49 protein-coding genes and 1 pseudogene are annotated in these 54,286 nt (G+C 33.9%); 35 read left to right on the top strand and 15 right to left on the bottom strand.

Annotated elements, in window-relative coordinates; translation table 11 throughout:
• Positions 1-307: transposase (locus HOG88_RS11885; protein WP_367234427.1), on the bottom strand; the 307-nt coding region annotated here is incomplete at its 3' end.
• On the opposite strand from HOG88_RS11885, the gene HOG88_RS02845 reads away from it, so the two are divergent.
• The gene (locus tag HOG88_RS02845; RefSeq protein WP_295002938.1) at positions 285-413 is read left to right on the top strand and encodes a hypothetical protein; all 129 of its coding nucleotides are present in this window, start codon (positions 285-287) and stop codon (positions 411-413) included. The genes HOG88_RS11885 and HOG88_RS02845 overlap by 23 nt on opposite strands.
• Position 414: 1 nt before the next feature.
• Here HOG88_RS02845 and HOG88_RS02840 read toward each other — a convergent pair whose 3' ends face one another.
• Entirely contained in the window at positions 415-606 is a 192-nt protein-coding gene (locus HOG88_RS02840) for a hypothetical protein (protein WP_295002936.1), read from the bottom strand.
• A gap of 398 nt (positions 607-1,004) precedes the next feature.
• On the opposite strand from HOG88_RS02840, the gene HOG88_RS02835 reads away from it, so the two are divergent.
• The 17 genes and pseudogenes from HOG88_RS02835 to pyk all read left to right on the top strand — a co-directional run bounded on the left by HOG88_RS02835 (position 1,005) and on the right by pyk (position 18,767).
• Positions 1,005-2,405, top strand: a complete 1,401-nt coding sequence (locus tag HOG88_RS02835; protein WP_295002934.1) for a hypothetical protein — start codon at positions 1,005-1,007, stop codon at positions 2,403-2,405.
• Positions 2,405-2,893 (top strand): hypothetical protein, encoded by a 489-nt coding sequence (locus HOG88_RS02830; RefSeq protein WP_295002932.1) that lies wholly within the window; start codon positions 2,405-2,407, stop codon positions 2,891-2,893. Before HOG88_RS02835 ends, HOG88_RS02830 begins: the two co-directional genes overlap by 1 nt.
• Positions 2,880-3,368, top strand: a complete 489-nt coding sequence (locus tag HOG88_RS02825; protein WP_295002930.1) for a hypothetical protein — start codon at positions 2,880-2,882, stop codon at positions 3,366-3,368. The genes HOG88_RS02830 and HOG88_RS02825 overlap by 14 nt, the downstream gene beginning before the upstream one ends.
• Positions 3,347-4,831 (top strand): hypothetical protein, encoded by a 1,485-nt coding sequence (locus HOG88_RS02820; RefSeq protein ID WP_295002928.1) that lies wholly within the window; start codon positions 3,347-3,349, stop codon positions 4,829-4,831. The genes HOG88_RS02825 and HOG88_RS02820 overlap by 22 nt, the downstream gene beginning before the upstream one ends.
• Complete coding sequence (locus tag HOG88_RS02815) at positions 4,831-5,751, top strand: hypothetical protein (protein ID WP_295002926.1); 921 nt, start codon at positions 4,831-4,833, stop codon at positions 5,749-5,751. The genes HOG88_RS02820 and HOG88_RS02815 overlap by 1 nt, the downstream gene beginning before the upstream one ends.
• Positions 5,752-5,754: 3 nt before the next feature.
• A pseudogene (locus tag HOG88_RS11880) lies at positions 5,755-5,820 on the top strand (prepilin-type N-terminal cleavage/methylation domain-containing protein); the annotation flags it as partial.
• A gap of 27 nt (positions 5,821-5,847) precedes the next feature.
• Complete coding sequence (locus tag HOG88_RS02810; RefSeq protein ID WP_295002924.1) at positions 5,848-6,585, top strand: hypothetical protein; 738 nt, start codon at positions 5,848-5,850, stop codon at positions 6,583-6,585.
• Between the two features lie 156 nt (positions 6,586-6,741).
• Entirely contained in the window at positions 6,742-8,397 is a 1,656-nt protein-coding gene (locus HOG88_RS02805; protein ID WP_295002922.1) for a GspE/PulE family protein, read from the top strand.
• Positions 8,397-9,602, top strand: a complete 1,206-nt coding sequence (locus tag HOG88_RS02800; protein WP_295002920.1) for a type II secretion system F family protein — start codon at positions 8,397-8,399, stop codon at positions 9,600-9,602. The genes HOG88_RS02805 and HOG88_RS02800 overlap by 1 nt, the downstream gene beginning before the upstream one ends.
• A gap of 104 nt (positions 9,603-9,706) precedes the next feature.
• Positions 9,707-10,282: a prepilin-type N-terminal cleavage/methylation domain-containing protein gene (locus HOG88_RS02795; protein ID WP_295002918.1), complete on the top strand. Its 576-nt coding sequence runs from the start codon at positions 9,707-9,709 to the stop codon at positions 10,280-10,282.
• A gap of 735 nt (positions 10,283-11,017) precedes the next feature.
• On the top strand, positions 11,018-12,373 hold the full coding sequence (gdhA, locus tag HOG88_RS02790; protein WP_295002916.1) for an NADP-specific glutamate dehydrogenase: 1,356 nt from the start codon (positions 11,018-11,020) through the stop codon (positions 12,371-12,373).
• 8 nt (positions 12,374-12,381) lie between these two features.
• The gene (locus HOG88_RS02785) at positions 12,382-14,220 is read left to right on the top strand and encodes a mechanosensitive ion channel family protein (RefSeq protein WP_295002914.1); all 1,839 of its coding nucleotides are present in this window, start codon (positions 12,382-12,384) and stop codon (positions 14,218-14,220) included.
• Between the two features lie 61 nt (positions 14,221-14,281).
• Complete coding sequence (locus tag HOG88_RS02780; RefSeq protein WP_295002911.1) at positions 14,282-14,899, top strand: molecular chaperone; 618 nt, start codon at positions 14,282-14,284, stop codon at positions 14,897-14,899.
• Position 14,900: 1 nt separating this feature from the next.
• Positions 14,901-15,998 carry a 4Fe-4S binding protein gene (locus HOG88_RS02775; protein WP_295002908.1) on the top strand — a complete coding sequence of 366 codons (1,098 nt, stop codon included), beginning with the start codon at positions 14,901-14,903 and terminating at the stop codon, positions 15,996-15,998.
• 12 nt (positions 15,999-16,010) lie between these two features.
• A complete protein-coding gene (locus tag HOG88_RS02770) occupies positions 16,011-16,772 on the top strand; it encodes a hypothetical protein (protein ID WP_295002905.1) in 762 nt (253 codons plus the stop codon).
• Between the two features lie 17 nt (positions 16,773-16,789).
• The gene (locus HOG88_RS02765; RefSeq protein ID WP_295002902.1) at positions 16,790-17,296 is read left to right on the top strand and encodes a hypothetical protein; all 507 of its coding nucleotides are present in this window, start codon (positions 16,790-16,792) and stop codon (positions 17,294-17,296) included.
• Between the two features lie 37 nt (positions 17,297-17,333).
• Positions 17,334-18,767, top strand: a complete 1,434-nt coding sequence (pyk, locus tag HOG88_RS02760; protein WP_295002899.1) for a pyruvate kinase — start codon at positions 17,334-17,336, stop codon at positions 18,765-18,767.
• Between the two features lie 5 nt (positions 18,768-18,772).
• Here the strand turns inward: pyk and HOG88_RS02755 are convergent, their stop codons facing one another.
• From HOG88_RS02755 to HOG88_RS02740, 4 genes are read right to left on the bottom strand one after another with little or no spacing between them, the layout of a single operon-like run.
• Complete coding sequence (locus tag HOG88_RS02755) at positions 18,773-19,279, bottom strand: phosphatidylglycerophosphatase A (RefSeq protein WP_295002897.1); 507 nt, start codon at positions 19,277-19,279, stop codon at positions 18,773-18,775.
• Positions 19,280-19,287: 8 nt separating this feature from the next.
• Entirely contained in the window at positions 19,288-20,478 is a 1,191-nt protein-coding gene (locus HOG88_RS02750) for a sulfate adenylyltransferase (RefSeq protein WP_295002895.1), read from the bottom strand.
• On the bottom strand, positions 20,456-21,343 hold the full coding sequence (locus HOG88_RS02745; protein ID WP_295002893.1) for a response regulator: 888 nt from the start codon (positions 21,341-21,343) through the stop codon (positions 20,456-20,458). Before HOG88_RS02745 ends, HOG88_RS02750 begins: the two co-directional genes overlap by 23 nt.
• A 1-nt stretch (position 21,344) precedes the next feature.
• On the bottom strand, positions 21,345-22,469 hold the full coding sequence (locus HOG88_RS02740; protein ID WP_295002891.1) for a bifunctional 2-C-methyl-D-erythritol 4-phosphate cytidylyltransferase/2-C-methyl-D-erythritol 2,4-cyclodiphosphate synthase: 1,125 nt from the start codon (positions 22,467-22,469) through the stop codon (positions 21,345-21,347).
• Positions 22,470-22,674: 205 nt separating this feature from the next.
• Here HOG88_RS02740 and thiC point away from each other — a divergent pair, with 205 nt between their 5' ends.
• Both thiC and HOG88_RS02730 read left to right on the top strand, forming a co-directional pair.
• Positions 22,675-24,072 carry a phosphomethylpyrimidine synthase ThiC gene (gene thiC, locus HOG88_RS02735; RefSeq protein WP_295002889.1) on the top strand — a complete coding sequence of 466 codons (1,398 nt, stop codon included), beginning with the start codon at positions 22,675-22,677 and terminating at the stop codon, positions 24,070-24,072.
• 102 nt (positions 24,073-24,174) lie between these two features.
• On the top strand, positions 24,175-25,347 hold the full coding sequence (locus HOG88_RS02730) for an Mrp/NBP35 family ATP-binding protein (protein ID WP_295002887.1): 1,173 nt from the start codon (positions 24,175-24,177) through the stop codon (positions 25,345-25,347).
• Between the two features lie 92 nt (positions 25,348-25,439).
• On the opposite strand, the gene glmS is transcribed toward HOG88_RS02730, so the two are convergent.
• The gene (gene glmS, locus HOG88_RS02725) at positions 25,440-27,254 is read right to left on the bottom strand and encodes a glutamine--fructose-6-phosphate transaminase (isomerizing) (protein WP_295002885.1); all 1,815 of its coding nucleotides are present in this window, start codon (positions 27,252-27,254) and stop codon (positions 25,440-25,442) included.
• A gap of 18 nt (positions 27,255-27,272) precedes the next feature.
• Complete coding sequence (locus HOG88_RS02720; RefSeq protein ID WP_295002883.1) at positions 27,273-29,777, bottom strand: HD domain-containing protein; 2,505 nt, start codon at positions 29,775-29,777, stop codon at positions 27,273-27,275.
• A gap of 106 nt (positions 29,778-29,883) precedes the next feature.
• Between HOG88_RS02720 and HOG88_RS02715 the strand changes: the two genes are divergently transcribed.
• The 6 genes from HOG88_RS02715 (at position 29,884) to HOG88_RS02690 (ending at position 35,064) form a co-directional block, all read left to right on the top strand.
• A complete protein-coding gene (locus HOG88_RS02715; protein ID WP_295002881.1) occupies positions 29,884-30,171 on the top strand; it encodes a putative quinol monooxygenase in 288 nt (95 codons plus the stop codon).
• Between the two features lie 3 nt (positions 30,172-30,174).
• Positions 30,175-31,350 carry a class II aldolase/adducin family protein gene (locus tag HOG88_RS02710; RefSeq protein WP_295002879.1) on the top strand — a complete coding sequence of 392 codons (1,176 nt, stop codon included), beginning with the start codon at positions 30,175-30,177 and terminating at the stop codon, positions 31,348-31,350.
• Between the two features lie 2 nt (positions 31,351-31,352).
• The gene (gene lsrK / locus HOG88_RS02705) at positions 31,353-32,915 is read left to right on the top strand and encodes an autoinducer-2 kinase (RefSeq protein WP_295002877.1); all 1,563 of its coding nucleotides are present in this window, start codon (positions 31,353-31,355) and stop codon (positions 32,913-32,915) included.
• Positions 32,916-32,979: 64 nt separating this feature from the next.
• Positions 32,980-33,813: a UTP--glucose-1-phosphate uridylyltransferase GalU gene (gene galU, locus HOG88_RS02700; protein WP_295002875.1), complete on the top strand. Its 834-nt coding sequence runs from the start codon at positions 32,980-32,982 to the stop codon at positions 33,811-33,813.
• 17 nt (positions 33,814-33,830) lie between these two features.
• A complete protein-coding gene (locus tag HOG88_RS02695; RefSeq protein ID WP_367234425.1) occupies positions 33,831-34,418 on the top strand; it encodes a helix-hairpin-helix domain-containing protein in 588 nt (195 codons plus the stop codon).
• Positions 34,419-34,428: 10 nt separating this feature from the next.
• On the top strand, positions 34,429-35,064 hold the full coding sequence (locus HOG88_RS02690) for an OmpA family protein (RefSeq protein WP_295002873.1): 636 nt from the start codon (positions 34,429-34,431) through the stop codon (positions 35,062-35,064).
• A 293-nt stretch (positions 35,065-35,357) separates the two neighbouring features.
• Here HOG88_RS02690 and HOG88_RS02685 read toward each other — a convergent pair whose 3' ends face one another.
• Together HOG88_RS02685 and HOG88_RS02680 are read right to left on the bottom strand one after the other, a co-directional pair.
• Positions 35,358-36,395, bottom strand: a complete 1,038-nt coding sequence (locus tag HOG88_RS02685) for an alpha/beta hydrolase (RefSeq protein WP_295002871.1) — start codon at positions 36,393-36,395, stop codon at positions 35,358-35,360.
• Between the two features lie 215 nt (positions 36,396-36,610).
• On the bottom strand, positions 36,611-37,381 hold the full coding sequence (locus HOG88_RS02680) for a glycosyltransferase family 32 protein (RefSeq protein ID WP_295002869.1): 771 nt from the start codon (positions 37,379-37,381) through the stop codon (positions 36,611-36,613).
• A 145-nt stretch (positions 37,382-37,526) separates the two neighbouring features.
• Here HOG88_RS02680 and HOG88_RS02675 point away from each other — a divergent pair, with 145 nt between their 5' ends.
• From HOG88_RS02675 to lgt, 5 genes are all read left to right on the top strand, one after another.
• Complete coding sequence (locus tag HOG88_RS02675; RefSeq protein ID WP_295002867.1) at positions 37,527-39,236, top strand: ABC transporter transmembrane domain-containing protein; 1,710 nt, start codon at positions 37,527-37,529, stop codon at positions 39,234-39,236.
• Between the two features lie 98 nt (positions 39,237-39,334).
• Positions 39,335-39,943, top strand: coding sequence for a pirin family protein (locus tag HOG88_RS02670; RefSeq protein WP_295002865.1), 609 nt, complete (start codon positions 39,335-39,337; stop codon positions 39,941-39,943).
• An 85-nt stretch (positions 39,944-40,028) separates the two neighbouring features.
• Positions 40,029-40,862 carry an ADP-ribosylglycohydrolase family protein gene (locus HOG88_RS02665; protein WP_295002863.1) on the top strand — a complete coding sequence of 278 codons (834 nt, stop codon included), beginning with the start codon at positions 40,029-40,031 and terminating at the stop codon, positions 40,860-40,862.
• A 79-nt stretch (positions 40,863-40,941) separates the two neighbouring features.
• On the top strand, positions 40,942-42,225 hold the full coding sequence (locus HOG88_RS02660) for a (Fe-S)-binding protein (RefSeq protein WP_295002861.1): 1,284 nt from the start codon (positions 40,942-40,944) through the stop codon (positions 42,223-42,225).
• Positions 42,226-43,014 (top strand): prolipoprotein diacylglyceryl transferase, encoded by a 789-nt coding sequence (gene lgt / locus HOG88_RS02655; RefSeq protein ID WP_295002859.1) that lies wholly within the window; start codon positions 42,226-42,228, stop codon positions 43,012-43,014.
• A 4-nt stretch (positions 43,015-43,018) separates the two neighbouring features.
• Here the strand turns inward: lgt and HOG88_RS02650 are convergent, their stop codons facing one another.
• Together HOG88_RS02650 and HOG88_RS02645 are read right to left on the bottom strand one after the other, a co-directional pair.
• A complete protein-coding gene (locus HOG88_RS02650; protein ID WP_295002855.1) occupies positions 43,019-43,507 on the bottom strand; it encodes a DUF2062 domain-containing protein in 489 nt (162 codons plus the stop codon).
• On the bottom strand, positions 43,504-45,741 hold the full coding sequence (locus HOG88_RS02645) for a GGDEF domain-containing phosphodiesterase (RefSeq protein WP_295002853.1): 2,238 nt from the start codon (positions 45,739-45,741) through the stop codon (positions 43,504-43,506). Before HOG88_RS02645 ends, HOG88_RS02650 begins: the two co-directional genes overlap by 4 nt.
• A gap of 116 nt (positions 45,742-45,857) precedes the next feature.
• Between HOG88_RS02645 and HOG88_RS02640 the strand changes: the two genes are divergently transcribed.
• Positions 45,858-47,147 (top strand): DEAD/DEAH box helicase, encoded by a 1,290-nt coding sequence (locus HOG88_RS02640; RefSeq protein WP_295002851.1) that lies wholly within the window; start codon positions 45,858-45,860, stop codon positions 47,145-47,147.
• 114 nt (positions 47,148-47,261) lie between these two features.
• Here HOG88_RS02640 and HOG88_RS02635 read toward each other — a convergent pair whose 3' ends face one another.
• A complete protein-coding gene (locus HOG88_RS02635) occupies positions 47,262-48,278 on the bottom strand; it encodes a 2-oxoacid:ferredoxin oxidoreductase subunit beta (protein ID WP_295002849.1) in 1,017 nt (338 codons plus the stop codon).
• 1 nt (position 48,279) lies between these two features.
• On the bottom strand, positions 48,280-50,127 hold the full coding sequence (locus HOG88_RS02630) for a 2-oxoacid:acceptor oxidoreductase subunit alpha (RefSeq protein ID WP_295002846.1): 1,848 nt from the start codon (positions 50,125-50,127) through the stop codon (positions 48,280-48,282).
• Positions 50,128-50,368: 241 nt separating this feature from the next.
• Between HOG88_RS02630 and truC the strand changes: the two genes are divergently transcribed.
• From truC to HOG88_RS02615, 3 genes are read left to right on the top strand one after another with little or no spacing between them, the layout of a single operon-like run.
• The gene (truC, locus tag HOG88_RS02625) at positions 50,369-51,133 is read left to right on the top strand and encodes a tRNA pseudouridine(65) synthase TruC (RefSeq protein ID WP_295002845.1); all 765 of its coding nucleotides are present in this window, start codon (positions 50,369-50,371) and stop codon (positions 51,131-51,133) included.
• Between the two features lie 30 nt (positions 51,134-51,163).
• Positions 51,164-53,722 (top strand): aminopeptidase N, encoded by a 2,559-nt coding sequence (gene pepN, locus HOG88_RS02620; RefSeq protein WP_295002843.1) that lies wholly within the window; start codon positions 51,164-51,166, stop codon positions 53,720-53,722.
• Between the two features lie 8 nt (positions 53,723-53,730).
• Positions 53,731-53,976 carry a GIY-YIG nuclease family protein gene (locus HOG88_RS02615; protein ID WP_295002841.1) on the top strand — a complete coding sequence of 82 codons (246 nt, stop codon included), beginning with the start codon at positions 53,731-53,733 and terminating at the stop codon, positions 53,974-53,976.
• Here the strand turns inward: HOG88_RS02615 and HOG88_RS02610 are convergent.
• A partial coding sequence (locus HOG88_RS02610; RefSeq protein ID WP_295002839.1) for a putative metalloprotease CJM1_0395 family protein occupies positions 53,973-54,286 on the bottom strand: 314 nt, incomplete at its 5' end. The two genes, HOG88_RS02615 and HOG88_RS02610, sit on opposite strands and share 4 nt — an antisense overlap.

Here is a 54,286-nt window from a genome sequence, read left to right as displayed (position 1 = left end):
CCCATATTGGTAGCGTATCTTTAAACTTTTTACTTGTATGTATGGATGCATTGTCAACAACTGCAACTGTTGGTTTAGTAATCTCTTCTGCGAAGATATGAAAATAAGCGATTACGACTTCCGTATCTACTCTTTGATTAGTAGTTGATGCGAATAAAATAGATTTATTTTTATTGAGGGATCCAAGAACATTTAAATTTCCAGATCTCTTTGATGGGATGCTGAGTGTCTCTCCGATTTTATTCCAAGCATAAGGTAGATTTGGATTAAGATTAAATCCACTTTTGTCGAAATATTCGACATCTATTGCAGCGGTAAGTGCTTTAGATTCTAATTCTTCAAGTTCTTTCTTCTTTGTTTTACATAATGTTGAATCTGGTTTTCTTGCTGTATCTCTTCTTACTCGTTTATAGCTTAGATTGAGTACTTTTTTAAAAATCGTTTGAATGTTTTATAGCTCATTTGTATTGAAAGTTTTTCAATTGTTATGGCATAAGCTTTTTTAGGTTGATGGGGATATAGACCTATTTGTTCTTCAATAACTTTTTTATCACTTGTCTTATTTAGAATTGCTTTCCTTCCTGCACCAGCTTTACGTGTGACCAAGTGCACGCTCCTCTACACTCTTGTATAATTACCCATATTAATTGCGAAATCCAGCATAAAATTTGAGAGACTATCGCTATAATTGAGTGATAGAACATTGATGCCTCTGATAAACCTTTTCTTTGTTTGAAAATAATTATCCGACTTTCGCACAAACTAGACTAAGCCGCTTTAGCTAAGTACCGAAACATTACTTCTAACAAACTACTCAAAAGAAGTATAAACTAAAAATGTGCAGAAAATGAATATACGATGGATATTTTCAAATAAATATGATTTCATAAGAAATTTAGTGTAGAATATGGTAATTAAACTTGTTGTCATAAGACTGAAAGTGGTACTATAGTATAAGTATAACTTATATGATATAAAAATATGTTATTAAAGATAAAAAATAAATGAAACAGTTTTATGCCCTGAATATTCAAAATGATTATGTTTATGTTCTTTTTGTACAAAAAAATGGTAAACAGTTTTCTATTATCAATCAGCAAATTATTGACTTATCTGAGTTAAGTGAATTTTTAAAAAATAAAAAGTCTTATTATTTAAGTATTGAGCAAGATGAAGATGTAGTTGAAAAAATCACTATCGAATCTCTTATAAATAATGAAAGTGTTATAAGAAGCTTAATCTTAATGCAACTACATGAAGTAGACATTAATAAGAAATTAATTTTCAACTATGTGCCATTACCGAAAAATATAAATGATGAAACAACTACATATTTAATTGATGGAGTATTCGAAGATAATTATCTAAGTGTACTAGAATTAATTAAAAACTTGAACGAGCTAAAAAGTGCGAGTACAAATAAATTTTCATTACTTGGAATATCGTGTGAATGTATCAAGGATGAGACCTTTTTTTCAGTGCATACTCAAGCCAATAAAATAACTATAATCGCTATTCATAAACAAGCAATTATTTTTAGCCGTGAACATAGAATTACAGCGGATAATGCAGAACTTCGAGAGTTAAACTTAGTTGAAGGGATTACCCAATCAATCGCATATGCACAGCAACAATTTCGTGAAATAAACTTTTCGATTATTGCATTGAGTGGCTCGATAGTTATAGATGAAATTATGGTAGAGCATATCTGCATGTCATCTGAGTTAGGGGTTACTGTACTATATCCAAATACATTCATACAAGGATTTGAATACGAAGAAGCTCAGGAACATATCTTTGCTATAGGAAGCTGGTTTATACCAAAAAAATATCAATTTTTGCCAACTTCGGTTTTAGCACATAAACAATATAATATAATTTCAAAAGTATTACTTACTGCATCGATAATATTTGTTTTAATAAGTTTCTTTTATACTTATGAAAAATATTCCTCATATGCTGATTCACTTCAAAACTATGAAATAATTAAAGATAAATTAAATAAAACAGCTAATAAAACACATACTTATTCCATCGAAGAGCTTCATTCAAGTTTAAAATATATTCAAATTGTAGAACAATATCTAAAGTATCACCCTTTAGATCTTATCTTGACATTAAAACCACTTATTGAGCTGCTAAAACCACAAGAATTACAATGGCAATATCTTGACAAGAGTTTGGAATTAAATGTAAAATTTAAACACTCTTTTAGAAGCCTTAAAGACCTTTATCGATTTGAAAAACTTTTTTTTAATAAGTTTGAAGATATTAATTCAACATTTAGTAGTACATATAAAAATAATACAGACTACTCAAAAATGAATTTTGATACAACTTTAACCATAGAAAGTTCTAAAAAAGAGAGAAATAAAACAGAAATTTTGAGAAAAAGAAGAAGATAATGAGAAATATTATTTTTATTACCATCAATTTTGCAATCTTAGTATTGTTGTTGACACTGATAGATTGGTTTGAAATAGAGCAGCTTAAAGTTGAAGCAATTAATAGGCAATACAAAAAAAACATAAAAAAGATGGAAAAAGTGTCACAAATAAACAAATGGATTAATAATGATATTTTTCCAATAATTAAGACTAAACAAAATTCTTCTCAAAATAGTGATGAAAACCTGATCACATTTTTTGATGATAATGTAAACAAATATAACTTTATCGTAAGTAGATATATTTACTCAGAAAATATTTCAAAAAATATTGATTTATCATATAGCCTTAATAGGGGAGATAAAGATCAACTCGCTAATTTTGTAAATATGAAATTTAAAAATGGATTTTTGGAATTTAGAGAGCTCAAAATGGATGAGTCAAGTTTAAAAGGAACAATTAAAGTTGTTCAGCAATATAATGGAGAAAGTAATGTATCTAAGTAGGAAACAGTTTTTTTTACTGATTTTACCTTTTATGATCTCTTTGTTAGTCTATTATTTTAATAAGGAAATTGTAGATAATGCCCACTATCTTTTTCCAACATATAAAAAATATTTAAATAAAGATTTAGATGTAAAAACAAATGCATATTTCCAAATTGAATCAAAATATAAATCATTACAAAAGATTAAAAATAAATCATTGTTAAGAAAAAAAAATGCTAAGTGGGCGACTGACAATCTATTTTACAAAAAACAAGAAGGTGCTAGAGTTGCTTCAGTTAAGTCTGCTAGTGAAAAAACCTATACATACAAACTTCAAGCACTGTTTCCTGATGATAAAACTGCTATAATTAACAACTTGATAGTCAAAGTGGGTAGCAAAGTGGATAATACTACAGTAGTTACAAAAATAACAAACTATTCTGTACAAATAAAAACTAACAAAGGACTAAAATGGCTTTCATTGTTCCAGTAATTACACTATTATTTCTCTTTTCTGGGTGTTCAAATCATGATACCCCCTCGCTCAAAGATATAGAGTTGTCAAAGATGAAAACTGCAAGTCAAGAGATTGAAGCCTTTAAAAATTTAGATCAAAAAAACAATGTACCTGAAATGAGACTGCCTTCAGTTTATGAAGAGATTTCTGTTTTTGACGATAAAAAAATAACATTTTCCATAGAACAGGCAAACTTTAACAAAGTGATGTATTTAATATCAAAGACATCTGGTTTAAATTTGATTATCGATAAGGATGTAGATACCAATACTCCTATTACTATTTCCGTCAAAGAAGCAGGGCTAAAAGACACTCTTGACATAATTATGAATATCACTGGCTGTTTCTATGAATTAAGAGGTAATATTTTACATGTGAAGCAGTTTGAGCAAAAAAACTTTTTAATACCTTATATTCACACATCATCTTCCTATACAACGGAACTTGGAGGAGATACACTAAACTCAGCAGGGGGAGAGGGTAGTTCAGATGGAATCAAAGGTGAATTTAAACTCAAGTTTGAGAACCCAAAAGATATAAACAATTTTTACGAACAACTTGAAAAAAATATAGCATCTCTGATGAGCTCTGATGGAAAATACACACTCAACAAATTTAGTGGAATATTAAGTGTATATGACAGAAAGAATAATATAGATGCCATTGGAAATGTAATAAGCAGAATCAAGGAACAGTCTAACAAACAGGTGTTGATTGAAGCAAAAATATTAGAAGTGATTTTAAATGACTCTCATGCACTAGGTGTTAATTGGGATGCTCTATCAGAGAGTGTATTTACTACCGGTGACCAGTTTCAACTACAGCAAACACTTGGCTTAGGTGGTGCTGTTGCAGGAACAATGTCTTACACAGCAAATAATTTTTCAGCCGTTATAGATGCACTTGATAAATCAGGAGATGTTGACACTCTCTCTAACCCAAGTATCAACGTGTTGAGTGGACAGTCCGCTATGATATCATCTGGGAAGCTTGTCCCATTTTGGGAGAAAGAGGTTCAAATTACCCAGGGAACAGGTGGGTCAGCTAGTACGAGTGAGGTAACATATAATCGAAGAGATGTTTTAAATGGAGTTACAATGGGTGTAACACCTACTGTTATGGATGATGGAAAAATCATGTTAAATATTACCCCGATCACTTCAAGTATTGAAGAGGTAGTTGATTATATTAATGAAGACGGAGTATCTGTAGCAACGGCACCGGTTATGAACATCAAAGAGGCTGGAACAGTAATATATGCCAAAAATAACAATCTTGTTCTGATAGGCGGTTTAATAAATAATAGCATTTCTAAATCAGAAGAAAAAGTTCCAATTTTAGGTGATATTCCGTGGTTGGGAGCACTTTTTAAAAAAACAATAAACACAAAGGAAAAACGGGAACTCGTTATCTTAATTAGAGTTAGGGTAACACAATAATGAAGATACTCACAGCCCTTTGTTTTTCTCTGCTTGTATTTGCTTCGGACACATTAGTTTTTCAAACGCAAAAAGAAAATTTTTTATTAAAGGCTTATGCGATACAGTTGTTTTCATCACATAATGCAACTTTAGCTAAAAAAACACTCAAAAAAGTTCCAAAAGAACTTCGCAGTAAAACATATCTGCATAAAATTGGTGACTATACGACAATCAGGTATGCTCGAAGTTTATCATATAGTAAACTGAAACCAGAAATTGAACAGTTTTATGAAATTGGGTTTACTGATGCATACATTGTAGAGACAGAGTCTACTTTATCATATCAAAAAGATTCTCAAAATGCAAGAACTCCTAAAAGTACAATATCTGAATTTGATAGATCAAATATTTTATTTAAAGCCCAAAACGCATATCAAAAAAACAATGAAAGTGAAGCTATAATTTATTACGAAATGCTTCTATCGTCCGGAAATACAAATCAAAAAATTAAAAATAATCTTTGTTATCTTTATGGAAAACGTGGGGCCTGGTTTGATGCAAAAGCCATTATAGACAAAGAACAGTATTATGGTAAATTAGTTTATTCATATGCCTATGGGGCAGTACAAAGTAACCAAGAGGAGTACTACAGTAATCTCTCTCCTTATATTATGATTGACAGAAGTGGTAGACTGATGTTACTTAGTGGTTACTATTTTGAAAATAAAGAAGATTCAAAAAGAGCACACTCTTTTTATAAAATGGCTTACGAGAAAAATCCGACTGATGTTTACAATATTTTTGCCTATGCTCGTGCACTCGATATACTCCAAGATAAAAAAGCCACCTCTTTATATAAAAATATTCTAAAGAAAGTTGACAACATTCATCCACTATATACTACGGTATATAAAAGAGTGTTTGAATTGGGAGATTAAGAGATGAAAAGAAAAGCATTTACACTCATTGAATTATCAATTGTTCTGATTATTATCGGGCTCATAATCGGAGGGTCATTAAAGGCACTAAAATCCATGAGAGAGAGTGCTAAGGTAACAGAAGCAAAAGAGCAGATAAAAACGGCGAAAGATTCCGTTATTGGTTATGCCATGGAATGGATAGACTTGCCTACCATAGCTGAGTTTGATGTTGATCTTTCGCCAAATACTGGTACACTTAAACCTATCGCTTATTTTACCGATTCTAATTTAGCTAACAATTTTGATATTTGTGCTTTTAATACAACAAATTTAACAGTTATTGATAATCGCATTTCTCCTGCTCGTACAATAAATAATGTAGCATTTATCGTAGCAGCAGCCGGAGCAAACTACAACATGCAAACTGCTCAAGATATATCAGTTACACCGAATTTAGTAACAATACATGGACCAACCGAAAAAGGTGACGACGAACCAAACCCCGTAAATATAGTAGACTTTTATGATGATATTGTAGAGTGGATTGGCCTCGATGAATTAAAACGGAATGTAAATTGTAATGATAAGCCATTTGAATTCATAACATATAGATTGCCCCTTGGCACTGTTGGTGTTAATTATAATGCAACTCTTTATGTGGAAAACAATATATCATCTGTCAATATTAACTGTACACCTGCATTAAATCATAATATCAGTTTTAGTGATCCAGATTTTTCAGGAATTCCAGATGCACCAGGAACAGTACTTTTTACTTGTGTAGCAACAGAAAATCCACCAGCTACAAGAACAAGAACAAAACAATATATTATTACAATTGATTCGGATTGAAGTGCTGGAACAGCTGTAGCAGATAAAATTAAAGATGTCAAAAAGAAGCTAAAGAAGTTTTTGTGACAAGAAAACTGATTGTGAAATTGGTCTAAATTGTACTGTAAGTTAAGGTATCTGTATGGCACCTAGAAAACCATAAAATTAGGAGTAAATATGACACAAAACAAACCAATAGGTCAACTCCTTGAAGAGTTGAATTTTATAACTAAAGAGCAGATTGAAGTAGCATTAGGTGTACAAAAAGCAAATCCTAAATTTTTTGGTGAAACCCTGCAGGACTTAGATTTTGTAACTTCAGGTGAAATAGCACAAGCAATCGCTATGCAGAGTAATCTGGCGTATCTTAATTTAGAATTTATAATACCTTCCATTGAAGCTCTAAGGCTGGTTCCATACAGTGTAGCAAAAACAAAAAATATCTTACCTGTTAGTGTAGATGAACATACTCTAACAGTAGCTACACAAGAGGTAAATGATCTTGCTACACTTGATTATCTGCGAAAAATCTCGAAAAGAAATGTAAAATTTGTTGTTGAAGATGAGAAAGTAATTGCTAGATATGCGGAAATTTTCTATTACCAACTAAGTAATCCTATTGATGCAGAAATTACAAAGATTATTCAAGATTCTCTTGGCGATATAGAAATAAACACGCCTCATCTCGTTGAGTTGCTCTTAAATAATGCCATAAAAGATCATGCAACAGATATTCATATATCACCAGAGAGCTCAGCTTCCCATATTTCTTTCCGTATTGATGGAGTGCTACAATACACTTATTCGTTACCGATTAAGTTGCATACTCAGCTGACAGCCCGTATAAAAATTCTCAGTAATCTGGATATTTCTGAACAAAGAAAACCTCAGGATGGTGCTTTTAGTTACGAGTTCTTAAATGAAGAATTCGATTTGAGGATTTCGACACTACCAACCAATAATGGTGAAAATATTGTTATGCGATTATTAGGAAAAAACTCTTCTCTGTTTAGCCTTTCACAACTTGGCCTTACCGAAAGAAATATTGAAAAGGTAGAAAAATATTTCTCTAAATCCTATGGTATTGTACTGATAGTTGGACCAACGGGTAGTGGTAAAACGACTACTCTATACTCGGCTCTTCGTAAAATTGACTCTCTTAAAAAAAATGTATTAACCATTGAAGACCCGATTGAGTATAAGTTTTCTTTCATAAAGCAGACTCAGTTAAATGAAAAAGCAGGTTATAACTTTCAAGCTGCAATCCGTGCATTTATGAGACAGGATCCAGATGTTATGCTCGTTGGAGAAATAAGAGACCATGATACGGCAGAGTTAGCCGTTCGTGCGTCAATTACAGGTCACTTAGTTTTATCGACCTTACATACAAATGATGCAGTCGGAACCATTCCAAGGCTAAGCGATCTGGGTATTGAACCTTATCTCATCGGTTCTGGGCTTTTGGCTGTAATAGCTCAAAGATTAGTTCGAAAATTATGCCCTGTATGTAAGCTTACTAAAGAAATCACAAAAGAAGAGTTACTTGAGCAAGGTTTTTCAAATCGTATTTTAGATTTATATCCGGACTACAAATTATTTGATGCAGTAGGTTGTGATAATTGTAGAGGTACAGGGTATGGAGGAAGAGAATCTATCATGGAAATTCTTGAGATTGATGTGGATATAGAAGCTCTAATAACAAGAGAAGCAAGTACACAAGAGATACTGCAAGTTGCCCATCAAAAAGGGATGTACTCTATAAAGGAGGACGGGCAAATAAAAGTTCTACAGGGGACTACAACAATTCAAGAAATAAAGAGAGTCGTCAACTAATGCATTTTGTGGTTTTAAATATAAATAAACAGGGACAAAAAGGTATCAGTTTTCTTGAAGCAACAGGTTATGATAACCTGCTCAAAATGCTTGAGAGAGATATGGTGCTCCCTCTGAAAATATTAGAAATTCCAGCAGTTATCTCCTCTGCTATTCCATCAACGAAAACGAAAGTCACACCTGCTGAAGTTATTGAAATGATGGAAAATTTCCAGCTTGTGATAAAGGCAGGATTACCTCTTCGTCAGGGTATTGTTGATTTAGCAGAAGATAGTGATAATAAAAAGTTTAAAAACATGCTGTTTCAAATTGCTGATGATATAAATAGAGGTAAATCTTTGTCGGTAGCATTTGAATTATACAAAGATGTAGTAGGTGTTATGATTTTAAACCTAATTAAAATTGGCGAAGAGACTGGTCAACTTGAACTTACTCTGAAGCGGGGAGCCTCTTTTTTGCGTCGTATTACTGCACTTAAAAAGAAAGCAAAATCGGCACTTATATATCCTTCATTTGCTTTTTCTGCTGTCATGGGAGCCATGTTCGTTTGGATGATTTATGTGTTACCACAGATGACGGAACTTTTTGAAGAGATGGATGTTAAGTTACCGCCTTTAACAATTTTTATGATGAATCTATCTGATTTTCTTACAAACTATATAGGGTATATGATTGTTGGTATTGTTGTTTTAATTGCAGCATTTAAAGTAGTACACAAGAAATATAGAAAAGTTCGTTGGTATACAGATAAATACCTGCTAAAAATACCTGTAATGAAAAATGTTATTTTGAGCTTTAATACTGCATTTATATCAGAGTATATAAGACTTGCTCTTGTGTCGGGCATACCAGTATTCAGTGCTTTGGATACATTAAATAAAAACATAGAAAATGAAATTTTCAAAAAAGCGCTTCAAGATATAACAAATGATATTGCAAGCGGTAAGCAACTCTCAGCATCATTTTTAAAAACAAAAATATTTCCTTCCTTTGTCATAAGAATGCTGAGCATTGGAGAGTCTGCAGGGACATTAGAGTCTCAACTAGACATAGTCTCAGCACACTACTACGAAAAAGTTGACTTTTTTGCTGAGAATATAGGTAAAGTTATTGAGCCTGTAGTTCTCATCATAGTAGGCGGTTTTATGGCTCTTGTAATGGTTGGCTTAATGGGACCTATGTATGATCTTATTTCTGCAGTATAACAGTTCAATGGGTGATATTTAGATATTATTTACTAAATTTGACTTATGCTTGTTAGTGTCTAAGAATTATGGTAAAATAAATTATCAAAATTAAGGAGTTAGTTATGAGAAAAGGTTTTACCCTTGTAGAGTTATCAATAATATTGGTAATTATAGGTTTGATCATTGGTGGAGTTATGAAAGGCAAGGATTTAATTAGTTCTGCTGAGCAGAAAAAGATTTATAATACTTGGATTAAGGGATGGCAAGTTGCAGCTAACTCTTATCAAGATAGGACAGGGAGTATTCTGGGGGATACAAATGGAAATGGACAGAATAATAATATTCGTTTGGATAACACCGTTACTGTTCAAGATAGATTGAAAGCCGTTGGTTTAGATATTCCAGTAGGAAATATAGCCACCTCAAGTGGCGGTTCTTATAAAATTAAAGGTAAATATAGTACTAGTACTGCCATTGCACGTTTGATGTGGAGAAACACTAACGATGGTGCAAAAAATGTATTATACATCTCTGGAATGCCGACTGATGTTGCACTTGCATTTGACACAATGTCTGACGGTGTGTTAGACTCTAGTAATGGAGACTTTAAGCGCGATGGACAAGCTGCATCTCCTATACCAATTCCTTGGCCTGATGCATCGGTAACACCAACTGTAAATATCACGCTTGCACTATAATATAAATTATTTATAAACTCCTGAGACTGTGAGATTTTCACAGTCTTCCCCCCCCAGGATTAGCACTAAAAATATTTTTTAGTATTTACATTAAACTATAGAGCTATTTGTTGATTCCCACAAAAGTTAATAGTTTAATTGTAAAAGTAGTTGAAAATTTAAGTAACTCTTTGATAGCAAGAATTACACTTTCATTCCTCACATATTACATTGTTAGCAATATAAGAAGAATAAGTTATAAATATAAAACTATTGTGCCTTATTCAAAGATTTAGAGTAAACCCTATACTGTAATTATTGCAATGCTAGTATTTATAGATATTATGGACAAAATAGCTCAGATTGAGACAATTGTAAATAGGAGTGAAGATTTTACGACAATAATAGCTATACTACGAAATACAACTCAAGAATAACTTGTGTTTACGTACGATTAAAGTAACTTAATCAAAACATAAATATTTTATGAGTATAATTATTATTAAAATAATTATACAGGAATCTCATAATGGCGAAGAAAACTAAAAATGAAGAGACAAGAAAAGAGGTAAAACTTTCTAACAAGTGAGAAGCAAAAATAAGAAAAAAATTAGAGCTTCTGAAAAGCCAAATTAGCTAAGTGCTAGGGTTTCTTATCCCGAGTGAAAAATCAAAAAAACCGTATTTTATATTTTATAATATAATTGATGAATATGGATTATAAAATTATAATTTTATAAAATATAAGGAACAGTAATGTCAATAGCACAAAATAAAATAAAAACACTTGAAGATGGTGATTGTAATGAAAACAAGGTGTTTTATCAAGCCATGGAAGAAGTTATATGTTCAATTGCTCCCTTGCTTGAATCTGATGATAAATATAAAAAGTATTCGATTTTAGAGCGCCTTGTGGTACCAGATAGAATTGTAAAGTTTAAAGTAACTTGGATGGATGATCAGCAAAATATTAAAGTAAATACAGGGTACCGTGTTCAATTTAATAATGCTCTAGGGCCATACAAAGGTGGTCTTCGTTTCCATCCTACAGTAAATGAAGGAATTTTAAAATTTTTAGGATTTGAACAAATTCTTAAAAATGCGCTAACAGGCCTTCCTATTGGTGGAGGTAAAGGTGGTAGTGATTTTAATCCCAAAGGTAAAAGTGACTTTGAAGTTATGAAGTTTTGTTCTGCATTTATGACAGAGTTGCATAAATACATTGGACCACGAATTGATGTTCCTGCTGGAGATATTGGTGTTGGTGGACGTGAAATTGGTTACTTATTTGGTGAGTATAAAAAGATAACTTCTTCATTTGAAGGTGTTCTAACCGGTAAGCCTTATTTTTTTGGTGGTTCGCTTATGCGACCAGAAGCTACAGGATATGGCGCAGTGTATTTTACTGAGAGTATGCTGGAAATGGAAGGAAAAAACAGCTTAAATGGTAAAATCTGTGCAGTAAGTGGCGCTGGTAATGTTGCCCTTCATGCTATTGAGAAATTACTGCAACTTGGTGCTATCCCGGTTACAAGTACAGACTCACAAGGTACTATTTATGACAAGAGAGGAATAGATATTGAACTACTTAAAGTATTAAAACTTGAAGAGCGAACTTCTCTAGATAAATATTTACTGATTCATCCTGAAGCAAAATATATCCCAGTAGAAGAATATCAAGAAGGTTGTCATGCGGTTTGGGATATCCCATGTTATGCAGCTTTTCCTTGTGCAACACAAAATGAACTTACAGAAAATGATGCTAGAAACTTAGTAACAAATGGTTGTGTAAGTGTCACTGAAGGTGCAAATATGCCATCGACTCCTGAAGCCATAACAATCATTCAATCTCATGGTTTATGTTTTGGTCCTGCAAAAGCTGCTAACGCAGGCGGTGTAGCCGTAAGTGAATTTGAAATGGCCCAGAATGCTTCTATGAGTAAGTGGAGTTTTGAAAAAGTTGACGAAAAACTAAAACTGACAATGCAAGAGATATGTAAACGTGTAGCTTTAACTGCCAAGGATTATGGTGTTGAAGGCAACTATGTTGATGGTGCTAATATCGCTGGATTTAAAAAAGTTGCTGATGCTATGATTGCTGAAGGAATTTAAGGAAAGTGATGAAGTTCAATACGAAGCACTTTCTTTGCATCCTAGTTATCTTTAGTACAGTTTTTCTTCATGCGGAAGTAAAATATTCTGAATTTATTGATTCCCAGATTCTTATTGCAGAAAGCATGAATGACTTAAATACTTCAGAAAAAGAGCTGACAAAGTTAGTGGAAAAACAAGAAGAGATTTTTCATAACACTTTGAATAAATTGATGATAAATAAAAATAACTATATAAGAAATTTAAGTAATTTTGAGAGAAAAATAATCGCACTGAAAAAAGTAATAGCTATAAATAAAAGAGCTGGAAACAGGTATGCCATTCTTCGTGATGAGATTGTTTTAAAATCATATAGTTTAATTCGTAATCAAAATACAATGATAAGAAATGTGCTAGTAAGCTTGGACGAAACAACTATAGAAAAGTATCGCGAACGCTTAAATGAGCACATAACTACAAATAAAGTGGCTATGCAAGAATTTTATGATGCTGACTATTCATATTTGCTAAAGCAAGAGGACGAGTCAAAAATATTTACGGCTGTGAAAAAAAATATAGAAGAATTTCAAGTAATAAAAGATATAAATGCGGATGTAATTAGTTATCTATACACCTATGAAGGGGCGATGTATAGGCTAAATAAATACTCAAAATATTATCTTGCCTCTTTCGTAGTTTTTGTAAATACTGTTCCCATCGTAGAGGTGATTAATCCTTTTCTGGAGATATATGGACTTAATATAATAAAAATTAGTATTATTCTAGTTTTAATTGTTATGATTTATCTCTTTAGAAGAGCATTTAATATAGTTCTAGAACGTTATATCCCAAAAATAAATATATTTAAAGAATATTCTCACGAAGTCATTAAAAGTATACAAGTAACAATAGATAAGTTAATGATTGTCATTAATATTCATATGATTATTAATGTTTATAATAATTTTAGTAGTTTAGGAAGTGTTGAAAGAATCTTTAACATAATATATGGATTTGTGTTTACTCTTCTTATCTATAAAGTGATAAATACCGTTGCCGTCATTAAATTAAAACAAGCAAGTTATGGAAACGGAAGCATTAAAAACGACTTGGTTAATATTGGAATTAAAATTGTAAATTTTGTAATTATTATACTGGGTCTGTTAATTATGCTATTTTTTGCTGGTGTCAATCTTACCGCAGTACTCTCTGGACTCGGGATAGGTGGTTTTGCTGTTGCATTTGCTGCAAAAGACACCATTAGCAACTTTTTTGGAACACTTTCCATCCTTTTTAGCGATGTGTTCTCTCAAGGTGACTGGATAGCGGTAGATGGACATGAGGGGGTGGTAGTGGAGATAGGTTTACGAGTAACCACAATGAGAACTTTTGATAATGCACTTATTGCTATTCCCAATGGTACTTTTGCCTCTAAAGATGTTAAAAACTGGAATAAAAGAATACTTGGTCGTAGAATAAAAATGAGCATTGGTGTAAAGTATGATTCTAAAAGTCAAGATATTAAAAATACTGTGCTACAAATAAGAGAAATGTTAGACAAACATCCAGGAATTGCCACTAAAAATACAAAGTATCAACATATTAATTCTGATGCTCATATGGCAAAATTAGTTTCAAAAGATGATTTAGAAGGTGTAAAAAATACTCTTTTAGTCTTTTTAGATGAATTTTCGGATTCCAGTATAAATATACTTGTTTACTGTTTTACAAAATCAGTGATGTGGGAAGACTGGTTAATAGTAAAAGAAGATGTTATGCATAAGTTAATGGCTATATTAGAGCAGAATTCTCTAGAATTTGCTTTTCCTTCACTCTCTATCTATAATGAGACACAAGTGAACAATTAACCATACATTCAGATTTTTCCGCTAAAATCAGCTTTTAAAAATCTATTATAAAAGAAGATTTATGCAACAATTACAATCACGTGTGAATATATATGCTCTTTTGTCGCGAGTACTGCTTCAAGAGTTAGATATTGATACTCTTAAAATGATTAAAAATGATGAAATAATGTTGGACTTTTTTCCAACACTTAAAGAATGGGAACCTCTTACCACACTTCCAGAACAAAAGCTTTTAGAAGAGTATTTAAACCCTGACTTTGTTAACCTTTCTGTTTTACACCTTATTCCCTATGAAACTTTTTATACAAGAGATGATCAGATGATAGAAACTGGCGGAGCAAATCCTGTAACAGATATATACAGTGCTTATGATTTTATGGTAGATTATGAAGCTGCTCGTACACTTTCATCTGACCATATTGGCGTTGAGTTAGAATTTATGCATCATCTTACAAATGCAGAATTCGAAGCACAAAAAAATGGAGATATGATAGCAGTAAAAGATTTTAAAACTGCACAGCATGAGTTTTTAAATAAGCACCTCCTTAACTGGGCTCCACTTTATCTTATAAATATGAAGTATGAGTCTAGAACACCGCTTTATTATGATGGTGCAGAGATGGCACTAGAGTTTATTTTAAGTGATAATGAATATCTTACAAAAGAGCTAAGTTTATAAAATGATAGCTCTTAGTACAGGTTCTTGTGTTCGTTCCTTAAGTGTTCATAGCGAATGTAATAAATGTGAAGAGGTTTGTCCAACAAACGCGATAGTAATGGGGGAGAATACAAATCTTCCTTCTATTAACTTTTCATCTTGTGTAACCTGTGGTGGTTGTGTAGGTGTATGTCCTAGCGAAGCACTTGAACTAGAAGAGTTTAACTCTACAAACTTTTTCTTTGACTTTGCAGAAGCAGAAGATAATCTTCTCTCATGTAGAAAAAATGTTCCTTGTATTTCAGTACTGAGCATTGAGCATATTATCTCTTTAGCAGTTTTGAAAAAAGAGATTGTTTTTGACATGGGTTATTGTGATGGATGTGACATTGCACATACATGTCATAAGCAGATAATGAGTAACTATGAAGAAGCGACTTATCTTTTAGACGCAATGGAAAATACGGCAACTATTAAGCTTGAAAATCTTTGTTATGAGAGTGAAAATAAAGAGAGCGGAAGACGCGACTTTTTAAATGCGGTCAATCTTCAAACAGTCGCTAAAGTAAAGAAAAACTTTGAAGACGAAGTTCAAAAAGCTGGTGACGAACTCGTTGAACATAGTTTAGAGAACAAAGATATTGCACTTCTAAGAAAAAAGACAATTCCTGATCGAAGAAAAATATTTTTCACGGCGATAAAAAGAGTTGAAAAACCTTCACAGTTTCATGTAGTAGATGCAACAGAAGTTTCATTTACTTCACAAAAATTGATGAATGAAGAATTATGTACGGCATGTCAAATGTGTTACCGCGTTTGTCCAACTGCAGCTCTTACATCTGATACGAAAAATTCAAAGATAGAGTTTGACCCTTTTCTTTGTATAAAGTGTCATATCTGTCATGATGTATGTGAACCAGATGCACTTACTCTTTCAACTTCTTACGACATCAAAGAGTTTTTTACTCCAACAGTACAGAGTCTTGTTAAGTTTCATGTACGTCGTTGTGATGAATGTGATGTTGTTTTTAGTACAAACACAGAAGATAAAGTCTGTTATAGATGTAAATGTGAAGAAGAAGAAGCACGAGAACTATGGGGTATAGTCGGTGTTAAATAAGGATAATATACAATGATGAATGATGACAACCAAATCTCAAAGCAGACGAGATTATTTGGTTTTATAGGTGAATCAGCAGGTGCTAGTCGCTTTTCTGCCATTATGAATAAAAAGTTTAAAGACAATAGTGATGATGTAATGATGATTCCTATGAACATTCGTGAAGACGATTTGTATTTTACTGTGAGTAATATGAAAAAGTCTCATGTTAATGGATCTGTTATTTCAAGTGAGTATGTCTCCCAAGTCGTAGAGATACTCGATAATGCATCTAGTTTGGTTAAACGCAGTGGAATGTGTGACATCATCTATAAAGAGGGTGAAACACTTCGCGGTGATATCTTTAGTTTGAGAGTGTTAACTGAACATTTAAAAGACATAGGTGCTCTGAAGGTAGCTATCATCGGTGTAAATCATTATGCAAAAGCTTTTGCATTTATGGCTTGTGGATTTGATGTTAGTTATTATAATGAAAATCTTGAGGAACTTATGAGTTTTACAGCCGAAGTAGAACTTAAAGATGCAGATATAAATAGAATAGCAAGAGATATGAGTATAGACATGTCTATGTTTGATCTTGTACTTGATTTTTCAGAGATGACTCATTTAACTATGATAGATAAGTTGCCAAAAGTTTCTATGGATATGAAAAATAACAAAGAGTTTTCAGCTTTGAAACAAAGAGCCATAGACTTAAACGCAGAGTATGTAAGTTATGATGACATTATTGACAAACTTACAAATAAAGCATATATAGAAATAACAAAAAAATAAACACAAGGAATAATAGTATGGAAAATGACAATATTAGCGATTTAAGAGCAGAGTTTGATAAGTTTGTAAAAAACGAATGTGTTACAGATGAAGATGGTAACATAGTTGAAAATAGAGATGCAGGAGATCAAACAGATGATGAGCCCGTACCTCAGTTTGTTGATGCACTTACAGCAAAACTACTTTCACCTGCTATTAGTGGTGTTTATCTTTCTCGTATAGATATAAAAAGAATTGCAACGGCTATTGATGAGTCTATTCCTATTAAAGAGCGTATTAAAATGGTACGAGCTCTTTTTAGACATACTACAAAAAAGACATACTTAACAGATGCTTTTACTGAGATAGAGAAGCATATAAATGGACGTATTTTAATCTATACAGAATTAGGAGATGCTTTTCCTGCATCAAAAGCCATTTTTGATAGTAATATAGCAAAAGCGAAAAAAAATATAAAAATGTTTACAACAATCATTGCAGAATTTGAAGAGATAGAAGCGACTTCTGATCCATTAATGGTATAATCTATAAAATTGACCCAATTACAGGGAGTTATTATAGATGAAAAAAAGAACTAAAATCCTTGCCACCGTAGGTCCAGCTTCGGACTCTTTAGAGATGTTGGTGGCACTTATTAGAGCTGGCGTAAATCTCTTTCGCCTTAACTTCAGCCACGGAACTCACGAACAACACCTTAGAGTTTTACAAAACATTAGAATTGCAATGGAGCAGACAAACTTAGTTGTCGGCATTTTACAAGATATAAGCGGACCAAAAATTAGAATAGGGAACCTTTCTCATAATTTTGAACTCTTTGAGGGCAATGAAATTACCTTTGTTGAAGAGAGTATTGTTGGTGAGCAACTATCTCCTAGTAGTTATAGAGTTTCTATCAACTATCCTGAAGTTCTTGAACAATTGAAGGTTGATGATTATATCTATTTATACGATGGTATTATCAGAACAAAAGTTATTTCATTGGATGGAAATAGTGTTAAAGTTCTTGTCGAAAATAGAGGAATACTTTCTTCGAAAAAAGGTGTTAATTTCCCAAATACAAAACTTGGTGTAGATGTTTTAACTGGGAAAGATAGAGATGACATCGCTTGGGGTGTTAAGAATGGTGTGGACTTTATGGCTATATCATTTGTACAAAGTGCACAAGATATGCGCAAGGCTAGAGAAATTGTAACTGCGCTCGGTGGCACTCAACATCTCATAGCTAAAATAGAAAAATTTGATGCAGTCCAAAATATAGATGAAATTATACAAGTAAGCGATGGACTTATGGTTGCCCGTGGAGACCTTGGAATAGAAGTACCATACTATGAAGTACCTAACATACAAAAAATGCTTATTCATAAAGCAAATGAAGCTTCCATACCAGTTATAACTGCAACTCAAATGCTACTTACCATGACAACTAACCAAAGAGCAACACGAGCTGAAATAAGTGACATAGCAAATGCTGTTATGGATGGAACTGACGCAGTAATGCTCTCAGAAGAGAGTGCTGTAGGTGATTATCCAGTTTTAGCAGTAGAGACGATGGTAAATACTATACAAGAAACAGAAAAAAGGTATGCTTACTATAAACTAGGGGAGTTTACTATAAAAGATAGTGGAGACACAATTAATGAGTCCGCTGTAAGACTTTCATGTGACTTGGATACAAAGGGAATATTTTCTATTACATCTTCAGGCGCTTCGACTAGAAAACTAGCACGATATAGACCAAAAAAGACCATTTATGCAATCACTCATGATTCTCAAACACGAGGTCAAATGACTTTAATTTGGGGGGTGATACCTCTGATGTCAGTGAGAAAAGAGAGTTTAGAAATGATACTTGATTCTTTGATGATACGAGGTTTAAAAAGTGGTGCTGTTAAGAAAAAATATAGTTATATCTTAACAGCAGGTGATCCCATTGGAAAAACAGGCTCTACAAATATGATACGAGTCATCTCTAAAGATGATATGTATAGTTACTAAACTGCTTAGATAAAAGTTTGCAGGTAGAAATAGCCTTGCCATAAAGAAGAACTAGCGATTCCCGCTGCAAATCCTGCAACAATATCGTCACCCATAACTCCAATACCACCTTTGGCATCACGGTCAATTCTTCCGATAATAGATGGTTTAGCTATATCAAAATATCTAAAGAGTGCAAAAGATAAAAGGGCTTGGATTAAAAATCCATTACTAAGGTCTGAAATTTCTTCAAATGTTACACCAATAGCTGGAGCTATGCTTAATGCAAACCACATACCAACTAGTTCATCAATTACTATGCGTTTATCATCATGACTACCAGTTTCGAGTTCATACTTATTTATAGACTTTATAGCTACTAGAGTGATGAGTAGAGTGGCTAGAAAAAGTGTTGAAGCATCAAGGTAGATGAGTATGAAAAGTCCAAGAGGAAAAGCGACAAGTGTACCAATAGTTCCTGGAGCTTTTGGAGCAAGACCTGAGTAAAAAAGTGTGATAAAAAAGTAATTCATAAATATTCCTAAGTAAGAGAAGCTGTTTTATATAACTTCATAAGTTCAAGGTAAAAGTCTTTCTCATTATGTTCCTCAAGAAGTCCTTTTGTCGCAAAAGTATCATAGTAGAGCTTTTCTAAATTTTTAAATCTATTAGGATAAAGCTTAGAAAGCAGGAGTGCTGAAATTTCTTTTCTTATGAGAACGGCTGGAGGGAGTAGACCTGCTTCAAGGAGTGCTAGAATGGAGTCTGAATGGTAAGAAATTTGATGGTGTTGACCATGAGGACAAGTGTTCTTACTTACAAGAGTTGTACATAAGTCACAGTAAACATATTCACTTGCAATATTTATCTCAATGTCTATACTTGTTATATTATCAACAATAGACTTGTTTGAGTTGGCGTCAGAAAACATACCAAGACCAGAATGGTTCCGTCCAATGGTAAGTCTATCACAGCCATAGTTATTTGCAATCATGGCATCAATGATGATTTCATTATGACCAGCAAAAACATAACTATTTTCTAAAGGTACGATAATAACGCGGTTCTTTGTAAGGTAGTTGTTTATAAAGTACTCGAGTGACTCTTTTCTTATCTCAAAACTAATGTTGTCGCTATTATATGGTTTGAGTAAAAAGATAACTAAGAGGTCTGTATTGTCTAGTGTCTGACGAATGAGACGTTCGTGTCCACGGTGAAGAGGATTAGCCGACATTACGAGAGAACTTACATGTTTAGCATCTATTCTTTCTTTAGCCTGTTGTATTGTGAGCTTGTTTTGGTTTTCTTCTGCATTAGTAAGTGTATACTCCCCACAAATTGCAAATGAACCAAAGCGCTTCATCGTTTGCATAACACCAGGGTGTGTTTGATCATCCGTTCCATAGATAAGTCTGACTCTGTCATTGGGACTTACCTCGAAAGTTTCATTAACTATAAGTGTTGCAAATTCCTCATCCTCACAGATAAGAGAAATCTCTTCACCAATCTCCAAAGATTGAATAACCTCTACATTTTTTTTACCTGAGGGTGCTAAGAGAAAAGAAAATGGAAATGATTTTGAGTTGAGAAGTCCTGTTTTGAGTACTTCTATAGAGTCAGACTCCGACATCAGTTTGGTTACAGGGAGGAGAAGAGAATCAGCAACTAGTTTTAGTGCAGAAGTTGCTTCTCTATCTATAAAGATAGTTTTATTTTTTCTTGATGATGTCATATTTTTTGCGCTTTTCCCATAAGCTTTTACGGCTTATTCCTAGTTTTTTAGAAAGTTCTGTATCTGGATATTTATCTTGATAGTTTAAAATTATAAACTTAACATAGTCTTCAATGGGAAGTATCTCTCCCTTGTCAAAAATGTTGTTTTCATTTTCTAGTTCTAGTATTGGATGTTCTATGTCTTCTATTTTATCCGTACTAGATATAATAATATTTCTACCTACAATTAATTCACAAAAACTTTTTTTATCACCCTTTTTGAGTACTTGATAATCTATAACATATATAAGACTATTTTGAGGAATGTTTTTTATTTCATTTAAGCTTTTTGAATCACTTAATGTTAAAAAGTTTATAGGTATATCTTTTTTCTGAGCATACTCAAATGCAAATGCATCAGCATATTTTTGAAAACTTGAAGATATGAAAAGTGGAAGAGCAATATTTGTAAAACTATTATCATGCATTGCATTTGTAAAAGAATGGTTGAGATATTTCTCATAAGCTGTATTTCGACGTTTGAGTTTTTCATAATCTTGATAGTGATTAATTTTACGAATTAACTCTTCTATCATAAATGGTTTTAAAATATAATCTTTTGCTCCTGAAGCTAAAGGTTTGGACACAGTGTCATTAGATATATATGAAACCATTAAGATAACAATAGAACTTTTAAAAGTTTCTATAACAGGGTTGAAGTCTTGCCCATTAATGTTTGTTGATAGAAGGACAACATCATAGTTATTACTTCTTATAGCATCTTTTGTAGAGGTACACATTTCACATACATGTCCAAGTTCACCTAGTTTTGTAGCTATACTTTGTGCTAAGTAAATTTCGTTTTCAATTATTAGTATTTTCATATTATCCTATTGTTTTCCAGTTAAAATATTTCAAGTTTGCATTAGCCGTTACCCCAACACCTTCTTCTCTACCTATAAAACCGAGTTTTTCTGTTGTTGTTGCTTTTACATTGACACGTGCAGCATCTATATTAAGTATATCTGCTATTACTCTTCGCATCTCAAGCTTATACTGACCGATTCTTGGTTTTTGTGCAGCTATTGTGATGTCTACATTGACGATAATAAAACCAAAGTTATAAATCTTACTCACAACTCTTTTGAGAAGTTCTTTAGAGTCTATTCCCTTGTACTCATCATCGTTGTCAGGGAACATCATTCCGATGTCTCCCATTCCTGCAGCTCCTAAAAGTGCATCAATGAGTGAGTGTAGTGCTACATCTCCATCACTATGAGCTTTAAAACTAAACTCAGAGTCTATTTTGACACCACCTAACCACATTTGGCCACCATCTTCAAATGCATGAACATCAAATCCATTACCACTGAGTGTGTCGTCCACTGGTGCTTTAAGACAAGGCATAAGGTTTAAGTCATTTACATAAGTAATCTTATGAGCAGACTCTTCACCTAAAATAAACTCTCGAGTTCCACCAAATGCAACGATAGCACTGCTTTCATCTGTATACTCAGTCTCTGTTTGAAGTGCTTTTCTTAATATATCACTACGAGAAAGTTGTGGAGTTTGAATTCTCTTGACTTTTTCTCTGTCAATAGTTTCGTCTTCATATACTATAGTATCTGTGACTTTCAGAAAGGGGACAATACAATCACTCTTGCCTTTTAAAGCGATAATTCTCTCTAGAAAATCCTCACCAATACAAGCCCGAGCGATATCACTTACTAAGACAAATTCACTCTTCACGACTTCCATTGCATTACTTAAAGATTCTTGTCGCGACTTACCACCTGTAACAAAAGTATACTCAGCATAGTTTTTCATAAATGAGATTTCATCTTTAGAGGCGACAATTATTACATTTACAAAGAATTTACTTTTTTGTAGCCTATGTGCTACAAAATTCCACAGTGGTTGATGCTCTATTCTCAGCCAATGTTTTTTTACATCTAGCCCAAAACGGCTAGAACTACCAGCAGACAGTAGTATAAGAGTTAAATCAGACAAACTGCCTCCTCATAAATAAAGTGTTACGAAATTATACACTATCTTTCTTTTAATAATCTTGATATATATCTTATGTTTTAATACACCTTAGATGATTTTTTAGGTTTAATCCTTAACTTAATAATGGATTTTTAGCTTAGATTAACTTTATTTGATTATATTGCCATTATAGAAACTATTTTAATTAAATATTCAAGGAGAGATTATGAGAGCTACATGGTTAAAAGAACGTGAAAACGACCCGGTACGTACACAAATGTTTTATGCAAAGAAAGGTATTATTACAGGTGAAATGGAGTATGTTGCTAAGATAGAAGATCTTTCTCCTGAACTAGTTCGTAGTGAAGTTGCACGTGGACGTATGATTATTCCTGCAAATGTAATGCACGAAACTTTAGAGCCAATGGCTATTGGTATTGCATCTAAATGTAAGATAAATGCTAACATCGGTTCATCTGCAATAGCAGCGGACATTGAAGACGAAGTTGAGAAGATGAAAGTTTCTCAAAAGTATAAAGCAGATACAGCTATGGACCTTTCAACAGGTGGAGATTTAGATGAAATCCGTAAAGCAGTTATTAATGCTTCTGTTATACCTATAGGGACTGTGCCTATTTACCAAATTCTTCATGATGTTGGCAACAAGATAGAGGACTTAACTATAGAAGTAATGCTAGATGTTTTAGAGCGTCAAGCTAAGCAAGGTGTTTCATACTTTACAATTCACGCAGGTTTCTTACTTGAGACAATGCCAAATATTGCAAAACGTAAAATGGGAATCGTATCTCGTGGTGGTTCTTTAATGGCTGCATGGATGATGCATTACCATAGAGAAAATCCTTTTTATACAGCATTTGATGAGATCTTAGATATCTGTGCTAAATATGATGTTTCTTTATCTCTTGGAGATTCTCTCCGTCCTGGTTGTTTAGCTGATGCTTCTGATGCGGCACAACTAGGTGAACTAAAGGTTCTTGGTGATCTTACATTAAGAGCTTGGGAAAGAGATGTTCAAGTTATGGTTGAGGGACCAGGTCACGTTCCTATTAATCAAATCGAACGTAACATGAAAATTCAAAGAGAACTTTGTCACGAAGCTCCTTTTTATATTCTAGGCCCCCTAGTTACTGATATTGCAGCTGGATATGATCATATCTCTTCTGCTATCGGTGCAGCTGTAGGTGGTTGGCATGGAGCAGCAATGCTTTGTTATGTTACACCAAAAGAGCACTTAGGTCTTCCAAATGCTGATGATGTTCGTGAAGGAATCATTGCTTACAAAATTGCAGCTCATGCGGCAGACATTGCTAGAGGTCGTAAAGGTGCTAGAGATGTTGATGATGCTATGAGTGATGCACGTTATACATTTGACTGGGAAAAGCAGTTTGAATTATCATTAGATGGTGATAGAGCTCGTGAGTATCACGATGAAACTCTTCCACAAGATGTATTTAAAGAAGCAGAGTTTTGTTCTATGTGTGGACCAAAATTTTGTTCTTACAAAATTACTCAAGAAATTATGGATAATCCTGAAGGAATCCAAAGAATTATTGACGAGTCAAAAGCTAAAGAAGAAGCTGGAGAAGCAGCTGCTTTAGCATAAACTAGAACTTAAATGATAGAGCTTTTTAAATAAGACAATTTTTGTCTTATTTAAATACGATATAGTTCAAAAATATAAAATTTATAAAGGAAAAAATAACAAATGACTGAAGAAATTGTAAAAACAGCACTTTCAAAAGTAATGTATCCAGGTTTTACTAAAGATATCGTTACTTTTGGTTTTGTTAATAATATAGTAATAAATGGAACTGATGTTTCTTTCACATGTGACATTACATCAAGTGCAGCAGAAGTTGCTGGGCAGATTAAAGATGAGTCAACTGCAGCTCTTAAGGCAGAAGGTGCTACAAATGTTAACTGTAACATTAAAGCTCCACAAATGCCAAAAGAGTCTTCTTCTCAAGGTAAAAACTTAGCACCACAAGTGAAAAACTTTTTAATGATAAGTTCTGGAAAAGGTGGAGTTGGAAAGTCAACTACATCAGTAAATATAGCTATCGCTCTAGCTGCTCAAGGACTTAAAGTTGGTCTTTTAGATGCAGATATTTATGGTCCAAATGCTCCTCGTATGATGGGTCTTGATGGTGTTAAACCAGAAGTAACTGGAAATAAAGTAATGCCTTTAAAAGCTTACGGAATTGAAGTTATGTCTATGGGTTCACTAATGGATGAAGGTCAAGCACTTATCTGGCGTGGAGCTATGATCATGAAAGCTATTGAGCAGTTCTTACGTGACATCTTATGGTCAGAGTTAGATTGTTTAGTTATCGACATGCCTCCAGGAACTGGTGATGCTCAGCTTTCATTAGCTCAAGCTGTTCCTGTAACTGCAGGTCTTACGGTAACTACTCCACAAGCAGTTTCTTTAGATGACTCACGTCGTTCATTGAACATGTTCAAAAAGCTTAATATTCCTCTTGCTGGAATTGTTGAGAATATGAGTGGATTTATTGCACCAGATACTGGTGTTGAGTACGATATTTTTGGTAAAGGAACATCTCAGCCAATGGCAGATGAATTCGATACTAAAATTATTGCTGAAATTCCAATAGAACCAGGAATCAGAACAGGTGGAGACGAGGGTAAACCAGTTACTTTCTCTAACCCATCATCTGAATCTGCTAAGCGTTTTGCTCAAGCGGCTGCTTCTATTTGGGCAACTATTGAAGAGATAAACGCAAATGGTGGTGTTGATAACAAAGGCGTTCAGCCAACAACTCCTCCAGGTGTATCTGCATGTTCTACTGCAGCTGCTCCTGCTCCAGCTAAAGAACCTGAGGGCGAAAGCTGTGGAACAGGATGTGGATGTCACTAGACATCTGCAACCTGTAGTTATCCTTTAAGGCTCGGTGATTTTTCACTGAGCCTTTTTTTATGTCTAATTTTCTCTCTTTATGAGAGAAAATTTTACTCTACTGTTACACTTTTTGCTAAGTTTCTTGGCATATCTACATCATTTCCTAAACGCACTGATATCTCAAGTGAAAGTACTTGAAGAACAACCATCATCTCAAAAAATTCTAACATATAGTCTTTACATTCATTTATAGCTATAAAATCATCCGCCTTGTCAAACTCTATTGCACTAATAGCACATATAGTACTATCTCTTGCACTTAACTCTTCTACGTTTGATTTTGCTTTTTCATATAAGAGATGTTGAGGAAGTAGGGCAATGGTAAAAAGTTCAGGATCGGCGAGGGCTATTGGCCCGTGCTTCATCTCTCCACTTGGGTAACCTTCAGCATGAAGGTAACTTATCTCTTTTAGTTTTAAAGCACCTTCAAGAGCAAGTGGATAAAAAACATCACGACCTATAAAGAAAAAACCATGACCATGAAGATAGCGTTTAGATAATCTTTTAATGCGTTCATGAAGGTTATCTGTCACTTTACATGCGCCAGGAACTTCACGAAGAAGAGCTATCTGTTTTGCTATTTCTTGTGTACTCATAGTATCTTTAAGTTTACCAACATAAAGACTCAGCATCCAAAATACAGTTACTTGTGTAGCAAATGCTTTGGTAGAAGCGACACCTTTTTCAACTCCAGCACGAGTAAGTATACAAGCATCAGCTAAACGTACCATCGACGAGTTATCTACATTACAGATGACAAGAGTTTTAAGACCAGCTTTTTTTGCCATCTTGAGTGTTTCAAGAGTATCTGCTGTCTCACCACTTTGACTTATGACAACAAAGAGGGTATCTTTACTCATTATAGGAGAACGGTATCTAAATTCTGAAGCTACTTCTATGGTAGTTTTTATTTTTGCATAGCGTTCAAAAAGATATGTTGCTGTAAGTGCTGAGTGATAGGAAGTACCACAAGCACAAAGTTTTATCTCATTTATACCTTTAAAAAGAGTAGTGTCTAATTCTTCAAAGAGTATTTCTTCATCGCTTAAACGTCCCATTAAAGTATCTGCTATTACATCACCTTGCTCATAAATCTCTTTTTCCATGAAGAAACGAAAGCCATCTTTTTGTGCAGAGAGTTTATTTTGTGTGAGTTTAGAGAAATTTGGTTTTTGCACTTTATTGTTCTTATCAAATATAGCAAGACCTACTGGTGTAACATATCCATAGTCTCCATCTTCAAAGTAGTTTACATCACTACAGTGACCTATTAGAGGAGTGTCAGAAGAAGCAAAGTACTTTTCATTTTCTGCGTTTATACCAACAAGCATGGGTGAACCATGTTTAGCAAAAAATATAGTCTCATCTTCACCTTTAGTCACAAGTAAAATGGCATAGGCACCTTGAAGCTGAGAGATTGTTTTTTTAAAGGCTTCAAAACTAGAGTCTGAAGTTTTGAGGTTTTTTTCAAACTGATGCACTATAACTTCTGTATCTGTTTGACTTAAAAACTTAACACCATCTGCTATAAGTTCTTTTTTTAAATCAGCATAGTTTTCTATGATACCATTATGCACAACATAAGAACTTTCTCCAACATGAGGATGAGCATTAAGCTCCGTTGGTTTTCCATGTGTTGCCCATCTAGTATGACCAATACCAATGGCAAAGCCATTAGTTATAAAGTCTTGTGTTTTTTCTTCTAAATTTACGAGTTTACCAGTAGCTTTGTAACTATGGAAATTACCCTCTTGGAGTACTGCTATTCCAGCGGAATCGTACCCACGGTATTCTAACTCTTTAAGCCCTCCAAGTAAAATGTCTTTAGTGTCTTTTTGACCTAAGTAACCTACAATTCCGCACATATAAACCCCTCAATAATTCTATTTTGATAACATAGCATAAATATCTTCGACATTATTACATATATCATTTTGTTTGTCCATTAAAAAGCTATCTCTGACCTTATATTTACTTGAGTGTATTTTTGCAGTAATAATGTTGATTTTTAATTCTTCAAAACAGTGCATCACATAAGCAAGTAGGCCAAGTTGATTTGAAGTATGAATTGTTATTTCAGCATGTGTAAGAGAATGATTACAATCCACATTTATCTCTTCGCGTTTAATATTTACCGCTTTGAGTGTAACAACCCTCTCCATATCAAACGCAGCATCTATAATCTCTTGAACTTCTACTAACTCACTGCCTTTAACATTTTGAATGAACTCAATTTTAAAGTATTTTATCCCATCAAAAAGGGTAAATATTTCCATTGATGCAACGTCAAGATGAGATAATGAAGCAAGTAGAAAACCAATATTTAGAGGAATTTTTCTGTATATTTCTATAGATAAAGACTTTTCATTTTTTGTAGTAAAACTATATTTCTGTGTCTCTTTAGCTTTTTTTGCAATCTCTAGAATGTCTTGCGGTGTATGTTTAAAGAAAAAGAGATTTGACTCTACGGAGATTATTTTTTTTGAGAAAGTACGAGGTAAAGTTTTGAAGTCATTAAGATTTTTAACTCGATTTTCTATGGTAAGGCGTTTTTTAGCATCTGTTATCCGGTTGCTATTTTGTGCTACTTCCAAGGCACTAATATACAAGTCTTTGAGTAGTTTAGAATTAAAAGAGTTGTAAGTATCTCCTCCCACACCGTTAATATCCGCGTAGGTTAAAATATACAGAAGGTTGAGATTTTTCACATCTTCTACTTTGGACATAAATCTATAAAGAGTCTTTTCATTATGAATATTTTCTTTAAACGCAACCCCACTCATAAGAATATGATGTCTTACAAGTATGACAGCCCTTTTTGTTGCCTCGTGTGAGAGTTTGATGTTTTTAGCAAACTGAACTATGAGTTTTGCCCCAACTTCACAATGGTCTTGTTTACGACCTTTTCCTGTGTCATGAAAGAGGGTGACGGCTTTTAATAGTAGCTTTTCTTCGCTACTTAACATATTAAAAAGTATTTTTATAAAAGGTTCTTTGATGTTTTCAAGTGCCTCAATACATTTAATAGAATGTATATCTACAGGATAGTGATGGTAACCATCAAACTGTGGAAGGTGCATGACTTTTCTAAAATTTGAAAAGAGCTCATGTAAAATTCCAGCATCGTAAAAGAGTTTTAAAAATGAGTAAATATGTTCTTTTTGTAAAAGCTTTTTAATAAGAGCATATGTCTTAGCCTTGAGTGGATGCGATATATCTACATATGTAACTTGGTAAAGAAAACCAGCATCATATTTATGATCCTTATCTTCGAGTGAGATTAAAAGTTCTAGGAGATTGTTTATTGGTTGTGGTTTGAGGTTATATGAGGCAAAAAGTCTATTGTCTATTTCATATATTCCTTTTGCTAGACGGTTATCTCTAAATTTTTTGATATAACTTTTATCAACAAGGAATGAACGCATCATCTTTTTTGCAAAGATTTGGGTAAAGTTGTTTATTCGCCACTGCGCTTGAAGTACCTTAGCCGCCATCTTCTTTTGATCTTTAAACCCGAGAATTTTACTCACTCCTGGAATATGTTCTAGAAGAAGTCTATCCTCTTGTTTATCAGTTATAAGATGCAAGGCACTTCTAACACGAAACAGTAGTTCAAGGGCTACTCTATACTCTTTATACTCATCTTCAGAAAAAACATTCCCACTTAAGTCTCTGAGCTTATTAACCCCATAAATAGTATTTGCAATCCAAAAAAGTAGGTGAGCATCACGAAGTCCTCCCACACTCTCTTTTATATTTGGTTGCATAGAATTTGGATGTTTTTTTCTTCTTAAACGCGACTCGTCAATTTTGGCGATAAGAAATTCTTTTTGCTCAAATAAGCGTATTTTGTTTAATTCTCTTTGTGTTGCATGCCAGGTAAAAGGAGAACCTTCTATTAAACGCGACTCCATAAGCGCAGTTCTAATGGTGATGTCCTCTCCACTTGCCTTAAAAAGATCACTTACTTCATGTACACGATGTCCTAGTTTCATGCCAGCATCAAGTGCAAGATAAAAGAGTTTTTCTATAATGAGTTCACTGTTATAACCATCTACTTTTTTATAGACTATGAGAAGGTCGATGTCACTATGAACAGCTAACTGCTCTCGCCCGTAACTCCCAAGTGCAACGATAGCTATAGGGATAGAACTTCGCATAGGCATATAGTTTCCAAACGTACGCCTTAGTACTGTTTTATACATAAGAGAGATTATGGAGTCAAGTTTTTTTGTATGTCGTACAAGAAAGTCCTTCCCTTGGTTTTCTTTGAAAAGTTCGCCAAGAGAATCTTTATACTCTTTTATATACTGTTTAAAAAGTTTAGATAATTCAAAATCTGAACCATTATTTTCTATTACATCTTCTATTTCTATTAGTAAATTCATAATGCTCTTTTGTGAATATTTTTATTCATTATAGTATAGTTATTTTAATCTTGATATAATCACTTAAATTAAAACAATTAAAACAAATAATTAAAAGTGAGAAAATATGACAATTACAAAAAGTGTAACATTTATAGCGAAAGAGGGTAGTGAAGTAAAAATGAAAGAGTTGCTTTGTGCTATGGTAATACCTAGTAAAGCAGAAACAGGATGTCTTTTTTATGAAATATTTCAGTATGAAAATGATAGAAAAAGATTTATGGCAGTAGAAACATGGGAAAATGAAACAGCATTGGATGGGCATAAAGCATCAGAACACTATAGAGTATACAAGTCTTCATATGAGCCTTTTTGTAATGACAAATATAGTGATGAATTAGAAGTTCTAGGATAAAAAATGAAAAATTTATGGAATGATAAAAAAGCACAAAAATGTGAAAATGATTTTGACCTTCGTGTCTATACTTCAAATCTTTTAGGTAAAAGCGATGAACTTGTACTTCATGGTGGAGGAAACACTTCGGTTAAGAGTGTTGAAAATGGCGAAGATGTACTTCTTGTAAAGGGAAGTGGTTGGGATCTTGTTAGCATTAAAGCAGAGGGTTTTGCTTCTGTGAAGATGAAAACACTATTAGAAATGGCTAAAAAAGAAAACCTTAGTGACTCAGAGATGGTAAGTGGACAAAAGGCTGCAATGACAGATAAATCTGCACCAAACCCATCAGTTGAAGCGATTCTTCATGCACTTATTCCTTATAAGTTTGTAGACCATACACATGCTGATGCAGTGGTAACAATGTCTAATTGTGAAAGAGGCTTAGAAAACATAGAGAAAGTTTTTCCTAACTTTTTAATAGTTCCCTATGTTATGCCAGGATTTATTTTAGCTCATACAATTTATGAGTTAACTAAGGATTTAAACTGGGACTCAATAGATGGAATCATTTTACATAACCACGGAATTTTTACTTTTGATAATGATGCTAAGAAATCTTATGACAAGATGATAAATGCAGTGAGTTTAGCAGAAGATTTTTTAAAAGAAAATGCTTCTTTAAACATAAAGAGTAGCCATAGTAGTAGTCAATGTGATATGTCTAAAATTAGCAAAGTTCTCTCAGAAGTAAAAGGTTATGATGTTTCAATAAACATTAACCAAACACCATTAGCAGTTCACTATGCTTCGTCAGAAAATCTTAGGGAGTTTGCATCTCGTGGTGTTTTGACTCCTGAACATATTATACGAACTAAACGCATACCACTTATCATGGAAGATACAGATTTAGAGGGTGGATTAGAGAAGTATAGACTCGAGTATAAAAAATACTTTGAGTCATTTGCTACTGATGAAATTATGTTAAACGCAACTCCTAACTACATGATTATTAAAAATATTGCAGTTATTAGTTTTGGAAGAAATAAAAAAGAAGCAGCTATTGTGAATGATATAGTTGAACATACGATGAAAGCAGTCTTGAGAGCAGATAAGCTTGGTGGATATAAAAGTATAAGTCTCAAAGATAGTTTTGAAATGGAGTACTGGGAACTAGAACAAGCGAAGTTGAAGAAGTAAAGATGTCTTATGTAATGGCAATTGATGCAGGTACAGGCAGTGTAAGAGCTGTAATCTTTGATACCAAAGGTAATCAACTCGGTGTAGCGCAACAAGAGTGGACACATTTAGAAGAAGAAGGCATCCCAAACTCTATGAGTTTTGATTTTTCTAAGAACTGGACTCTAGTTTGTGAGTGTGTTAAAAAATCTATACTCAATGCAGGCATAAATGCAGTAGATATTTTAGCTCTAAGTGCAACAAGTATGAGAGAAGGTATTGTTCTTTATGATAAAGATGGTAACGAACTTTGGGGTGTTGCAAACGTAGATGCGAGAGCTAGCGCAGAAGTAAAAGAGTTAAAAGCGAACTTCGAAGGTATAGAAGAAGAGTTTTATCAAATGAGTGGACAAACATTTGCTCTTGGAGCACTGCCGCGTTTGATGTGGTTAAAGAAAAATAGACCAGAAATCTATGAAAAAGTTGCAAGTATTTCTATGATAGGTGACTGGATCCTAGCACGATTGAGTGGAGTGATTGCAAGTGACCCGAGTAATGGTGGAACTACAGGTATATTTAGCCTAAGTAAACGCGACTGGGTAAAAGGTATGGCTACTAAAGTAGGGTTAAAAGACAACATTTTTCCTCCTGTTTTAGAAGTTGGAACCCCTATGGGATATGTAACGACAAAAGCCGCAAAAGAAACAGGTCTAAATGAAAAGACTCAAGTTGTTATGGGTGGTGGAGATGTTCAGCTTGGTGCTGCTGGGCTTGGTGTTGTAAAGGCTGGTCAAGTTGCAGTTCTTGGTGGCTCGTTTTGGCAACAGGTTGTAAATATACCAAGTGAGACAGAAGTACCAAAAGACATGAGTATAAGAGTAAACCCTCATGTTGTGAATGGACTCTCACAAGCTGAGGGAATAACATTTTTTTCAGGGCTTGTTATGCGATGGTTTCGAGATGCATTTTGCGATATGGAAAAACTTGAAGCAAAAGAGCGAGGCATAGATGTATATGCTATTCTAGAAGAAAAAGCCTCGAAAGTTCCAGTTGGTTCTCATGGCATAATGCCAATATTTTCAGACTCAATGAAGTATGCTAAGTGGTACCACGGGGCACCGAGCTTTTTAAATCTTTCTATAGATCCAGAAGTTTGTAATCGTGCTTCTATGTTTAGAAGTCTACAAGAAAACGCAGCCATAGTTTCAAGTATAAACCTAGAAAATATTAAAAAATTTAGTGCTGTAGAGATAGAAGAAGTCGTCTTTGCGGGTGGAGCGAGTAAGGGTACTTTATGGTGCCAGATACTTTCTGATGTTACAGGATACAGAGTAAAGGTACCTGTGGTTAAAGAAGCAACCGCTTTAGGTGCCGCTATGGCTGCTAGTGTTGGCTGTGGAATTTACTCGAGTTTAGAAGAAGCCTCACAAAAGTGGGTAGAGTGGGATAAAATTTATGAACCAAACATGGAAAATAAAAAACTTTATGACGCGATAAAACTGAAGTGGCAGAGAGCTTATGAAGTACAGTTAAAACTTGTAGATGAAAACATTACAACGAGTATGTGGAAAGCCCCTGGACTTTAACTATTTAAGAATTTTTTAGATAGAATTACTTATAAATATTAATAATATAATTGGATACAAATAAATGACAAAACAGATAAAAAAGTGCCTATTCCCAGCTGCAGGTTACGGAACAAGATTCTTACCTGCTACTAAAGCAATCCCTAAAGAGATGTTACCCGTACTTACTAAACCACTACTTCAGTATGGCATTGAAGAAGCCATAGAAGCTGGAATGAGTACTATGGCTATAGTTACTGGACGTGGTAAACGCAGCATAGAAGATCATTTTGACATCTCTTATGAACTTGAACATCAAATCAAAGATACACCAAAAGAGCACTATCTTACAGAAATTAGAAGCGTTATAAATAAGTGTACATTTTCTTACACAAGACAGGTAGAGATGAAAGGTCTTGGTCATGCAATTCTCACTGGAAAGACTCTTATAGGAGATGAACCATTTGCCGTAATCCTTGCGGATGATTTATGTGACAACGACAGCAAGGCAGTTCTTACTCAAATGACAGAGATATATGAAAAACACCCTGACTGTTGTATAGTGGCCATTGAAGAGATACCTAAAGAGCATACAAACAAATATGGTGTAATCGCTGGAGAAGAGATAGAATCTAATCTTTTTAAAGTAAATAACATGGTAGAAAAACCAGATCCTAAAGATGCCCCATCTAACTTAGCAATCATAGGTAGATACATTCTAACACCAGAAATATTTGACGTCATTGAACAAACACCACCGGGAAAAGGTGGAGAGATTCAGATAACTGACGCACTTTTAACTTTAGCTAAACAGGGTAAAGTCCTCGCATATAAGTTTGATGGTAAAAGGTTTGACTGTGGTAGTGTTGATGGATTTGTAGAAGCGACTAATTACTTTTACGAGAAGCAGAATAAGTAACTGATAAGGATACAACTATTTTAAAATTCATTTTTCTTATTTTACTAACTGTCTCAAGCCTCTTTTCACTTGTAGACTTAAATAATGCAACAACAAAAGAGCTTTTAGAGTTAAACGGCATAGGTAAAGCAAAAGCTAAAAAAATCATAAACTATAGAAACGAAAACCTATGCTTTAAAAGTATAAGTGAATTGGCTAGAGTTGAGGGGATCAGTAAACAAATCATCTCTGAGAACAGCACTGAACTTACTCTTGGGATTTGTTCGATTGTTAAAGAGAAAGAAGCACTATCATTGTCTGAATTTACCGATGTTTTATTTGACCCAATTAATATTATATTTGTCATAATTATTTCCATACTCGCTTTTCTTGACGTTAAAACAGGTAAAGATTTCAAAGGTCAAATCGTGAGTGTTGGTGTACTTGGGACATTTGTGGGAATATTTATAGGTTTGCAAGGTTTTAATCCTGCTGACATTGTAAACAGTGTTAATGAAATCTTAGTAGGACTAAAAACAGCATTTTTCACATCAATAGTCGGTATGGGTGTAGCCACAATACTCTCAATCACTCAAACACTAAAGGGCAATACTGAAAACAAATAATCATGAATGGATGAGCATATCGGACATGATGTCGGGTCTGATGTTAGTTTTTTTGTTTATAGCCATAAGTTTTATGATAGAGGTCGAGTCCGAAAAACAAAAGATGAAAGACATCGCAATCTCATACCGAGACACTAAAGCAAATTTAAATGAAGCTTTATATGCAGAGTTTGAAAATGATCTGCAAACTTGGGATGCTACTATCACCAAAGACAATAAAATCTCATTTAACTCTCCTGATGTCCTGTTTGAAGTAAGTAAAAGTGATATGAAAGATGAGTTTAAAAATATATTAGGGCAATTCTTCTCGAGATATATGAAAATCTTAACTTCAAAAGAATACAAAGATGAAATAAAAGAACTTCGTGTTGAAGGGCATACCTCAGACAAGTGGGGAAGTATTTTATCAGAAAAAGATATATATCTGAAAAATATGCAACTTTCACAAAGTAGGGCATATGAAGTTCTCTCTTTCTGCTACTCTTTAGAAGATGAAACGATAAAAGAAAATAGAACTTGGCTCCAGAAGAATTTCAGAGCAAATGGAATGGCATTCTCTAAGTTAAAAGAGAAAGATAAGGCGAGACGAGTAGAATTTAGCATAGAAATGAAAAGTGAAAATAAGGTTTATGAGATTTTACAGTAGCTAAACTAAGAAGAGAGTGTAAACCCACCTAGTATTCCTAAATCAGTTAGTGTATTTTGACATAATTTCTTTAAAAAAGATACTAAGTTGAGGGTAAATTTCAGGCCCACTTATTCATATACAGAGTTAATTCTAATCTTGATTTTGTTGTTAGTATTGTAGAGTCTACCCTCATTGTTCAGAAGTGCCTCCCACTAACTGTAACAAATTTGTATTGGTTGTGAGTATATGCCCTATGGCATTTGTAACTAAAATAGGGCAAGGTAGATGATTAATCAAAGAATCCATATAAATTATTTACCTTGTAACCTTAAACAAGAAGTATCGAAATATTCCAGCATAGCTTCTATAACTAACTCTGGATGACTCATATGCCCACAATGACCAGCCACATCCAGTACTTTAAGTGTACTATTTTTCAATTCTTTATGTAAATAATCGCCAACCTCTAGTGGTGCTAAGGTATCTCTATTGTGTTGAAGAATCAGAGAAGGACAAGTAACCAATGGTAAGTCGGTACGATTGTCGGAAAAAAAAGTGGTTTTAGCAAAAACTTGTGCTACATGTGGGTCAGTGGAGCAAAAACTCTCAGACAGTTCGCGTGATACTGCTTCTCCTCCTCCTTCCCCCGATACCACAGGAGCCAAATAGTTAGCCCAACCTATATAGTTTTGATCCATTAAAGAGAGCAGTCCCTCTAAGTCTTCATGCTCAAAACCACCTAAATACTCAGGATAATGATTTGAAAAACAAGGGGAGGGGCCTATGAGAACCATGCACTCAAACAGTTCAGGACGTGCGATGGATGCGATTAGGCCTGCACTGCAACTGACTGAATGCCCCACAAATATTATGCCATTTTGGATATCAAGTGCATCACAAACATCGAGAATATCCTGTGCATATCCTTGTAAACTAGAATATCTTTTTTTATCAAATGACGCTATATCAGATTGTCCACTGTCAACATAATCAAATAAGACTTGGCGGTGAGTGGAATTGAATGCGGGTGTAATTCGATCCCACATCTTTTGGTTACAGCCAAAACCATGGGCATAGAGAATTACTGGGCCTTTATTTCCTTGAACATGTACGTTATTTCGCTTGATGATATTCATTTTCCCCCATTTTTTCCTTAAACTTTGAATGTCCCAAAAATTCTTTAGGTAAATCCGATGAAAAATACTAGAAACCTTAAACACCTTCTTGTTCAAGTAAACCAGCAGTAAAATCATCACGATATAGGCAATTTCTTTTAATGTCAGCCATTGTAGTTTTACCTGTTGGGAGAACTTTTTATCTCTATTAGCATTTAAAAATATCTTATACAAATTAATAGCAAAGCTTCTTAGGATTACTATTCCCCTGTGTCAGGATAGTTGAAAACTATATCATAAAAGTGGAGATTTATGAGGGGTGAATTTGGGGTGTAATTTTAATTATATAATGGGAGGTTCATCAGATAATATTGATACATTTTATAAAAAAGAATCTACATTAAATTGTTGTAACTTAGTAAAAAATGATTTACTAGGATAAAGACCTATTATTTCTTTAGAAGATCTTCTCTTTTTGCATGAATCCATTTGCCTCTAGGCTTATCAATGTATTGAAAGCGCTCATTAGTAAAACTACCTTGTATACAAGTGTATTTATATAGTCTGTTATGTACTTCTATCCCTCCAATGGCTGTATTTAATACAGTTGGACCAGTAAGCTGATAAACTCCACCCTCTATATTCTTATTTTTAATATTTTCCAACATAATGTCTAAAGCTTTTTCTAATATTGGGCTATCTTTTCTACTGGCTATAAAATAGTTTGAATAGTGCTTTTTAGTCAGTAAAAATACTTCATTGTTGTCTTCTATAATCTTAGAAAGTGGCCATACCAAATGAGCATCGATGTCCATATAAATACCACCATAAAAGTTAAGAGTGAAAATTCTCCAAAAGTCTGCTTGTGATGCTCCATCTGTGAGTTGTTGATAAGCTTCTGACAACTCTTTTGAAGCATTTTCATCTATGAATATAATGCGATCTTCAGTACTAACATAATTATACTCGTAATCTAAAGACATTAAACGGTTATATAAGTAGTTAATGTATACTGGAAGACTTACTTTATTAGTATAGTTTGTTTGCCATATTCTCTTTGGAATCTGAGTGTCTCTTTTTGACTTGATTATTGGATTGCTTTTTATAGGTATTGTAAAACGCATTTTTGGAAACACAAAATGAAAAGGATATGAAAGTGTTTTTACAAGTGTACCAATTATTTTAGCAAAACGATTTGCTATGATGATGGGAAAAGACATTTAAGGATTCCTTGAAAGAATTAATTGACATAGACTACCTAAAATAGCTTGTTATATGGATTAACTAGAGGTAAAGTTAATTGTAAAAATACATTTTTAATAGATTTTAGATAAAATTATAGAAAATAAATTAAAATTGGTAAATATGAAAAAGATTTTTAAACGCTATCTTCCCTACATAAAAGAGTATAAATTACAATATCTACTTGTTTTACTCGGGATACTTTTAACAGTATCTGCAACTACTGCAACAGCGCATATAATGAAACCTCTAATGGATGACCTTTTTATATCTAAAAAAGAGGAAATGCTTTATTATATTCCTTTGGGATTAGTAGGTATTTACTTTTTCAAAGCGATAGGGAGATATGTTCAGTCTGTATACATGAGCTATATAGGGCAACATATAGTTACAAGGTTCCGTGAACTTCTTTTAGAGAAGATAATAGGGCTTGATATGACTTTTTTATATCTTAATCGCAGTGGAGAATTAATTTCGAGAGTGACAAACGATATAAACAGAATTCAGTATTTTGTTTCAAGTATGCTTCCCGAACTGTTTCGTGAGTCTTTAACCGTAATTGCTTTAGTGGGTTATGTAATTTACCTCAATGCTACTCTCTCTTTTTATGCTTTGGTTGTAATGCCTTTAGTGATTTACCCATTGGTTCTCATTGCAAGAAAACTTAAAAAATATTCGCACCGTTCACAATCTAAAAATGCGGATGTTGTAACTCGACTTACTGAAGTCTTTAACAATAGCGAAATTATCAAAGCAAACGCAACGGAAAAATACGAACTGAAACGTTTTTCAAAGCAAAACTGGCAGTTTTTTAAGATAAATATGAAGTCTGTTTATGTAGGTGAGATAGTCTCTCCTTTTATGGAGATTATTGGAGCACTAGGACTAGCTGCTGTTATCTTTGTAGGTGGAAGGGAAGTGTACGATGGCAAAATGAGTGTGGGAGAATTCACTGCATTTTTAACAGCAGTAGGACTTGTCTTTCAACCTATCCGCCGTATCGGTTCTATCTACTCTAAAATTCAAGATGCAGTAGCTGCTAGTGAGAGAGTTTTTGAGATATTTGACACACAAAGTCGGACAGTAGATGGAAAAAAATCTTTAGACAATGATATTTCGAGTGTAGAATTTAATAATGTAACTCTTAAATATGAAGATGCATTTGCATTAAACAGTGTAAACCTCTCTATAAAAAAAGGTGAAAATATTGCACTAGTAGGAGATAGTGGAGGAGGTAAGTCTACTTTTATAAATATGCTCCTGCGTTTTTACGATCCTGATAGTGGTGTGGTTAGTGTAAATGGTGTAGATATTAAAGAGTTTGAACAAGTCTCTTTAAAGCATCACATCTCTCTTGTATCGCAAAGAATATATATATTTCAAGACACACTTGCGGCAAATGTTGCTTATGGACAAGATATAAATGAAGAAAAAGTTCATGAAGCTCTGCGTTTAGCAGATGCTAGTGCATTTGTAAGCTCATTAGCAGAGGGTATATATACTCAAATGGAAGAATTTGGAGCAAACCTCTCCGGTGGACAACGACAACGTGTAGCAATAGCTCGTGCTATTTATAAGCACTCTTCTCTCTTGCTTTTTGATGAAGCGACATCTGCTCTAGATAATGAGAGTGAGAAACGTATACAAGAAGCCTTACATATTTACACTAAAGATAAAATCACGATTACAATTGCTCATAGATTAAGTACAATTGAAGATGCGGACAAAATTCTTGTTCTGCAAAAGGGTGCTATTGTAGCGACTGGAACACATACCGAGTTACTAGAGAGTTCTATTGTGTATCAAAAACTAGCTGGAACATTTGAGAATTAAATCGTTAATTAAGTTAGCAAAAAGGATTTATCATAAAAATATTACATAGAGACTCTTTACAAAGAGGTGGATTCGCTGGACTTAAAGAACATCGTTTAGTGACGGATTCTTCTATATTTGGAGCTCATAAAGATAGTGGTGCTTGGGATGGACTGGGAAACTTTGTTTATCTTGCAGATGCTTCCTTTATGCCTCATGGACAAACAAATATGCATGACCATAGAGAAATAGATGTTATTTCTGTAATGATGAGTGGTCGAATACAGCATGCGGGTTCACTGGAAGATGGGCAGATGATGGAGTCACATCATGCTCAAGTTCAGAGGGCTGGTGGTGAAGGATTCTCACATAATGAGATAAATCCTGATGATACAGAAAATAGAATGATTCAGCTTTGGGTTAAACCTCAAGTAGCAAATCAAAAAGCAGACTACAAACTGTATGAACCAAAAGAGGGTATGACTCGTATATATGGTGGCTCATCTGAGCAAGATGAAACATTTGACAACAGCACTGTTATGGAAGTAGGTGTACTTCAAGCTGGTGCAGATATTGCACATGGTGGAAAATTTATGGCTTACATCACCAAAGGAGCAGGGCTTTTAAGTGGAGTAAGTGTCAAAGAAGGTGACCTGATTAGAGATAATAATTTAATGTTTATAGCAACAGAGGATAGTGAACTGATTTTAATTTATGAGAATGCTTAGAATTATTTTAAGTGAGAAAATGAAGTAATATTCCAACAATGAACTAAATTTCCTTAGCTACAATCTAATATATAAAGGATTAACCATGAATACAAATATTAAAAAGTCAATTCAAAGCAGTTTCGTTTGTGATACATATTCTCTTGGAGCTCATTGGGTTTATGATGATAAAGAACTTGCGAAGTTAGATATAAACTGGGAGACACTCAATACTCCACAATCTTTATGGCACAAAGGAAAGGAGTTGGGAGATTTCACACACTATGGAGACCAAACACTTTTTTTACTTGAGTTTATTACAAAAAATGGTAGTTTCAATAAAGAAGCTTATTATGACTTTTGGAAAGAAAAAATGTCTAAGTATGAAGGTTATATAGATGGTTCAAGTAGAGAGTCTATGGAAAATATCGGTGCATCTTCAGGTGATTTAAGTATTTGTGGAAGAATAGCTCCACTTCTTCTATGTAGTAAATCCGAAGAAGCGTTCCTGAAAAATGTAGCTGATTTTGTAAGCATAACTCATAACTCTGAGCTGGCATTAAATGCTAGTGATTTTTTTGCAAAAATACTTTGGATGTCACAGACAAATGATGATACTGTCACTTTAATAAACGAACTTAAGCCTAAGTATCCATTACTGAGTAAATGGATAGACGATGCAATTGTAAAAAAAGGCTCTAATAGCTTCGATACTATTAGAGATTTTGGTCCAGCTTGTGGCATAGATGGTGGATTTGCTTGTGTAATTTACTTGCTATTACAAAATAAAGACTTTAAAACATTAATGATAGAAAATGCTAAAGCTGGTGGTGATAGTTCAGCACGCGGAATGATTGTAGCCATGATACTAGGTATTAAAGAAGGAATAGATTTACCAGAGGAATGGATAAAAGGTATGAAAATGGGATTACATATTTAACTTAATTAGCTTTTTAACACTTTTTAGAGATAATCGCAATAAGTATTAGAATAGTTAAAAATTTAAAAACGGTACAAAAATGGAAAAAAATTTAGAAGATATTTTTAGTTTTGATGAAATTCAAGATGATTGTGTAAAGTGTGGAAAGTGTATACCAGTATGTACCATTCATATCGTAAATCCAGATGAGGTTACTTCTCCTCGTGGATTTATTGACCTTTTAGGTGCTTATAAACGTGGAAACCTGGAACTTGATAAGACAGCAAAAGATATATTTGAGACATGTTTTTTATGTACAAATTGTGTTGAGGTGTGTCCTAAAGATTTACCTACCGATATGATTATAGAACAAGTACGATCCGATATCGCGAAGAAATTTGGTATAGCTTGGTATAAAAGAGCCTTCTTTTTACTTCTTCGTCATCGTTGGTTAAATGACTTGGCATTTAAGCTCGGTTGGGTCTTTCAAACATGTGGATTTAAAATTAAAGCAGATACAAACTTAATGAGCTCGCGTTTTAATTTACCAATGCTAAAAACAGATAGAGTATTCCCTAGTTTGAAAAAAACATCATTTTTGAACGCTCATCCTGAAAACATAGACAATGGCTCTAAACGCAAGGTGGCTATATTTATAGGATGTTTAGCAAACTATAACTTTAGAGTTACTGGAGATTCATTGCTAGAGATACTAGAAGCTTTAGAAATAGATGTATTTTTAGCAAAGTCTCAAAAGTGCTGTTCTGCTCCTGCATATTTTACTGGAGATTTTGACACGGTTGATTCTAACGCGAAGTTTAACATTGAGTACTTTGAGAGTTTCGCTGAAGATGTAGAAGCTATTATCGTCCCTGAAGCTACTTGTTCGGCAATGCTCAAAATAGACTATGAACATTATTTTCATGACCAGCCAGAATGGAAAGCACGAGCTAAAGCAATTATGGCTAAGGTTTCTATGGCTACCGAGTGGTTGCAACACAACACTGAACTTGAAGCACTCTTAGCAACAAAAAAACAAGCTCCAGAAGTTGTTACTTACCATGATCCATGTCATGCAAAGAAGATGCAAGGTATTCATGCAGAACCTCGTAATCTTGTAAGTCAGAACTATAAAATAGTAGAAATGAGTGATTCTAATGCTTGTTGTGGTTTTGGTGGTGTAACAATGCAAACTGAGAAGTATCATTTTGCTAAAGCGGCCGGAGTTCCAAAAGCTGCAATGATAAAAAATACTGGTGCACAGATAGTAAGTGCTGAGTGTTCGGCTTGCCGTATGCAGATAAATAACTCTATGGGTCTTGCAGGAGTTCAAACTGTGTTTAAAAACCCTATTGAACTGATTGCTGATGCTTTGAGAGAATAGATGGAGCACTTTATCTGGAGTTTAGATCCTATTGCATTTTCTTTTGGTCCTTTGCGGGTCTTTTGGTATGGCATATTTTTTGCAATAGCCACTCTATCTGGATTGCAATATATGAAGTGGGTTTACTCTGTTGAGGGTAAAGATGAAGCTATGCTAGAGTCAATGTTTATTTATATAGTTATAGGTATCGTTATTGGGGCTAGACTTGGACACTGTCTTTTTTATGACCCAGCATATTATTTAGCTAACCCGATGAAGATTTTTGCTGTTTGGGAAGGTGGACTTGCTTCTCATGGTGGTGGCACAGGTGTTTTACTAGCATTATATTTTTATGTTAAAAAGTATAAGCTAAATTATCTTTGGATTTTGGATAGAGTAGCTATTCCTACCGCACTTTTTGGTTTCTTTGTTCGTCTTGGGAACTTTATGAACTCTGAGATTATAGGAACACCTTCTGATCTTCCATGGGCTATAGTTTTTACAAGAGTAGATGATTTATCAAGACATCCAGCACAGTTGTATGAGTCTCTTTCTTATCTTGGTATATTTATTATTCTCACACTTCTTTATAGGATAAAACTCCATGTGTTAAATAATGGTTTCATATTTGGTACATTTTTGATACTTATATTTTCAGTACGTTTTTTAGTAGAGTTTGTGAAAGTAAAACAAGCAGCTTACTCTAGCGAAATACTAATAAGTACAGGACAGATGTTAAGCCTTCCATTTTTACTTTTAGGCGCTGTTCTGATTTTTTTGAGTTTACGAAAAAGACAGAAAAAAAGCTAAAGAATTATCTGTGATGTCTATGCTTTTTTTTAGCATGATGAACTGATTTTCTCCAGAAGTGATTCACTCCCCAATATGCAATTAATGAACCAAAAACAGAGTATATCGAAGTACCTAGATATAGAGGGATGAAAATATTATCGATATTCTCACTGAACCATTCTAAAGTCATTTCAACTGGAGCAACTTCTGAACCAAGAAGATAGGCACCGGTTAAGTATTCCATATAGTACATTGGTGGCATTGTTAAAGGATTACTAAGCCAACACATAGCTAGAGCAATAGGGACATTAAAACGCAGTAGAGGCATAAAAAGTAAGACTGCTGCCATTTGCATAGGCATAGGAACAAATGCTATAAATATCCCAATTAAAACACCACGAGAAGTCATCTTTCTATTTGTAGCTAAAAACTCAGCTGGTATCTTCGACTTTTTTATAATAGCTTTTAGTTTTTCACTTTTAGAAGTTTTTTTTAGAGCTTTTCTAATCATAAAGTGGCTTTAGGTTTATCAAAGAAATAACCTTGGGATTTATCTACACCGAGTTCTATTAGTTTGTCATTTATCTCTTTTGTTTCAACAAACTCGCCAATAGTTTGAATATTCATCCCTTTTGCAAACGCGACAATAACTGAGGTAATGAGAGCTGAGCGTTTATCTTTAACAATCTTTTTAATGATGCTTCCATCAATTTTTATAAAATCTGCTTGGAGACGCATGAGATGTTCAAAATTCGAGTAACCTGTACCAAAGTCATCGATTGAGATCCTACAGCCATATGCTTTAATTTTAGTTATAAAGTTTTCTACTTCATCAAAATCTTTTATATCCTCACTCTCGACAATTTCAAATATAACTCTGTCTGAAATATTATATTCTTCTAAAATAGAGACAAGATAAGTGTAAAACTCTTGATCTAATATATCGTCGATAGTAAGATTGATAGAAAATTCATAATCATTATTTTTAAAGGCTTCAAAACTTTTTTTGACAACTATCTTAGAGAGATTTGTATAAAGTTTTGATTTTTTTGCTATTTCCAAGAAGTAGAAGGGTGTAACAACTTCTCCATCTTTTTTTATAAGTCTAATTAGTGTTTCATACTTCTTAGCCCCCTTTTGCATATTGTCAATAATAGGCTGAAAGTACATAGTTATTCTATCTTCTTTAATCGCTTCTTTTATCTCTTTTATCCATTTTAAATTATTTTTGTACTGATCACTTAATGAAAGTTGATCTGTATATATCATTACATTTTTTGAATATTTTCTTGCTGCAAGAAGTGCCATGTTCGCAGTAGAAAGAAGTAAATTATTTTCCCGTATTGATAATGCAAGTGTTAGACTAAGTGAAATGTCTTGTTCACCTATGACAATAGTATTAGAGTTGTTCTTCTCTAAAAGCTTTTTAGAATACTTTTGGATTATTTGAGGGTCTTTTTCTTTAGATAGTATAGCAAATTGGTCAGCAGCAAGTCGGTAAATTTTATAGACTACCTTATCATAAGTATGAATAGCTAGAAATTCAGTAAATCTAATGAGCACTTTATTTCCAAAATCTTCTCCATAGAGATGATTTATATGGCTAAAACTATCAATATCTATAAGAATAAGGGAAAATTTATTTTGACTTTCTAACTCTTTTAGTAAAGCATTTCTATTACTAAGAGAGGTAAGTGCATCAGTATATAGAAGCTTTTCTAATTCACCTTGATGTTCAATTAGTTCTGTTATGTTATGTCTAATAGCAATGAACTCTACAATCTCATTATCTTTATTTAGTATAGGTGAAATCGTCGTATCAATCCAGTAGTCAGAACCATCCTTCTTTCTGTTTCTAAGTGTACCATGCCAAGTTTTTTTAGATAAAATGGTTTGCCATAAGTCTTTAAAAACTTTAGTGCTTGTGTCAGGGTGTCTGTTAATATTGTGCTTAGAGCCTATAACTTCTGACGCGGAGTATCCTGTCATTTTATAAAAGTTGTCATTTGCAAAGGTAATTATCCCATCAAGGTCAGTTTTAGTAACAATCAGATTATTATCAATATTATTTTTATAGCTTTCTAAATAAGAGATAGTATTATGGAGGTTCTTAGTATTATTTACTAAAGCATCATCTTTTATACTAAGCTTAGTATTTGCATTTTTATCTGTTTTGTTGATGAAGTATTTTATAAGAAAGTAGAGAGCGGATAGAGCGACAGAGATATTTAAAATAAAAAAGACTCCAACCATTGTCTGTGAAAGTGGATTTGTTTGCAGTACTATCATTCTTTGATCAATTATCGCTGAAAATATTAAAAGAAATATGAAAGAGTAAAGCCAATATGATTGTTTTGAATCTTTCTCATGAATTAGAGAGATAACAGGTGCAAAAAAGGCCCACATAAAAATAAAACTACTCAAGGCTAAACCACCGAGTGACCATGTTAGTAAAAAAGGAAGTAATAAGATAAGGGTCATTTGACCTGTCTGCATCATAAAAAGATTTTTATTTTTGTGGAATATTATGAGTAAAATAATAGAACCAATAGTATATATCATAGGAATAAGTGCAGAGATAGGATGCTCTAACAGATAGAGAATAACTGCCCAAAAAAACCCTACAGGACCTATGATAAGTGAAACTACATTTATAGATATTTTTTTAAGCCGTGTGGATTCGTTGTCTATTGATGATGAACCAATAGAGAGAATTTTTTCAAGATATCGTTTTTCTAAGCCCATACAATTATGCTCCTATCTGTTTTTATAGCTTTTTTGTAGCTGTAGTTTTATTTATTATATCATATAGAAGTATATATATGGTAAAATTCCAAATAATAATATATAGGGTGAGAAAAATGTCATTTGAAAAACTAGGAATATTCAAGCCTTTACTTGAAGCGATAAAAATTATGGGCTATGAAACTCCAACACCAGTACAAATAAAAGCTATTCCTTTAGTCTTGGCAAAAAGTGATATTTTTGCAACAGCTCAGACTGGAACTGGAAAAACGGCTGCATTTGGTCTACCTCTGTTACAGAGACTTAGAAAAAAAGATGAGAGTAAAGGTGTGAGAGCGGTTATACTTTCTCCAACACGAGAACTCTCTATCCAAATATATGAAGATTTACAACATTATGCTAAAAACCTTCCTGTAAACATTATGATACTTGTTGGTGGCAAAGATTTAGAGACTCAAAAAACAAAACTTAAAGAGGGAGTGGAAGTGGTTATAGCCACTCCTGGTCGTCTTATGGAGTTATGTGAAAATGGTCTTTCATTAAAAGATGTAGAGATATTTGTACTTGATGAAGCAGATAGAATGTTGGATATGGGATTTACTAAAGATATTAAAACAATACATCCCTTACTTCCTAAGCGCCATCAATCACTTCTATTTTCTGCTACCTTTTCTGAAAAAGTTAGAAAACTCTCAAAGCTCATACTTAATAAACCGGCGTTTATTGAAACTGCAAAGAAAAACACTACGGTTGATACTATTAATCAAACAGCATATCTAGTAGATTCTGTGCGTAAGGCAGAACTTTTAGCTTATATTATAGGCTCTCGCAATTATCCACAAGTTTTAGTATTTACAAGAACAAAAGCAAGTGCGGATAAACTATTTATAGAGCTAAAAAAAGATGGCTTAAAATGTGGTGTACTTCATGGAGATAAGACAAAAGCAAATCGTCTTAAAACATTAACACAGTTCAAAGAGGGAGCTTTTAGGGTTTTAGTAGCGACTGACATAGCATCTCGTGGACTAGACATTGAGCATCTTCCGTATGTTATAAACTATGAATTACCTTCAGTTCCTGAAGACTACATACATCGTGTTGGTCGTACTGGAAGAGCTGGGCGTCAAGGTGAGGCTATCAGTCTCATAGACATCTATGAAAAGTATGAAATGAAAGATATAGAAAAGCTCATAGGTCTAAAAATACCTCAAGAAACGGTTGAAGGTTTTGAACCAGATCCAACTATACGAAGAAAAGATGTTAATGAAGTAAAACTCAAGGCTGAACATAAAAAAGCATCAGATAAAAAAGAGCGTCAATACTCTAAAAATACTTCGGGTATGCCAGAATCAAGAAAACAGATGAAAGTAACTAAGAAGAAGAGAAAAACTACAAAACGTGATTAGGCTGAAGGGATTTTTTACATTATAATGAATCCCTAAAAATACACCTTAACTGTTAGAAACTTGTTATGCTACATGGAAGTCATAAATATAGAAAATCCATGTAGAGTAATTATCCTATTTAATTTCCCATGTATCGCCAGAGTACAGTAGTTTATTAAAGTCCCCTTCTCCTTTTTTTGCTTTAACATGGGCGATTTGCTCAGTCACTTGGTCGTTATAAATGACATCTTTAACCTCATACAATACACCAAATAATTTAGGCATTTCTGGATCAGCATCCATGGACACAAGTAGAGAAGCTAACATTTCGTTTTTTTTGTCATGAACTAGGCAGTTTGCTTGAGTATACGTCTCTCCAAGTTCGACAATTTTTAAGCTCAGACCATCAAGGATAATTCCTTTTTTAAGTTCATTGCCAAAGATAATTGGCTCGCCATGAGTAAGTATAACGGAATGATCTCCTCGACTATTTTTATCGGTATACTCAGCATGACAGCCATCATTAAATATTAGGCAGTTTTGATACACTTCAACAAAAGATGTTCCTCTATGGTTTTCAGCTTCTAGCATTACCTGTTCCATATGCTTTGAGTCAGTGTCTAGGGTACGAGCTATAAATGTCGCACTAGCACCAAAAGCAAGTTTAGCAGGGCTAAAGGGCCTATCTAAAGAGCCGTAAGGTGTAGATTTTGTTACATGACCCTGTTTAGTTGTCGGAGAGTATTGTCCTTTTGTTAAACCATAAATTTCGTTGTTAAACAAAATGATATTCATATCAATATTTCTTCGTATCGCATGTATAAGATGATTACCACCAATAGATAAACCATCGCCATCACCAGTGATAACCCACACACTTAAATCAGGATTTGCTGTTTTAACGCCAGAGCCAATAGCAGTAGCCCTCCCGTGGATTGTATGGTATCCATATGTATCTAGGTAGTATGGAAATCTTGAAGAACAACCAATTCCTGAAATAAATACTATATCTTCTTTTTTTCTGCCAATCTTAGTCAAGGCAACTTGCATAGCCGAAAGAATTGCATAATCTCCACAACCCGGGCACCATTTTACTTCTTGATTACTGGAAAAGTCTTTTTTCTTATATTCCAAATCATTATTTTCAGTCATTTTAAGCCTCACTTAATGCATTAATAAAAGCTTCTTTAAGCTCTGAAATTTTGAAAGGCAAGCCTTCAACTTTATTGTATGCAATAGCATTACATCCAAATTTTGCATTAATGACATGTACCATTTGTCCCATATTTAATTCTGGAACAATGACCTTTTTAAAGTTTTTTATGACATTACCGACATTCTTTGGCATAGGATTTATATACTGTAAATGCATGAGAGAAACTTTTTTACCCTCTTTTTGGAGTCCTCTTACTGCCATCTCTATAGAGCCGTATGTACCGCCCCATGAGATAACAAGAAGATCACCACTTTCATCACCTTCTACTTCCTGTAAAGGTATGTTGTCAGCCACTTTATCTACTTTTTCTTGTCTTATTGTACACATTCTCTGATGATTGGCAGGGTCATAAGATATATTACCTGTATCAAAGTCTTTTTCTAGTCCGCCGACTCTGTGCTCAAGACCTGCCATACCCGGGATAGCCCAATCTCTAACAAGTGTTTGTGGGTCTCTCTTTATCCAACTCCAGTTATTTTTATCAACTTGCTCTGGATCAAGCATTTTATGATTTATTGTGGAGTAAAGAGCATCGACATCAGGGATTTTCCATGGTTCTGTCCCATTTGCTACATAACCATCACTTAGGAGCATGACTGGAGTCATATGCTCAAGTGCTAAACGACTAGCTTCATAAGCCATATGAAAACAGTCATTTGGTCTCGAAGCAGCTACTATAATGAGAGGAGAATCACCATTTCTTCCATAGAGGGCTTGGAAAAGATCTGATTGTTCTGTCTTAGTGGGAAGTCCAGTAGAAGGACCACCACGCTGAACATTAACTATAACCAGAGGCATTTCATAACTTATTGCTAGACCAATAGCCTCGCCTTTAAGTGCGATTCCTGGTCCAGAAGAAGTGGTGATAGCCAGTGAACCACTGACTCCCGCACCTATCGCCGTACAGATGGCAGCAATTTCATCTTCCGCTTGAAAGGTCTTAATTCCAAATTCTTTGTATTTTGATAGTTCATGTAGAATATCTGAGGCTGGAGTAATTGGATAACTTCCAAGAAACAATGGAAGTCCAGCAGCTTGTGAAGCTCTAATAAATCCCCATGCAGTAGAGGTGTTACCATTAACTTGTCTATATTTTCCAGGCTCAACTTTTGCACTAGATACTTTATAGGTAGAGACAACAGTTTCAATAGTATCAGCAAAGTGTGAACCAGCCTTCATCGCTGCTAGGTTAGCTTTTAGTAATGCTGGATTATCACTAAACTTCAAATTAATCCACTTTAATGTTGTCTCCATTTCTCTATGGTATAAAAAGTATGTCATTCCAAGTGCATAAAAGTTCTTACAACGTTTTTTACTTTTTGTATCTAAATCAATATCTTTTAGTGCTTCAAGTGTTTGAGAATCAATAGGTACTTTTATAAGTTGATAACCTTCAAGATCTCCATTTTCAAGAGGATTACTTTCATAACCAGCTTTTGCAATTTTACTATCACTAAATGCATCTGAGTTAAGAAGGATAGTTCCTCCTTTTTTAAGTTCTTTTAGATTGACTTTAAGTGCTGCGGGGTTAAAAGCGACAAGCATATCAGCTTCATCGCCAGGTGTAAATATCTCTTGCGACCCAAAATGAATCTGATACCCAGAGACACCTGCAACCGTTCCTTTAGGTGCTCTTATCTCCGCTGGGTAATCAGGGAAAGTTGCTATATCATTTCCCATCATTGCTGAAGTATTTGAAAACTGTGTCCCTGTAAGTTGCATTCCGTCCCCAGAGTCTCCTGAAAACCTTATAACTACACTTTCAATTTCTTTTAGATTTTCCATTATTCACCTCAATGAGTTTTTTATTATACTAGCTATAAGTTAATAAAATTTAAGATAACTATAACATATAATCTTATAATTTTAGACTTAATTAATAACATGAGTACTTAAAACACCTTGCTAATCCTTGCTTACAACTCAATGAAAAAAAAGGCTCCTACATTACTTATAATTGCTATACTACGAAGCATAACTCAAGAATTACTTGGGTTTAGGTAAGAAAGTTAAGCTAGAATGACTTATGCTTAAAGATTATGAAGATTATGAAGATTATGAGATAGAAATACTTTATCAAGATGAGTATCTTGTAGCTATAAATAAGCCAAGTGGACTTTTAGTTCACAAGTCAATGATAGACAAGCATGAAGTATACTTTGCAATGAAAATACTGAGTAAACAGATAAAAAAATGGGTATATCCCGTTCATCGTTTAGATAAACCCACTTCTGGTGTATTACTCTTTGCACTTGACTCTCATACTGCAAAACTTATGAGCGAGCAGTTTTCTTCACATACTATTCAAAAGACATATATCGCAGTTGGACGTGGATATATTGAAGATGAGGGTATTGTAGACCATGCTCTTAGTATAAAACTAGACAAAATTAGTGATAAAGACTGTTCAAAAGACAAAGAATCTCAAGTTGCAATAACTGCATTTAAATGCTTAGCTAGAGTAGAGTTAATTGCAAGTGTTGGTCGTTATGACACAGTAAGGTACTCCCTCATACAACTTAAACCCAAAACTGGTAGAAAACATCAACTCCGTCGTCATATGAAGCATATAAATCATCATCTTTTGGGTGATACAAAGTATGGAAGAGGGGAGCATAATATATTTGTAAGAGAAAAGTACAATATACATAGGCTATTGCTTCATGCATCTTGTTTAGAGATAAAACATCCATACACAAATGAGTATATAAGTTTTAAAGCAAAATTTGATGAGACATTTAAGATGATGTTTAACTCCTTTGGATGGAATGAGGATATAATAATAGAATAAAAAATAATTCTATAAAGTGTGGGACAATTGATGAGTGAAATGAAAGCTATATATTTAAAAGATTATGATAAACCTTTGTTTAGTATAAAGAGTGTTAATTTAACATTTGAACTCTTTGAAGAAGAGACTTTAGTGACTAATGTCATGAAAATGACTAAAGAAGAAACAAGTGAAAATAATTTAAGACTAGATACTAAAGAGTTAGAGCTAGTAGAAGTGTATATAAATAATCTGCAAATTGGTGAGAGTCGTTACATAGTTGTTGAAGATAGTTTGACTATTCTAAATGTTCCTAATGAGTTTACTCTTAAAATAATCAATAGAATCTATCCACAAAAAAACACAGAACTTGAAGGGCTTTATAAGTCTGGTCCCATCTTTTGTACACAAAATGAACCGGAAGGTTTTCGTAGTATAACTCCATACCTTGACCGTCCTGATGTTATGAGCGTTTTTACGACTACTGTCGTGGCAGATAAAGAAAAATACCCAGTACTTTTAAGTAATGGAAATAAGGCACAATACACAGAGGGTTCTGATAAAAGCCATAGTAGAACTTGGGTAGATCCACATAAAAAACCATCGTACCTTTTTGCTCTTGTTGCAGGAGACCTTGGAAGTATAAATGATGAGTTTATAACTGCGAGTGGAGAAAAGATAGAGTTAAACATTTACTGTGACAAAGGAAATGAGTCTAAATGTTTTCATGCAATGGAGTCCCTTAAGCAGTCAATGACTTGGGATGAAGAAAAATATGGAAGAGAATACGACTTAGAAATTTTCAACATTGTTGCCGTCGATAGTTTTAACATGGGTGCTATGGAGAATAAGGGTTTAAATATCTTTAACTCCGCCTATGTTTTAGCAGATACAGATACCGCAAGTGATGCTAACTTTATGGGAATTCAGTCTGTTATCGCTCATGAGTATTTTCATAACTGGACGGGAAATCGTATAACATGTCGTGACTGGTTTCAACTCACTCTCAAAGAGGGTTTAACAGTATTTAGAGATCAGTGCTTCTCAGCTGACTTAAACTCTAGTGAAGTACAACGCATAGAAGATGTAAAATCTCTTCGTGAACGTCAATTTGTAGAAGATGCTTCACCAACAGCTCATCCTATCCAACCAAAATCTTATATATCTATGAATAACTTTTACACGGCAACCGTTTATGAAAAAGGTGCTGAGATTATAAGAATGATACATACACTTTTAGGTGAAAAGACATATAGAAAAGCAACGGATTTATACTTCGAGACCTTTGACGGACAAGCTGTAACTACTGATGACTTTTTATGGGCTATGAGCACTGCCTCAGGAATTGATTTGACTGTGTTTAAAGCTTGGTACCATCAAAGTGGGACTCCAAGGTTACAAGTAGCTGAAAATTTCTCTGATGGCATTTATAGCCTCAAGTTGACACAAATTGTTCCAAACGCAGTAGGTGGTGTAAAGCAAGAGGCTTACTTTTACCCTTTAAGCATAGGACTACTTAACCAAGATGGTACACAAGAACTAGAAAAAATGTTACTTGTAAGTAAAGAAAATGAAGTCTTCACTTTTAAAGGTTTGAAAAATAAACCAACTTTATCTATTAACAGAGGGTTTAGTGCTCCCATCATCATAGAACAAGAAACAAAAGATTTTTCTTTTTTAATGAAGCACGACAGTGATAGTTTTGTGAAGCATGAAGCAGCACAAAGCTTTGCTATAGAAACACTAGAAGAAATGATGCAAGGAAAAGATATAAACCCTGAGTTTACTGATGCTTATGGTCACTTACTTGAATCTGAGGTAGAGTTGTCTTATAAGGCACTCCTTTTAGAACTTCCTTCAGTCTCAACTTTAATGCAGCGTCAAGATGAGGTGGATTTTGAGCCAATATATAAGGCTAAAGAGAGACTTTGTAAACATTTAGCACAGAAGTATGAAGTAAAACTTTTAGAGCTGTATACAGAGTTACATGAACCAAAATCAACACAGATTGATAGTCTTAGTATGTCAAAGCGTTCTTTGAAAAATCGTGTTTTACATATACTCTCAGCACTTGATAATGAAGTGATCTCAGAGATGGCAAAGGCACAATACGAAGAGTCTATAAGTATGTCAGATAGAGTTGTAGCACTAGATATTTTAGAAAACACTCATCCTGAGTTGTCTGAGCCTGCGTTTAAAGATTTTTATATGAAGTATAAAGAGCAAACATTAGTTATGAATAAGTACTTTTCATTACTTTCAGCATCAGAGAGAAAGGGTACTATAGATCGAGTAATGGCTCTACAAAATGATCCTGTGTATGATGAGAAAGTGCCAAATTTAGTGCGTTCACTTATTGGTGTATTTGCAAGAAACTATAAACACTTTCATGCTAAAGATGGACATGGTTATGCTTTCGTAGCTTCGAAGATTATAGTTATCGATGAGATAAACCCTCAAATGGCCTCAGGACTTTGTGGGGCATTTAAAATTTATAATAAAATGAATCCTATTAATAAAAATCTTATGAAAAAAGAGTTAGAAAAGATTATGGCAGTTAAAGATTTATCTAAAAACTCATTTGAAATTATTAGTAAAATTTTAGCCTAAACATTTAAATGTCAAAGTACTATGTTTATATACTAAGGTGTAGTGATGACACTTTATACACCGGAATCACTACAGATATAAAACGCAGGATTGATGAGCATAGCAACTCAGAAAAAGGTGCAAAATATACGAAACAAAGAAGACCTGTAAATCTAGTTTATAGTGAAGAGTCTTTAAACAGAAGTACTGCTTCTAAACGCGAGTATGAGATAAAAAAGATGTCGCGTTTAAAAAAGTTAGAGTTAATTTCTTAGGCTGAAATACTAAAAGGTTTGGATTTTTGTTCTTCATCTTGAGCTAAGGATGCATAGGTTTCTTTCCCTAAGCTCTCTTCTGCTGTTTCTTTTGCTAGTTGTTGCATGGCCTTCATTTCCATAACTCTAGCACTTGAAGCTACTGCAAAATCTTGTGGGGATGGACTACCCGCGGCCATTGCCGAAGCCATAACTTGTCTCGCGTTTGTTATGGCTTCTTCTGGAGTTGATGCAGCTGGAGTAGAGATGGAAACTTCACCACCAATGGCATACATCTTTCCATCTGGACCTTGTTGGTAAGTATAAGATG

Origin of the sequence: Sulfurimonas sp., assembly GCF_018698455.1 — a bacterium.
In the GTDB taxonomy this organism is placed as follows: Bacteria; Campylobacterota; Campylobacteria; order Campylobacterales; family Sulfurimonadaceae; genus Sulfurimonas.
This window is presented reverse-complemented; position numbering and strand designations above follow the sequence as displayed.

Bases quoted from the DNA above. Each gene is read 5' to 3' on its own strand.
- HOG88_RS02835 (WP_295002934.1), top strand. From the start codon at position 1,005: ATGAAACAGTTTTATGCCCTGAATATTCAAAATGATTATGTTTATGTT.
- HOG88_RS02830 (WP_295002932.1), top strand. From the start codon at position 2,405: ATGAGAAATATTATTTTTATTACCATCAATTTTGCAATCTTAGTATTG.
- HOG88_RS02825 (WP_295002930.1), top strand. From the start codon at position 2,880: ATGTATCTAAGTAGGAAACAGTTTTTTTTACTGATTTTACCTTTTATG.
- HOG88_RS02820 (WP_295002928.1), top strand. From the start codon at position 3,347: ATGGCTTTCATTGTTCCAGTAATTACACTATTATTTCTCTTTTCTGGG.
- HOG88_RS02815 (WP_295002926.1), top strand. From the start codon at position 4,831: ATGAAGATACTCACAGCCCTTTGTTTTTCTCTGCTTGTATTTGCTTCG.
- HOG88_RS02810 (WP_295002924.1), top strand. From the start codon at position 5,848: ATGAGAGAGAGTGCTAAGGTAACAGAAGCAAAAGAGCAGATAAAAACG.
- HOG88_RS02805 (WP_295002922.1), top strand. From the start codon at position 6,742: ATGACACAAAACAAACCAATAGGTCAACTCCTTGAAGAGTTGAATTTT.
- HOG88_RS02800 (WP_295002920.1), top strand. From the start codon at position 8,397: ATGCATTTTGTGGTTTTAAATATAAATAAACAGGGACAAAAAGGTATC.
- HOG88_RS02795 (WP_295002918.1), top strand. From the start codon at position 9,707: ATGAGAAAAGGTTTTACCCTTGTAGAGTTATCAATAATATTGGTAATT.
- gdhA (WP_295002916.1), top strand. From the start codon at position 11,018: ATGTCAATAGCACAAAATAAAATAAAAACACTTGAAGATGGTGATTGT.
- HOG88_RS02785 (WP_295002914.1), top strand. From the start codon at position 12,382: ATGAAGTTCAATACGAAGCACTTTCTTTGCATCCTAGTTATCTTTAGT.
- HOG88_RS02780 (WP_295002911.1), top strand. From the start codon at position 14,282: ATGCAACAATTACAATCACGTGTGAATATATATGCTCTTTTGTCGCGA.
- HOG88_RS02775 (WP_295002908.1), top strand. From the start codon at position 14,901: ATGATAGCTCTTAGTACAGGTTCTTGTGTTCGTTCCTTAAGTGTTCAT.
- HOG88_RS02770 (WP_295002905.1), top strand. From the start codon at position 16,011: ATGATGAATGATGACAACCAAATCTCAAAGCAGACGAGATTATTTGGT.
- HOG88_RS02765 (WP_295002902.1), top strand. From the start codon at position 16,790: ATGGAAAATGACAATATTAGCGATTTAAGAGCAGAGTTTGATAAGTTT.
- pyk (WP_295002899.1), top strand. From the start codon at position 17,334: ATGAAAAAAAGAACTAAAATCCTTGCCACCGTAGGTCCAGCTTCGGAC.
- HOG88_RS02755 (WP_295002897.1), bottom strand. From the start codon at position 19,279: ATGAATTACTTTTTTATCACACTTTTTTACTCAGGTCTTGCTCCAAAA.
- HOG88_RS02750 (WP_295002895.1), bottom strand. From the start codon at position 20,478: ATGACATCATCAAGAAAAAATAAAACTATCTTTATAGATAGAGAAGCA.
- HOG88_RS02745 (WP_295002893.1), bottom strand. From the start codon at position 21,343: ATGAAAATACTAATAATTGAAAACGAAATTTACTTAGCACAAAGTATA.
- thiC (WP_295002889.1), top strand. From the start codon at position 22,675: ATGAGAGCTACATGGTTAAAAGAACGTGAAAACGACCCGGTACGTACA.
- HOG88_RS02730 (WP_295002887.1), top strand. From the start codon at position 24,175: ATGACTGAAGAAATTGTAAAAACAGCACTTTCAAAAGTAATGTATCCA.
- glmS (WP_295002885.1), bottom strand. From the start codon at position 27,254: ATGTGCGGAATTGTAGGTTACTTAGGTCAAAAAGACACTAAAGACATT.
- HOG88_RS02720 (WP_295002883.1), bottom strand. From the start codon at position 29,777: ATGAATTTACTAATAGAAATAGAAGATGTAATAGAAAATAATGGTTCA.
- HOG88_RS02715 (WP_295002881.1), top strand. From the start codon at position 29,884: ATGACAATTACAAAAAGTGTAACATTTATAGCGAAAGAGGGTAGTGAA.
- HOG88_RS02710 (WP_295002879.1), top strand. From the start codon at position 30,175: ATGAAAAATTTATGGAATGATAAAAAAGCACAAAAATGTGAAAATGAT.
- lsrK (WP_295002877.1), top strand. From the start codon at position 31,353: ATGTCTTATGTAATGGCAATTGATGCAGGTACAGGCAGTGTAAGAGCT.
- galU (WP_295002875.1), top strand. From the start codon at position 32,980: ATGACAAAACAGATAAAAAAGTGCCTATTCCCAGCTGCAGGTTACGGA.
- HOG88_RS02690 (WP_295002873.1), top strand. From the start codon at position 34,429: ATGAGCATATCGGACATGATGTCGGGTCTGATGTTAGTTTTTTTGTTT.
- HOG88_RS02680 (WP_295002869.1), bottom strand. From the start codon at position 37,381: ATGTCTTTTCCCATCATCATAGCAAATCGTTTTGCTAAAATAATTGGT.
- HOG88_RS02675 (WP_295002867.1), top strand. From the start codon at position 37,527: ATGAAAAAGATTTTTAAACGCTATCTTCCCTACATAAAAGAGTATAAA.
- HOG88_RS02665 (WP_295002863.1), top strand. From the start codon at position 40,029: ATGAATACAAATATTAAAAAGTCAATTCAAAGCAGTTTCGTTTGTGAT.
- HOG88_RS02660 (WP_295002861.1), top strand. From the start codon at position 40,942: ATGGAAAAAAATTTAGAAGATATTTTTAGTTTTGATGAAATTCAAGAT.
- lgt (WP_295002859.1), top strand. From the start codon at position 42,226: ATGGAGCACTTTATCTGGAGTTTAGATCCTATTGCATTTTCTTTTGGT.
- HOG88_RS02650 (WP_295002855.1), bottom strand. From the start codon at position 43,507: ATGATTAGAAAAGCTCTAAAAAAAACTTCTAAAAGTGAAAAACTAAAA.
- HOG88_RS02645 (WP_295002853.1), bottom strand. From the start codon at position 45,741: ATGGGCTTAGAAAAACGATATCTTGAAAAAATTCTCTCTATTGGTTCA.
- HOG88_RS02640 (WP_295002851.1), top strand. From the start codon at position 45,858: ATGTCATTTGAAAAACTAGGAATATTCAAGCCTTTACTTGAAGCGATA.
- HOG88_RS02635 (WP_295002849.1), bottom strand. From the start codon at position 48,278: ATGACTGAAAATAATGATTTGGAATATAAGAAAAAAGACTTTTCCAGT.
- HOG88_RS02630 (WP_295002846.1), bottom strand. From the start codon at position 50,127: ATGGAAAATCTAAAAGAAATTGAAAGTGTAGTTATAAGGTTTTCAGGA.
- truC (WP_295002845.1), top strand. From the start codon at position 50,369: ATGCTTAAAGATTATGAAGATTATGAAGATTATGAGATAGAAATACTT.
- pepN (WP_295002843.1), top strand. From the start codon at position 51,164: ATGAGTGAAATGAAAGCTATATATTTAAAAGATTATGATAAACCTTTG.
- HOG88_RS02615 (WP_295002841.1), top strand. From the start codon at position 53,731: ATGTCAAAGTACTATGTTTATATACTAAGGTGTAGTGATGACACTTTA.